The sequence below is a fragment of the Aureimonas jatrophae genome, from assembly GCF_900104035.1.
GTDB classification, from domain to species: Bacteria; Pseudomonadota; Alphaproteobacteria; order Rhizobiales; family Rhizobiaceae; genus Aureimonas; species Aureimonas jatrophae.
On record NZ_FNIT01000001.1, the window covers coordinates 724,958 to 780,312 of the forward strand.

General features: G+C 65.9%; 57 protein-coding genes and 1 pseudogene (1 of these 58 cut by a window edge). 19 read left to right on the forward strand and 39 right to left on the reverse strand.

Annotated features, from left to right (window positions below; translation table 11 throughout):
* Positions 1–76: 76 nt before the first annotated feature.
* The gene (locus BLQ76_RS03545) at positions 77–880 is read left to right on the forward strand and encodes a GGDEF domain-containing protein (RefSeq protein WP_170842450.1); all 804 of its coding nucleotides are present in this window, start codon (positions 77–79) and stop codon (positions 878–880) included.
* 181 nt (positions 881–1,061) lie between these two features.
* The gene (locus BLQ76_RS03550; protein WP_090668859.1) at positions 1,062–1,307 is read left to right on the forward strand and encodes a hypothetical protein; all 246 of its coding nucleotides are present in this window, start codon (positions 1,062–1,064) and stop codon (positions 1,305–1,307) included.
* A gap of 27 nt (positions 1,308–1,334) precedes the next feature.
* Here BLQ76_RS03550 and BLQ76_RS03555 read toward each other — a convergent pair whose 3' ends face one another.
* Together BLQ76_RS03555 and BLQ76_RS03560 are read right to left on the reverse strand one after the other, a co-directional pair.
* The gene (locus BLQ76_RS03555) at positions 1,335–1,628 is read right to left on the reverse strand and encodes a hypothetical protein (protein ID WP_090668862.1); all 294 of its coding nucleotides are present in this window, start codon (positions 1,626–1,628) and stop codon (positions 1,335–1,337) included.
* 105 nt (positions 1,629–1,733) lie between these two features.
* The gene (locus tag BLQ76_RS03560) at positions 1,734–2,054 is read right to left on the reverse strand and encodes a hypothetical protein (protein ID WP_090668865.1); all 321 of its coding nucleotides are present in this window, start codon (positions 2,052–2,054) and stop codon (positions 1,734–1,736) included.
* A 948-nt stretch (positions 2,055–3,002) separates the two neighbouring features.
* Here BLQ76_RS03560 and BLQ76_RS03570 point away from each other — a divergent pair.
* Positions 3,003–3,821 (forward strand): outer membrane protein, encoded by an 819-nt coding sequence (locus BLQ76_RS03570; RefSeq protein WP_062018501.1) that lies wholly within the window; start codon positions 3,003–3,005, stop codon positions 3,819–3,821.
* A 337-nt stretch (positions 3,822–4,158) separates the two neighbouring features.
* Here BLQ76_RS03570 and BLQ76_RS21945 read toward each other — a convergent pair whose 3' ends face one another.
* Both BLQ76_RS21945 and BLQ76_RS03580 read right to left on the reverse strand, forming a co-directional pair.
* Positions 4,159–4,428, reverse strand: coding sequence for a hypothetical protein (locus BLQ76_RS21945; protein ID WP_170842451.1), 270 nt, complete (start codon positions 4,426–4,428; stop codon positions 4,159–4,161).
* Positions 4,429–4,789: 361 nt separating this feature from the next.
* Complete coding sequence (locus tag BLQ76_RS03580; protein WP_170842452.1) at positions 4,790–5,167, reverse strand: helix-turn-helix domain-containing protein; 378 nt, start codon at positions 5,165–5,167, stop codon at positions 4,790–4,792.
* Positions 5,168–5,356: 189 nt separating this feature from the next.
* Here BLQ76_RS03580 and BLQ76_RS03585 point away from each other — a divergent pair, with 189 nt between their 5' ends.
* Positions 5,357–5,722 (forward strand): MarR family winged helix-turn-helix transcriptional regulator, encoded by a 366-nt coding sequence (locus tag BLQ76_RS03585; protein WP_170842453.1) that lies wholly within the window; start codon positions 5,357–5,359, stop codon positions 5,720–5,722.
* A 10-nt stretch (positions 5,723–5,732) separates the two neighbouring features.
* Here BLQ76_RS03585 and BLQ76_RS03590 read toward each other — a convergent pair whose 3' ends face one another.
* The 9 genes from BLQ76_RS03590 to BLQ76_RS03630 form a co-directional block, all read right to left on the reverse strand.
* Entirely contained in the window at positions 5,733–5,963 is a 231-nt protein-coding gene (locus tag BLQ76_RS03590; RefSeq protein ID WP_090668880.1) for a DUF6894 family protein, read from the reverse strand.
* A gap of 450 nt (positions 5,964–6,413) precedes the next feature.
* On the reverse strand, positions 6,414–7,499 hold the full coding sequence (locus BLQ76_RS03600; RefSeq protein ID WP_090668884.1) for a GGDEF domain-containing protein: 1,086 nt from the start codon (positions 7,497–7,499) through the stop codon (positions 6,414–6,416).
* Between the two features lie 59 nt (positions 7,500–7,558).
* The gene (locus tag BLQ76_RS21610; RefSeq protein ID WP_139183911.1) at positions 7,559–7,831 is read right to left on the reverse strand and encodes a hypothetical protein; all 273 of its coding nucleotides are present in this window, start codon (positions 7,829–7,831) and stop codon (positions 7,559–7,561) included.
* 50 nt (positions 7,832–7,881) lie between these two features.
* Positions 7,882–9,660 carry a methyl-accepting chemotaxis protein gene (locus BLQ76_RS03605; protein ID WP_090668887.1) on the reverse strand — a complete coding sequence of 593 codons (1,779 nt, stop codon included), beginning with the start codon at positions 9,658–9,660 and terminating at the stop codon, positions 7,882–7,884.
* Positions 9,661–9,948: 288 nt separating this feature from the next.
* Positions 9,949–11,673, reverse strand: a complete 1,725-nt coding sequence (locus tag BLQ76_RS03610) for a putative bifunctional diguanylate cyclase/phosphodiesterase (protein WP_170842454.1) — start codon at positions 11,671–11,673, stop codon at positions 9,949–9,951.
* 222 nt (positions 11,674–11,895) lie between these two features.
* Positions 11,896–14,037: a histidine kinase dimerization/phosphoacceptor domain -containing protein gene (locus BLQ76_RS03615; protein ID WP_244519455.1), complete on the reverse strand. Its 2,142-nt coding sequence runs from the start codon at positions 14,035–14,037 to the stop codon at positions 11,896–11,898.
* A 169-nt stretch (positions 14,038–14,206) separates the two neighbouring features.
* Positions 14,207–14,512 (reverse strand): hypothetical protein, encoded by a 306-nt coding sequence (locus BLQ76_RS03620; RefSeq protein WP_090668896.1) that lies wholly within the window; start codon positions 14,510–14,512, stop codon positions 14,207–14,209.
* Between the two features lie 44 nt (positions 14,513–14,556).
* On the reverse strand, positions 14,557–17,520 hold the full coding sequence (locus tag BLQ76_RS03625) for a response regulator (RefSeq protein ID WP_090668899.1): 2,964 nt from the start codon (positions 17,518–17,520) through the stop codon (positions 14,557–14,559).
* 155 nt (positions 17,521–17,675) lie between these two features.
* Positions 17,676–19,622, reverse strand: coding sequence for an HWE histidine kinase domain-containing protein (locus BLQ76_RS03630; RefSeq protein ID WP_170842456.1), 1,947 nt, complete (start codon positions 19,620–19,622; stop codon positions 17,676–17,678).
* 208 nt (positions 19,623–19,830) lie between these two features.
* Here BLQ76_RS03630 and BLQ76_RS03635 point away from each other — a divergent pair, with 208 nt between their 5' ends.
* A complete protein-coding gene (locus BLQ76_RS03635) occupies positions 19,831–20,232 on the forward strand; it encodes a response regulator transcription factor (protein WP_090668904.1) in 402 nt (133 codons plus the stop codon).
* Between the two features lie 266 nt (positions 20,233–20,498).
* Positions 20,499–21,635, forward strand: a complete 1,137-nt coding sequence (locus BLQ76_RS03640) for a GGDEF domain-containing protein (protein WP_183193198.1) — start codon at positions 20,499–20,501, stop codon at positions 21,633–21,635.
* Between the two features lie 438 nt (positions 21,636–22,073).
* On the opposite strand, the gene BLQ76_RS03645 is transcribed toward BLQ76_RS03640, so the two are convergent.
* Complete coding sequence (locus BLQ76_RS03645; protein WP_090668910.1) at positions 22,074–22,805, reverse strand: SDR family NAD(P)-dependent oxidoreductase; 732 nt, start codon at positions 22,803–22,805, stop codon at positions 22,074–22,076.
* 82 nt (positions 22,806–22,887) lie between these two features.
* Here BLQ76_RS03645 and BLQ76_RS03650 point away from each other — a divergent pair, with 82 nt between their 5' ends.
* Positions 22,888–23,280, forward strand: coding sequence for a winged helix-turn-helix transcriptional regulator (locus BLQ76_RS03650; RefSeq protein ID WP_090668913.1), 393 nt, complete (start codon positions 22,888–22,890; stop codon positions 23,278–23,280).
* Between the two features lie 198 nt (positions 23,281–23,478).
* Here the strand turns inward: BLQ76_RS03650 and BLQ76_RS03655 are convergent, their stop codons facing one another.
* Positions 23,479–23,844: a cupin domain-containing protein gene (locus BLQ76_RS03655; RefSeq protein WP_090668916.1), complete on the reverse strand. Its 366-nt coding sequence runs from the start codon at positions 23,842–23,844 to the stop codon at positions 23,479–23,481.
* Between the two features lie 17 nt (positions 23,845–23,861).
* The gene (locus BLQ76_RS03660; protein ID WP_090668919.1) at positions 23,862–24,449 is read right to left on the reverse strand and encodes a LysE family translocator; all 588 of its coding nucleotides are present in this window, start codon (positions 24,447–24,449) and stop codon (positions 23,862–23,864) included.
* Between the two features lie 92 nt (positions 24,450–24,541).
* Between BLQ76_RS03660 and BLQ76_RS03665 the strand changes: the two genes are divergently transcribed.
* Positions 24,542–25,420 (forward strand): LysR family transcriptional regulator, encoded by an 879-nt coding sequence (locus BLQ76_RS03665; RefSeq protein ID WP_210184135.1) that lies wholly within the window; start codon positions 24,542–24,544, stop codon positions 25,418–25,420.
* A 182-nt stretch (positions 25,421–25,602) separates the two neighbouring features.
* Here the strand turns inward: BLQ76_RS03665 and BLQ76_RS03670 are convergent, their stop codons facing one another.
* The 10 genes and pseudogenes from BLQ76_RS03670 to BLQ76_RS03715 form a co-directional block, all read right to left on the reverse strand.
* Complete coding sequence (locus tag BLQ76_RS03670) at positions 25,603–26,634, reverse strand: adenylate/guanylate cyclase domain-containing protein (protein ID WP_090668922.1); 1,032 nt, start codon at positions 26,632–26,634, stop codon at positions 25,603–25,605.
* A gap of 147 nt (positions 26,635–26,781) precedes the next feature.
* Complete coding sequence (locus tag BLQ76_RS03675) at positions 26,782–27,447, reverse strand: NrsF family protein (RefSeq protein WP_090668925.1); 666 nt, start codon at positions 27,445–27,447, stop codon at positions 26,782–26,784.
* Positions 27,444–28,001: a sigma-70 family RNA polymerase sigma factor gene (locus tag BLQ76_RS03680; protein ID WP_090668929.1), complete on the reverse strand. Its 558-nt coding sequence runs from the start codon at positions 27,999–28,001 to the stop codon at positions 27,444–27,446. The genes BLQ76_RS03675 and BLQ76_RS03680 overlap by 4 nt, the downstream gene beginning before the upstream one ends.
* A 42-nt stretch (positions 28,002–28,043) precedes the next feature.
* Positions 28,044–28,316: a hypothetical protein gene (locus BLQ76_RS03685; RefSeq protein ID WP_090668931.1), complete on the reverse strand. Its 273-nt coding sequence runs from the start codon at positions 28,314–28,316 to the stop codon at positions 28,044–28,046.
* Between the two features lie 36 nt (positions 28,317–28,352).
* Positions 28,353–28,559: pseudogene (locus BLQ76_RS03690) on the reverse strand (peptide-methionine (R)-S-oxide reductase); the annotation flags it as partial.
* Between the two features lie 124 nt (positions 28,560–28,683).
* A complete protein-coding gene (locus tag BLQ76_RS03695; protein ID WP_090668934.1) occupies positions 28,684–29,451 on the reverse strand; it encodes a molybdopterin-binding protein in 768 nt (255 codons plus the stop codon).
* Positions 29,452–29,455: 4 nt separating this feature from the next.
* Positions 29,456–30,307: a cytochrome b/b6 domain-containing protein gene (locus BLQ76_RS03700; protein ID WP_425285130.1), complete on the reverse strand. Its 852-nt coding sequence runs from the start codon at positions 30,305–30,307 to the stop codon at positions 29,456–29,458.
* Positions 30,308–30,372: 65 nt separating this feature from the next.
* The gene (locus BLQ76_RS03705) at positions 30,373–30,684 is read right to left on the reverse strand and encodes a pentapeptide MXKDX repeat protein (RefSeq protein ID WP_090668937.1); all 312 of its coding nucleotides are present in this window, start codon (positions 30,682–30,684) and stop codon (positions 30,373–30,375) included.
* 146 nt (positions 30,685–30,830) lie between these two features.
* On the reverse strand, positions 30,831–31,472 hold the full coding sequence (locus BLQ76_RS03710; protein ID WP_244519456.1) for a DUF1223 domain-containing protein: 642 nt from the start codon (positions 31,470–31,472) through the stop codon (positions 30,831–30,833).
* 309 nt (positions 31,473–31,781) lie between these two features.
* Entirely contained in the window at positions 31,782–32,708 is a 927-nt protein-coding gene (locus tag BLQ76_RS03715) for a LysR family transcriptional regulator (protein WP_090668943.1), read from the reverse strand.
* Positions 32,709–32,825: 117 nt separating this feature from the next.
* Between BLQ76_RS03715 and BLQ76_RS03720 the strand changes: the two genes are divergently transcribed.
* Together BLQ76_RS03720 and BLQ76_RS03725 are read left to right on the forward strand one after the other, a co-directional pair.
* Positions 32,826–33,470, forward strand: a complete 645-nt coding sequence (locus BLQ76_RS03720) for a pyridoxamine 5'-phosphate oxidase family protein (protein ID WP_090668946.1) — start codon at positions 32,826–32,828, stop codon at positions 33,468–33,470.
* Positions 33,467–34,333, forward strand: a complete 867-nt coding sequence (locus BLQ76_RS03725) for an alpha/beta fold hydrolase (protein WP_090668949.1) — start codon at positions 33,467–33,469, stop codon at positions 34,331–34,333. The genes BLQ76_RS03720 and BLQ76_RS03725 overlap by 4 nt, the downstream gene beginning before the upstream one ends.
* A gap of 66 nt (positions 34,334–34,399) precedes the next feature.
* Here the strand turns inward: BLQ76_RS03725 and BLQ76_RS03730 are convergent, their stop codons facing one another.
* Complete coding sequence (locus tag BLQ76_RS03730; RefSeq protein WP_090668952.1) at positions 34,400–34,957, reverse strand: MarR family winged helix-turn-helix transcriptional regulator; 558 nt, start codon at positions 34,955–34,957, stop codon at positions 34,400–34,402.
* Positions 34,958–34,992: 35 nt separating this feature from the next.
* Here BLQ76_RS03730 and BLQ76_RS03735 point away from each other — a divergent pair, with 35 nt between their 5' ends.
* Positions 34,993–35,517, forward strand: coding sequence for a YkgB family protein (locus BLQ76_RS03735; RefSeq protein ID WP_090668954.1), 525 nt, complete (start codon positions 34,993–34,995; stop codon positions 35,515–35,517).
* 511 nt (positions 35,518–36,028) lie between these two features.
* Here BLQ76_RS03735 and BLQ76_RS03740 read toward each other — a convergent pair.
* Positions 36,029–36,790 carry an ABC transporter substrate-binding protein gene (locus BLQ76_RS03740; RefSeq protein WP_244519474.1) on the reverse strand — a complete coding sequence of 254 codons (762 nt, stop codon included), beginning with the start codon at positions 36,788–36,790 and terminating at the stop codon, positions 36,029–36,031.
* 230 nt (positions 36,791–37,020) lie between these two features.
* On the opposite strand from BLQ76_RS03740, the gene BLQ76_RS03745 reads away from it, so the two are divergent.
* On the forward strand, positions 37,021–39,384 hold the full coding sequence (locus BLQ76_RS03745) for a putative bifunctional diguanylate cyclase/phosphodiesterase (RefSeq protein ID WP_244519457.1): 2,364 nt from the start codon (positions 37,021–37,023) through the stop codon (positions 39,382–39,384).
* Between the two features lie 216 nt (positions 39,385–39,600).
* Here the strand turns inward: BLQ76_RS03745 and BLQ76_RS03750 are convergent, their stop codons facing one another.
* Positions 39,601–39,783, reverse strand: a complete 183-nt coding sequence (locus BLQ76_RS03750; protein WP_139183913.1) for a hypothetical protein — start codon at positions 39,781–39,783, stop codon at positions 39,601–39,603.
* A 230-nt stretch (positions 39,784–40,013) separates the two neighbouring features.
* Positions 40,014–40,901: a LysR substrate-binding domain-containing protein gene (locus tag BLQ76_RS03755; protein ID WP_090668965.1), complete on the reverse strand. Its 888-nt coding sequence runs from the start codon at positions 40,899–40,901 to the stop codon at positions 40,014–40,016.
* A 102-nt stretch (positions 40,902–41,003) separates the two neighbouring features.
* Between BLQ76_RS03755 and BLQ76_RS03760 the strand changes: the two genes are divergently transcribed.
* Complete coding sequence (locus BLQ76_RS03760; protein ID WP_090668968.1) at positions 41,004–41,402, forward strand: tautomerase family protein; 399 nt, start codon at positions 41,004–41,006, stop codon at positions 41,400–41,402.
* A gap of 164 nt (positions 41,403–41,566) precedes the next feature.
* Positions 41,567–42,457, forward strand: coding sequence for an SDR family oxidoreductase (locus tag BLQ76_RS03765; RefSeq protein WP_090668970.1), 891 nt, complete (start codon positions 41,567–41,569; stop codon positions 42,455–42,457).
* A 424-nt stretch (positions 42,458–42,881) separates the two neighbouring features.
* Here the strand turns inward: BLQ76_RS03765 and BLQ76_RS03770 are convergent, their stop codons facing one another.
* The 6 genes from BLQ76_RS03770 to BLQ76_RS03795 all read right to left on the reverse strand — a co-directional run bounded on the left by BLQ76_RS03770 (position 42,882) and on the right by BLQ76_RS03795 (position 48,702).
* On the reverse strand, positions 42,882–43,619 hold the full coding sequence (locus tag BLQ76_RS03770) for a class I SAM-dependent methyltransferase (RefSeq protein ID WP_244519458.1): 738 nt from the start codon (positions 43,617–43,619) through the stop codon (positions 42,882–42,884).
* Positions 43,613–44,242, reverse strand: a complete 630-nt coding sequence (locus tag BLQ76_RS03775) for a DedA family protein (RefSeq protein WP_090668973.1) — start codon at positions 44,240–44,242, stop codon at positions 43,613–43,615. The genes BLQ76_RS03770 and BLQ76_RS03775 overlap by 7 nt, the downstream gene beginning before the upstream one ends.
* 2 nt (positions 44,243–44,244) lie before the next feature.
* Positions 44,245–45,216 (reverse strand): SDR family oxidoreductase, encoded by a 972-nt coding sequence (locus tag BLQ76_RS03780; RefSeq protein WP_090668976.1) that lies wholly within the window; start codon positions 45,214–45,216, stop codon positions 44,245–44,247.
* A 97-nt stretch (positions 45,217–45,313) separates the two neighbouring features.
* Positions 45,314–47,638 carry a xanthine dehydrogenase family protein molybdopterin-binding subunit gene (locus BLQ76_RS03785; protein WP_090669611.1) on the reverse strand — a complete coding sequence of 775 codons (2,325 nt, stop codon included), beginning with the start codon at positions 47,636–47,638 and terminating at the stop codon, positions 45,314–45,316.
* 11 nt (positions 47,639–47,649) lie between these two features.
* Positions 47,650–48,114 (reverse strand): (2Fe-2S)-binding protein, encoded by a 465-nt coding sequence (locus BLQ76_RS03790; RefSeq protein WP_090668980.1) that lies wholly within the window; start codon positions 48,112–48,114, stop codon positions 47,650–47,652.
* Positions 48,115–48,435: 321 nt separating this feature from the next.
* Positions 48,436–48,702 (reverse strand): hypothetical protein, encoded by a 267-nt coding sequence (locus BLQ76_RS03795; protein ID WP_090668983.1) that lies wholly within the window; start codon positions 48,700–48,702, stop codon positions 48,436–48,438.
* Positions 48,703–49,036: 334 nt separating this feature from the next.
* On the opposite strand from BLQ76_RS03795, the gene BLQ76_RS03800 reads away from it, so the two are divergent.
* The 3 genes from BLQ76_RS03800 to comJ all read left to right on the forward strand — a co-directional run bounded on the left by BLQ76_RS03800 (position 49,037) and on the right by comJ (position 52,373).
* Complete coding sequence (locus tag BLQ76_RS03800; protein WP_090668985.1) at positions 49,037–49,768, forward strand: response regulator; 732 nt, start codon at positions 49,037–49,039, stop codon at positions 49,766–49,768.
* Positions 49,765–51,195: an ATP-binding protein gene (locus tag BLQ76_RS03805; protein WP_090668988.1), complete on the forward strand. Its 1,431-nt coding sequence runs from the start codon at positions 49,765–49,767 to the stop codon at positions 51,193–51,195. The genes BLQ76_RS03800 and BLQ76_RS03805 overlap by 4 nt, the downstream gene beginning before the upstream one ends.
* A gap of 698 nt (positions 51,196–51,893) precedes the next feature.
* Entirely contained in the window at positions 51,894–52,373 is a 480-nt protein-coding gene (comJ, locus tag BLQ76_RS03810) for a competence protein ComJ (RefSeq protein WP_090668991.1), read from the forward strand.
* Positions 52,374–52,394: 21 nt separating this feature from the next.
* On the opposite strand, the gene BLQ76_RS22315 is transcribed toward comJ, so the two are convergent.
* Together BLQ76_RS22315 and BLQ76_RS03820 are read right to left on the reverse strand one after the other, a co-directional pair.
* Positions 52,395–52,631, reverse strand: coding sequence for a hypothetical protein (locus BLQ76_RS22315; protein ID WP_139183914.1), 237 nt, complete (start codon positions 52,629–52,631; stop codon positions 52,395–52,397).
* Between the two features lie 279 nt (positions 52,632–52,910).
* Entirely contained in the window at positions 52,911–53,549 is a 639-nt protein-coding gene (locus BLQ76_RS03820; protein WP_090668996.1) for a TetR/AcrR family transcriptional regulator, read from the reverse strand.
* A gap of 46 nt (positions 53,550–53,595) precedes the next feature.
* On the opposite strand from BLQ76_RS03820, the gene BLQ76_RS03825 reads away from it, so the two are divergent.
* Positions 53,596–54,435: an oxidoreductase gene (locus tag BLQ76_RS03825; RefSeq protein WP_090668999.1), complete on the forward strand. Its 840-nt coding sequence runs from the start codon at positions 53,596–53,598 to the stop codon at positions 54,433–54,435.
* Positions 54,436–54,574: 139 nt separating this feature from the next.
* Positions 54,575–55,270, forward strand: coding sequence for an aspartate/glutamate racemase family protein (locus BLQ76_RS03830; protein WP_090669002.1), 696 nt, complete (start codon positions 54,575–54,577; stop codon positions 55,268–55,270).
* A gap of 62 nt (positions 55,271–55,332) precedes the next feature.
* Here the strand turns inward: BLQ76_RS03830 and BLQ76_RS03835 are convergent, their stop codons facing one another.
* Positions 55,333–55,355, reverse strand: partial view of a DUF308 domain-containing protein gene (locus tag BLQ76_RS03835; RefSeq protein ID WP_090669005.1) — the 3' end only. It continues 568 nt past the right edge of the window; only the last 23 of its 591 coding nucleotides appear in the window; its start codon lies off the right edge, out of view; its stop codon occupies positions 55,333–55,335.

Consider the following 55,355-nt stretch of genomic DNA (forward strand, 5'->3'; position numbering starts at 1 on the left):
GCTAACTCGCTGGTCGTGTTCAGCAAGCGGCAACGGCAGGCGCGTAGCATCTGACCCACATCCAGGATCCGCCGCCATGCCTATTAGTGTTGCTTCCATCGCCGCCATTCGCAGCCAACGCGAGATGCGGATCAAGGTCCTGGTCGCCACGCTCGGCATCGTCGCGGTCACCGACGGCGTGGACGCCCTCGTCAACCTCTACACGCAGCCCGACCGCCTCTGGCCGTCCTTTGTCCAAACAACGCTGATTGCTGCCGTCATGGCGCTCCTGTTCCTCGGGCTGCTGGCTCGGGCGAACCTGCGCCTGTACGAGCTGAAAGAGCGGTTCGAGGCTCTGGCCCTCACCGACATCCAGACCGGTCTCCTCAACCGGCGTGGCTTCTTTGCCCAGCTCGATCGCGTTCGGGCGGCGGGCGGCGACATGACGCTTGGCGTCGTCGACATCGACCACTTCAAGCGCATCAACGACACCCATGGCCATCTCGTCGGCGACTACGTGATCGCAGAGGTTGGACGATCCTTGCGCGATGGCCTGTCGCCTCCTCACTTCGTCGGACGGGTCGGCGGTGAGGAGTTCGCGATCGCGCTTGGTGGATTGAACCCCTTCGAGGCCTGGAAGACGGCCGACGGCCTGCGGGCAGGGTTGGCATCGATCGGCGGAGCGCAACTTCCGGCTGGCCTGGCGATCACCGCCAGCATCGGTTTGACGAAGATGGGCGACGGCGACACCATGGCATCCTACGCGCGGGCCGATCAGGCTCTGTATCGCGCCAAACAGGAAGGGCGCGACAGAAGCGTGAGTGCCGATCTGGAGATCGAGGGGAACGTCGTGATGCTTCCCGTCCTGCAAGGTGGAAGATCGGGCGAGATCATCGGCTAGACCGATCTTACGGAGCGCTACGAGCAACGATTAGGGCGGGACGTCGGCGCGCCCTTACCGCATCATTCCCTCAACGCGAGATCCACAGCCAAGACGGACGCCATCCAACAAAGGAACTGACGCCATCGGGAGCCTCCCGTGCTTCAAGCCCGTTGTGCCCGACAGACATGGGAAGCCGACGATGGATCACCACAAACGCACCGACCTGCTGCTGATGGCGCTGGATCTGCGCTTGGCCGCTCGCGCACCCAGCGAACACCTCGGCCAGCGACTGACCCCGCAACGGCTGCAGGACATGGCCGCCGCGCTGGAGGAGGTAGCGCAAACCTGGGCCGTTTGGGGTGAGAGCCCAGCAGGACGCCCAGCCAACGACGCTGCACTCACGGCACGTGCCGGGACCGTTATCAAGCTGCAAGGACGAGGGTAGACGAAGGCGGCCGATCGACCGCTGCGGTCAAGCTGCCGCACGTCTGTGCTCTGGGTTGTCCGCCTCGAACATGACGGTCGCCATCAAGGCGACCGTTGCTGGCGAATACACATGGCCTTGCGGCGTTCGGATCCACGGGTGAAGTCCCATGGCCTCCCGGTCGGGCTGCATGCCGATCGCGTAGTTGATGGCATGGCGGAGCGACGGCCAGACCGCGGCGGTCTGTTCGGCATGCGAGGGACCGATGTTCCAGACCGTGGCGCTGGGCCGCTCGGTGCGGTGCCCCCAGACCAGGATCGTTTGCTCGCTGGGACGGTCCATCGACCTTCTCCTGTTGTCGGTTGACTGGGACAACGCGGGACTGGAGCAGCCTGTTTCGGGATAGGACGTTAGGCGGCTGCGCTTGAAGAACGAGCGGTGAGCTTGTCAGGCAGCGCGGGCAAGCGTGACCGATCGGCGAGCGCCACGCGACTTCACGGGCTCGGCGTGAAGGTGCTCGATCAGCAACTCGCCGATCAGTCCGTCGTGTTGGCGCAACGTCTCAAATCTGCACCGGCGGGCGATCTGGACCGCCAAGTCCCGCATATGGGCACGCCCGAAGCAGAACACCGCCAAGGCGGCTCTCTGGGACGGCTCCTGCGCGCCCACGATCTCGGCGACACGTGCTTCGGGCGAGCGCAGCAACAAGCCGAGAAGCTCTAGATCGACCGGGCAGGTTGCTTCGTTGGGCATATAGCGGTTCGTCATGGGATCAGGCCTCCGGCTGGACGCCTATTCATCATGCTGGCATGTCCCCGGGCTGACGATAGCCACGACCCGGTTTGGGTACGGGCAACGCGTAGATCGTGGCAGACGCCTCGGCCACGAAGGGTGTGCTGGACTGCCTGACGCAAGCGTTCGCCGCAGAGTTCGGGTCCCAAAGAGATCGGTGGTCCATCGATTTGGTAAGAGGCGACGGACATGGCGGTCGCTGCGCTGACGAAGGCGTTCGGGAACTGACCCGCAGCCGGTCCTGATCGAAGAAGCCGTCGATGCCCAAGGGGGCGTCGACGGCCCGCATGCCGTCAGGACACAAGCGGGCAAGGCAAGAGGCCGCCTGCACTCCCCGACCACGATGGTGGTCCATGAAGCCTGAATGATCCGATCGTCGCATTGGCGATTGGATCGGAAGCGACTAGTTTCCCCGCCATGGAACAGGCAACGGCCGACGCACCACTACGGGAGCGACTGATCGTTCGCGAGGTTGCAGCACCCGGCCGATCGATCGTGTGCGATGTGTGCTTGGAGGCTGCGCCGATGACCGTCGATCTTTGCATCGCGGGCGGGTTCACCGCTTCGATCTGCGCGGCGTGCGTGGCGGTTGCGGCGCAGCGGTCGAACCGTCTGGACTGATCATATCGTCGGGGTGCCAGCGTCGTCTGGGAGGAGGCGCCGACCTTTTGGCATCTCCGCACCACGGATAACCTAACCGTGAGAGCGCAGGTCATCGCGAGACCTGCCTCACGCACCACGCAGCGAGGTACGGTTAGGCAACGGCTCGGCATCGGGATTGGCCGTCTGGTGCCGTACCATCTGAGCCACACCTGTGGCGCAAGCGTCAGGCGCTCCCTTGCGGGTAGGGGTCTGGATCCGACTTAGTATCCCGACACAAGCAGTTCGCCCGCTCCGGGTGGACCCATCAGGATCCCGCCCGCCATGAAGCGTCTTCTCCTCGCCCTGACCGCAACGGCTGCCTTCGCGGCACCGGCCCTGGCTGCCGACGTCGTCTATGAAGAGCCCGCTGCTCCGATGGTCATGGCTCCGGTGTCCAACTGGACCGGCCTCTACCTCGGTGTGCAAGGCGGCGGCGCCTTCAACCCGGACAACGGCGACAACCTGTCGATCGTCCCGAACTTCACGGGTGCCGGCGCAACGTTCCTGACCAACGCCTTCGGCAACAGCTTCTCCTCCGAGTTCGACTCGAGTTTCATCGGCGGCGCCCACATCGGCTACGACTACCAGATCAACCGCTTCGTGGTCGGTGCCCTGGTCGACATCAACGCCCTCGACATCGCGCAGCGCTCCAGCGCCTTCTCCAACACCCCGGCCTTCTACACGGCCGAGCGCAGCCTCGATTACCTTGTGACCGGTCGCCTGCGCGCCGGTTACCTCGTGACCGATATGGCCCTGGCCTATGCCACCGGCGGCTTTGCTTACGGCGAAAGCGACTACCGCTTCACGTCCAACAGCCCGGCGATCACGGCGGCCTTCCCGGCTGCCGTGAACTCGGACTCGGACGACTTCGGTTACTCGGTCGGCGGCGGCATGGAGGTGAAGGTCACGCAGAACATCTCGTTCGGCGCCGAGTACCTCTACACCAACCTGGGCGACAGCGACTCGTCCACGCGCCTGAACGGCGGCCCCTTCGATGGTTCGGGCACGGCCGTGGTGCCGGGCCAGTTCACGGACTTCCGCTCGAACGGCGACTTCGACTTCCACACCGTCACGGCGAAGCTGTCCTACCGCTTCAACTGACGAGCGTCGGGCGAGGCCGGTTCGGTCTCCTGTCCGACCCCGATCCTCAACGACTCAGAAGCCCGCCCGGTCATCCGTGGCGGGCTTTTCTATGATGCAAGCAACCCCCGCTACATGACGGACGCGATTACACCCGCCCATTGCCGTGCCGCCCGCGCCCTCCTCGACTGGACGCTGAAGCGTTTGTCCGTCCGATCGGGGATTGCGAACGGCGCACTTCGGGACCTCGAGCGCGACCGCCCCGCCTTGTCAGCAGCCGCGCTAGGCACGCTGCGGACTACGTTCGAAACCGCCGGCGTCCAGTTCCAGCAAGCCAATGCCGACGGCGGGATCGGCGTCAGGCTTCGGGCGGAGCCGATCGAGCCACCAGTCCCCGCATCCAATCACCGGAATGATCGTCGCTGACCCGGTAGGTCAGCAGGCCCTCCGTCTCGCAAAGGCGCGCCGCCCGGCTCTCGGCCTCGGCATAGACTTCGACAGTCGGAACCGAGCCCTTGATCGGCGGTATGTAGACGAGTGCGTGCGGTTCCCCCGCTGGCCGCACGACCAGCACATCGGCGCAGGGCTCCGTCTGCGGATCCACCTCGTACTCCGTCCGTTGCAGCATAGCAGGCTTCCCGTCCCATTCCCGTCTTGGACAGGTTCAACGACGGGTCCGCGATACGAGCAAGACGTCCCACGACAGGGCGCGGTTATGTCCCAGGCTCTGCTGATCGGTGACGGGTGACCGGGATCCGAACGCAGTCCATCCGCTATCGACCCTTCCCAAACGTTTGCGGTTAAAGAACGACCTCCCATAAGCGGGCACCCCGACAGGTGAACGGACACTGCTCTAGCTAGCCTCTCGCGTCGTTTCATTGCATTGAGTGGTCACGACCGGACTGGCATGAGCGCGGTGTCGGTGTCTGACTTTCCGGTACGCCAAAGGCAGGCCCGGCCGGGACTACGGAATTAGCGCTCGGCCGGGCTCAAGGTCGGCTGTTCGGACTCCAACCGTCTCCATCTCCCAAACAAGCCAGAAGCCTTCGCAGCGATAACCGAACGTCCGTGTCCGGTATGCGCTCGATGGCTGACATGAGCCGCATGATCTCGTCGTCGATCAAAGCCTCAGTGGCACGCCCGCTGTCAGCGTCCTGGAAGAAGACGATCAGCGGAACATCCAGGACTCTTGCGAGCCGGTAGAGCGTGGCAGCGCTCATGCGGCTGTCGCCCACCTCGTACTTCTGGATCTGCTGGTAACTCACACCAACCGCATGGCCGAGTTGCGCCATCGACAGGCCGCGCTCGCTTCGCCACTTGCGCAAGGTGCGCCCAAGGCGTTGGTCGATCGAGTCTGGATCGGACAATTCGATGGCGCTCCAGCGGAAACACCTCTACTGTTAGGTGGCCAACCTTTAGTTCGGCCAGCTTACGGCCTCTTCTAAACGCCAGCTCTGTGCCGGATGCCGATAGACCCGATCGTTCCGGACCCTGCAGCGGACGAACTGCTGGCGCCGCTCTTGTCCATCATGCGGAGCTTGCGAGCGTTGCACGGCTTGAAGCTAGCCGAGATCGGGCTTCGGGTCGGGCAGGACGACGTTCTTCTCGCTCTACCGCAAGGCGGGACCATCTCGGTTGGTCAGTTAGCCTTTGTCGTCTCGGTTCGCCCGTCCACCATATCGAAGATGCTGGGGAATCTGGAGCGTGACGGCTTCGTTGGGCGCGAGGCTCATGCGTCTGACGCGCGCAAGTCGACGGTGCGCATTCTGCCGAAGGGGATCGAGATCCGAGCGAAGGCGCAAGACATTCGGAGTGCTTTGAATGCCGAGCTGCTGCTGAAGGTCGAGAACGCTGCCGTCTTGAGCCTATTGCTGAACCTTGACCAGGCGGTGAGCCAGAAGCTGAGCCGTGTTCGGGTCTGACTGCTCGAGGCTACCACACGATCCCGTCGCGGAACGGCAGGCGAAACAGAATGTGTCCGGTTTCGTCCTCGACCAGCATGATGCGTCCGTCGAGTGGCTCCCCCTTCCGCACGGCCTCCGCCAGGAGATCGCGAACGGATTGGATGGCTTCTGTCATGACGGCTTCCAACGAGACGAACTCGGCCCCGGTGGGATCGCGAATGATGTCCCCGCCATCGAGGATATGCAGGTAGCAACGCATCGGCGGACCTTTGTTGTGAGACCAGGTCGACACATGCGAACGCGCTCGACGCTACAAGAGCCCGGGACGCCTGCGGTCTGGTTGACCATTCCGGCGCACCCGAACGGAGTTCGATAGAATTAGTCCCGTAGGGCTAGAGGCTCCACGCTTTTGCGCCCTTCGCTGAAGCCATCCATCCAGGCTCGGTGACGCTGCTCGTCCCGTGGTGTGAACGGACACTGGCCAGCGTGCGAGACGAGATCTGCTCCAAGCTTGGCCCCGGCCTCCCGGACCGCCCGTAGCTCCGCGTCAGTCAGTTCGGCGGTCTGCATGGGTTGTCTCCTCACCACGCAGCCTGCGCGGTCCCGTGTGACTAATCCAGTGCTCGGAGATGCGTTGCCAGCCTTATCATTGGGCGGCTGAGAAATGTCGCATGAGGCTGTGCGCCGGGTCCTTGCCGGACCGGTGCTACTAAGCCGCAAGCTTCGACCGAGCCTTTCGGGCGTACATGCGCTCATCCGCCCGCCTTGCGATCTCGTCGATCGTATCGGTCGCACAGATAGCGGTCGTACCAACGCTTGCCCCGATGCGAGCTATACCCCTCGGAACCGTGATGGGTTCGACTACGGATAGGGCGATCTGTTCAGCGACCCGACGGGCATGCGCGCGATCCCCAATCAGAAGCACCACGAACTCGTCGCCGCCAACACGGGACACAAAAGCGTCCGACCCGGCAACACGTTGGATCCGCTCGGCAACCGTCCGCAGCACCGTGTCGCCCGCTGCGTGGCCGAGCGTATCGTTGACCGTCTTGAACCGATCCAGATCAATTCCCAGCCAGTGTAGATTGGGGAACGCTTCCGCGATGGACTGTCGAACCACGTCCTCAAGGTGTCGTCGGTTCGACAGTCCTGTGAGCACGTCCGTCGATGCGAGAAGATCGACCCGGCGTCGATCCAGGAGAGCTTGAACAGTCGCCGCATACTGCAGTCGCACGTGTTGCACGACGGAGATCAGTGCGATCAGCATCGACAATCCCATCCAGGCATGGATGGCCGTGCCGGATGCGATCAAAGTGCTTGCGGAAACGAGCGCCGGAATAGCGACCTGGACACTGCCAATGCCTGGGCGCAACGCGACGTAGGGGATCGCGCCGTAGGCCAGTGCAATCGATGTCGCAAGCGCCCAGCCGGCGAGCCAGGGATCGCCATCAACGATCGTGTCCGCCGTCAGCGCCGCGAACGCTACGGACAAACTGATGCCACCGGTCGCATAGGCCGCTTGCCAACGCAGCTGCTTCGAGCGCGACTGCGTTAGCGAGCCTCGCCTGACGTAGGCTTCTGCGACGGCCACGCGGATGGCACAGGCGATCCAGACTAGAACCGCAAGCACCGTTGCGTGCAGACCGTGTTCCAGAGATATCGAGTAGAGGGTGATCGGAACGGTCGAGAGTATCAGCCAACGAACGCCGATCCGGGATCGGAACATCCGCTCCGTCAACTCCGCGACGATGTCGTCGGGAAGCTCCCGATATGCCGGAATGCCAATCGCAGCCATGCCGACACAATCTCCCCGCGCCCACGGGGACACTACGTAGACCGCATTAAACGAAGGTTTCAGGCATCAGGACTCTGCGCCGTTTCGTCTCCATTCGAGCGGATCAACGTTGAGCAAAAGACCGCTCCGAACGCGACTTTCTCGAAACAACTCCGGTCAGTTGCTTTCCGGTTCTGAACATCGGCTTGGAAGCGAGCCTTCCAACGGTCAACGACCACATTGATCGTATCGTGCAAGAAAACGTTATGTCGCCAGGTTTTGCGCTGTTTCTGATCGTCCAGCTGCAGCTCCGTCATCGGCTGCCTGAGAGCAGCCGAGACTGAACTGTCCACCTTTGAGCTCCATAGTGATCGCTGGACAGGAACACGACGAGCTCACCGCGTCAGGCGCTCAAGCGCTCAAAACCCTCATTCGCCAAGTGGAGTTCAAGCCCCTGATCGCAGCCTGCAAACGGACGAGGGGCAGCCGAAAGGCTGCGGACGTCACGGCGCGCCAAGGCGAACCGCTCCGCTTGTTGTTGCATGGCGTAAACCGGACGGTCGGGCGTCATTGCACCAGGCATCGCGGCACGGGACTGCGAGGACAAGACGACGGCCGCTCCGGCAGCCTCTTCCAAGGTGAAGAAGCCGGCCCGCTCGTTCAGCCGCGTTGCCTCCTCCGATAGCTGGCCTGATGTCGCCGCCATCTCGTTCGCCGCCCCGGCGTTGGATTGCGTCACCTGATCCAGTTGCTGGATAGCCTGGTTGATCTGCTCTATGCCGACCGACTGCTCGCGGCAGGCCGCGGAAATCTCGGAGACAAGTTCCGCCGTGCGGTTGATGTCGGGAACCAACGCGTCCAGCATTCGGCCTGCCTCCTCCGAGGTCTGGAGCGTCTGGCTCGAAAGCTGGCCAATCTCGCTGGCCGCAGCCTGGCTGCGCTCGGCAAGCTTGCGAACCTCGGACGCGACGACGGCAAATCCCTTCCCGTGGACCCCGGCACGGGCTGCTTCGATCGCTGCATTGAGGGCAAGAAGGTCGGTTTGCCGGGCGATCTCCTGGATCACCTGGATCCGCTCTGCGATCGTACGCATCGCTTCGACGGACGCGGTCACCGCGATGCCCGTCTTCTGGGCGCTCGTTGCGGCCTGCGTTGCGATGGTTTCAGTCTGGCCCGCGTTGTCGGCGTTCTGGCGAACGTTCGCGGTCATCTCTTCGATCGCAGCCGACGCCTCTTCGCTGGCGGCTGCCTGCTCGGTGGAGCCGGATGACAGCTGATCGGCGGTAGCGGCCGACTGCGTTGAGCCCGAGGCGACCTGAGCGGCCGATGCACGGACGTCGCCGACGATTTCGTTCAGGTGCAGGCGCATCTGGCAGAGCTTCGTCAGAAGGTCGCCGATCTCATCGCGGCGTGCGTGAACGATGCGATGCGAGATGTCTCCAGATCCAATACGGGCAACGTTCTCCTCAACCACCGACAAGCCGCGAAGGACTGATCGGGCTAGCAACCACGCGGTTAGCGCGCCAATCAAGAACGCAGCCACCACAAGGGCGATCAGAAGCGTACGGGTCCAACTGTAGGTCGCAGCAGCCTCGGCAAGAAAGTCGGCGGCACGACCCTGCGCCCGGTCATGAAGCTGCGCCAACCGATCCGTGGCTTTGGTCGCTGCCGGGATCTGCTGATCGTTGATAAAGGCCAGCGCCTGCGCGCCCCAGTTGGCGGCACCCTCGTCAACTTGCGTTTGGTCCGGGACATCACGTCCCATCACGACCTTGGCCTTGCCGGCCAACTCGAAGGCTTGGTCGGTGATGACCTTTGTCGTCTGCAGCAAAGGCGTAAGGTCCGCCACCTCCGCCTTGCCGCTCGCGCTTTGCACCGCCGCTAAGTAGCGCTGCACCTGACGGTCGATATCGCTCCAGGCCTCATCGTAGCCTTGGCGGATAGGCGCCAGTTCGGCGGGGGAGGTCGCAAACATCGCCCGCAGGATGGAGCGCCGTGCGACCTGCAGTTCGGCCTGCATGATCTCGACCGACTGCACCTGTTGGAATGGCCGCGCGGCGAAGTCACTCAAGACGTCGTTGGTGGACTGAAGGCTGCGAATGCCGAACCCGCCCGCAGCGGCTGACAAAAGGAGGACGGCACCGAAGCTGAGGGCCAGCTTCGCCTTGATGGTGAAACGCATGGGAGGAGATCCAGAACGCGATGAGTTGGACGCGTTATGGCGTAGCTGAGGACACTGTGACCGCCTTCGCTACGTACTCCCCCTTAGACTTCTCAACCATCCATAACAGATCGTATCCGATTAGTTCGCCCGATAATAATTACCGGTTGTAAGAACTACGCGTCGCGATAGCGCCGGACGTTTCCACCCTCTCAGCGAAGCGGGTTTCAGTTGGCGAACATACGGCTGATATGTAGGCGGGCTTCTCTACGTCCTAACATCGCGACGTAGGGCAGACCTTTCCAAAGATCAGGCAGCCTGAGTGCCTGTTGCGCTTCTTGAGACAGGGGCAATACCAACTGTGCCTCGTTCTGTTCTGGCGGCTCGCCAGTGCGCGTCCGGCTGCGGTCGCCCGAGCAGGAAGCCCTGCAGATGGTCGCAGTTCTGCCGTTGCAGTTCCATCAGCTGCTCCGCGGTCTCGACCCCTTCCGCCGTGGTCGAAAGTCCATACGCCTCGCATAACGTGATGACCGAGCGAATGACGCTGGTGGATCGCTTCGTGTCGTTGATGCCGGAGACGAAGCTGCGATCGATCTTGATGCGGGTGAGGGGCAGCTCCTTCACCATGCGCAACGACGAGAAGCCTGTCCCGAAGTCATCGAGCGCAATGCCCACGCCAAGAGCGCGCAGTTCGGACAAGATCTCGTTGGCGAGGCTGGGATCTGACAGGACCGCGGTCTCGGTGACTTCCAGTTCCAACCGATGCGCGGGCAATCGCGTCGCCACCAATGTCGCTTTGACGACTTCGATAAAGCTGCGATCGCGCAGCTGCATAGCCGACACGTTGACGGCGACAACGAGATCGTTGGGCCATGCGCACGCATCGCGGCAGGCTGTCCGCAGGACCCAGGCGCCTAGCTCCGGCATGAGACCGAGTTCTTCGGCCAGCGGAATGAAGTGAGCCGGTGATATCGGCTTGCCGGTCTGGTCCTGCCAGCGCAGCAAAGCCTCGTATCCGACGACGTCCAAAGTGCGAGCGTCGACCACCGGCTGGTAGTGGACCTCGAAGTCATGCAGCTTCAGCGCTTGCCGCAGCTTCAGCTCCATCACCCCGCGCGAGAGCGCTTGAGCGTTCATGCTGTCGTCGAAGATCTCGTGGCGCCCGCGTCCGTTCTGTTTGGCGGCATAGAGAGCAAGATCGGCGTTCCGTAGGAGTTCCGCGGCCTCGCAGCCGTGCGTCGGTGCATGCGCCACGCCAACGCTCGCCCCAACCACGACGATGGCGTTGCGAACGGAGATGGGTTCGCGCAACGTCTCGGTGATGCGGTTGCTGAGTTCTGTCGCTTCATCGACACTCGGCGATCCGAACTGAAGAACGGCGAACTCGTCTCCGCCCAGGCGAGCGACGATGCTTCGGGGCGGCACAACGGCTTTCAAGCGCTGGCCGATCGTTCGTAGAACCTGATCGCCGACGGCATGGCCGAACGAGTCGTTGACGGGTTTGAAGCGGTCGAGATCGATGTAGTGGACCGCGAGCTGTGCGCCGTAGAAGAGTTGAGGTGCTTCCTCTTCGAGGTGCTCTAGGAACTTTGAGCGGTTGAAGAGACCTGTCAGGGCATCGTGCCCCGCCTGATGGGCAAGCTGAAGCTCCGTCTCGCGCTGAGCGGTCATGTCGCGCGTAATCTTCGTAAAGCCGAGAAGGCTACCACACTCGTCGTAGATCGCGTCGATCACGACATGTGCCCAGAACTGGGTTCCATCCTTGCGCAGTCGCCAACCCTCGTCGGCGAACCGACCATGGTCTCGAGCGTACTGCAGGTTGAGTTCAGGGATGGAACGAGCCCGCTCTTTATCCGAGTAGAACTCAGCAAAGCTGCGGCCAACGATCTCGTGAGCTTCGTAACCCTTGGCGAGGCGAGCGCCGGCGTTCCAGCTTCGAACGATGCCGTCAGGATCCAGCATGTAGATCGCATAGTCGGTCACGGCTTCGACCATGAGGCGATACATGTAATCGCTGATGGCTGGGTTCGTCACGGTCTGCCTCCGGTTCGATACCATGGCTAGCACGCGTTCGTGACCGGTCGGTTTATATGGCTTGTCTCATACTCTCCCGAGCTGGGAGCTATTTGTCCGGGCTGGGAGCTATTTGTCGCTGACGACATAGCGCGGTTGACGGCAACGCGACACGTCTTCGAAGGCCTTTGGTCCTGTCTGGGTGACCAGCTTTTTATTGCGGTCCACGCCCACTGTCGCTGGCTACGACCAAACCATCTTAACGGGCGCGGAGACCACGGTGCGCAGACCAGGCCGGTTGTCGTGGGTCTCCAACGTTCCACCGATCTGGGACACCACCGCCTGCAGCATGCGCGAGCCAAACCCCGTCCCCTTCACGGTCGATCCCTTGCCCGCTCCCCGATCGGCAACGATGAGCCGGAAGCGGTCGTGGTGCTGCTCGAGCGCGATAGCGAGCGGCCCGGGTTGCCCCTCGTAGGCATACTTGCTCGCGTTGATCACCAGTTCGGTCACGATCAAACCAACGGGGACGGCCCGGTCGGCCGAGATCAGGACAGGTACGAGATCGAAGTGGATACGCTCACGCCATCCCTCTTCCATCGACGACACGAGGTCCTCGACCAGTTCCTCCAGATAACGCCCGAGATCCACGACCTCGACGCTCGCACCGGTGTAGAGTCGGCGATGCACGAGTGAGACCGCACCGATCCGTCGTTGAGCTTCCGCCAGATGCGTCACCGCCTCGCTGCCGGACGCCTCCAGCGCCTGCATGCGCAGGAAGGTCATGACGAGCTGGAGGCTGTTCTGGACGCGATGGTTGACCTCCTTCAGAAGGAAGTCCTTCTGCCCGATCAGCGCCTCATTCTCGCGGATCGTGAGCGCCAGTTCCTCGTTCAGCACCCGAAGGCGTTGCGTGGCACGCTCTTCGCGCAGGCGCCGCACCAAGCGATCGGCGGACTCGATCTCGGCCAGCGACCACGGCTTCGATCGACCTCGGACGGTCTCGGTCCAGTCCTCGAAGGACGAGCGTGGCGTCAGAACGGCCGTTGGATCGGCGGCCACATTCTTGTGCGGGTTGCCGGCCCAGTTGACCACCTCCAGCTTCTCGGCCCGGAACCAGAGAAGAAGGGTCGGGACTTCCGTCGACATCACGACACTGAGGAGACCGCTGGCCAGGGACCGGTATCGTCCCGCTTCCGCCAACTCTTCAGACAGGCGGTCGGTCGCAACTGGCGTGTGGGGAACGGAGCGGCGCGCAAACGAACCCAGCTCAAGGATCGCATCATCGTCCGGGCAGCGCCCGTTCGTGAAGAGGTCGCCGCCCTGGATCGCGGCAAACCCGTCCGCACCGAGCATCTTGCGCAGGTCTGCACCCGCATCGCGAAAGAACTCGGCCAGCGTCGTATCACGCCCGAGCCGAGCGCAGGCTGCATCCTCGCTTGCCCGCAAGCGGATGCGTTCACGGTACAGGACGGCTTCGTCCTTGGCGCGGATCTGGCGCGACAGGCCGCTGGCCAGCGTGCGCGCTGCGACGCGGGTGCCGAGCGTCAGATGACGCGGCGTGCGGTTGTGGCAGGCGATCAGCCCCCACAGCACCCCGTCCTGAACGATCGAGACCGAGGCGGAGGCTGCGACCTCCATGTTGCGCAGGTACTGGATGTGGATCGGGGAGACGCTGCGAAGCGACGCGTCGCTGAGGTCGAGGGGAGGAAGCGATGCATCCCCGGCGCGAAGCGGGGCCGGTTCGTAACCGACGTCCGGTATGACCCTGATACGGTTGCGCACGTAGAGGTCGCGCGCCTGCCGCGGGATGTCGCCGGCCGGGAAGTGGTGGTTCATGAAGGAGCCGACGCCGTCCGCATCGGACTCGCCCACCACAACGCCTGCCTCGTCCTCCAGAAAGCGGTAGACCATCACGCGGTCGTAGCCGGTGAGTTCGCGGAACACCTCGGCGGCCTCGCGGTACAGATCGCTCAAGCCGATCGTGCGCTCGAAGCGATGGCTGGCTGCTTCCAGCATAGCCAGCATGGCAAGCGGACGCTCCCCTGCCGCCTCGGCCGGTTCGAGTTCCACGAGAACATGCTCGCCCGACAGGTGGGCCGAGACGTCGAACGTCTCCTTTTGACCGATCAACGGCTCCAGGACCGCGACGTCGCCTGCCGATAGAGCCGACGTGTCGAGCGACTGGCCAATCAGGTCCGTCAGCGGAACGCCGCGCCATTCCGGGGTGAGCCGCCCCTCGACGTCGCCTGCAACGGCCTGCACCAGTCCGGTCCGCGGATCGGCGACGAGAAGCAGGCCGTGCGGCTGGATGGAACCGGGAATATGGATCGGCTCTCGGTCGCACAGCGTCAGGTCGAGGGCGGCGGGGGCTTGGAGAAGCACGAGGCCTCCGGGCATGAGAAGTCGAAGCGATCTGTGGGTCCGTATACGGGACCCGGAGATCGTCGGGCAACGAAGCGTTCGGTAGGAAGCACTCGGTTGCGCGTGGCCTTTTGCCGTAGCCTAAGCAGCGACTAGGCATCGCGTACTGTGTCATCCATCGGCTGCGCAGTTATCCACCCGAACGATGCTTCGTCACGGCCTCGGTGGCCCGCTCGCGCTCCGGCGCCATCACCAGACTGCGCGGCTTGTAGGGTGAACGACTGGCTTGCACCCCCGGGGCGCTGTAGTGGATCCGGTAGGCGAGATCGTCGAGATAAGCGGTCCCGCGATCACGCCACAGCGCGACTTCCTCGTCGGTCAACCGAAGCAGGAACAGGTAGTCCACCGCACTATGGCTGCACAGCACGTCGAGATAAAAGCCTCCGTCCTCTTCGAGGAGGACCCAGCCGTAGTGCTCGTCGTCCAAAACGATCATGCCACTTCCCGCTTCCGCCGAACGCGATACGCCAAGCAGCCACGTCACTCAGTAGGCGGGGTCGGCCGATGGATGAGAGATGCTCCGGTATCCAACGGCGGCGCATCCTGTGATGGTACAGAACCAACCGGCAAAACCTCTCGAATGCGTTCGGCTAGTTGGCGCAGCGAGACGTCGGTCTTGGACAGGACTTGGTCGGCCGCAGCGTTCAAGGTCTGCCGCTCGCCGGCGCTCAGGTCCTTGGACGACAGCACAACGACCGGAATGTCGGTACGGGACGGGTCGGCGCGTAGCTCGGCCAGGAAGTCGAACCCATCCATCACCGGCATGTTGAGGTCGAGCAGGATGAGATCGGGACGCCGTTCTTCGACCCGCTGAAGGCCGAGGCGACCGTTTGTTGCCGAAGCGAACTCGAAGCCCTGCCGTTGCAGCATCATAGCGTAGCGCGAGAGTGTATCCTCATCGTCATCAATGGCGAGAACCAAGCCGCCCGGCGCATCGCGGTAACGATCCATGATCTCCTTCAAGCGATCCCACTCGACCGGCTTCACGAGGTAATCCGAGGCGCCCAGCGCGTAGCCGATGCGCTTCTCGTCGAGGCTCGACACCATGACGACGGGCACCGCCGAGAGCCGCGGATCCTCCTTCAACTCGGCCAGCACCGACCATCCGTCCTTCTTGGGCATGGTGACATCGAGAAGAATGACGTCCGGTACGAGCGCACGTGCCATCTCGAGCCCAGCAACACCGTCGGATGCCGTGCGCACCGTGAACCCCTCCTTGGTAAGGAACCGGCTAATAAGGTCGCGAGCGTGCGGGTCGTCATCGATCGCAAGCACGGTACCCGCCGTACCGGTACCACTCGCATCACCGCCGGTCGGGATATCAGCTGCCTCGATCGTGTCTTCCACGATGGCAGGAATGCGGATCGTGAAGGTCGTGCCGACCCCTTCCTCACTGGTTACGCCGATGTCACCACCCAGCAACCGGCAGAAGGCGCGGGTGATAGCGAGCCCAAGGCCGGTGCCGCCGAACTTGCGCGTCGTGCTCTCGTCGGCCTGCGCGAAGCGCTCAAACAAACGCTCGACCTGTTCGGGCGTCATCCCAATACCGCTGTCGGTCACCGACAGGGTGACCCAATCGCGCGACGCCACGCTCGTACGCTCGGCAGCCAGCGTGATGGTCCCGTCTTGCGTGAACTTCGAGGCGTTCGACAGGAGATTCAGGAGGCACTGGCGGATCTTGACCTGATCGCTATGCATCTCGCCCAGAGCACCGTCGTGCTGGATCACCAGACGGTTGTTCTTCTTGCCGATGAGCGACCCGACCGTGGACCCGACCTCGTCCAGCACCGTCGCCAACTCGAAAGTCTCGGCGAACACGTCCATGCGTTCGGCCTCGATCTTAGAGAGGTCCAGCACGTCGTTGATGAGGCTGAGGAGATGGCGTGCATTACCCTCGATCTTCTTGAGGTCGGGCAGAAGATGGGTCTGGCCTAGGTCCTCGACCTCCTCTTCCAGCATCTCGGCGTAACCAATGACGGCGGAAAGCGGCGTGCGCAGCTCGTGGCTCATGTTGGCGATGAACTGCGACTTGGCTCGGTTGGCGTTCTCGGCGACCTCCTTGGCTGCCAGAAACTCCTCCTCGAGTGCCCGCTGCTTGGTGACGTCGGTGTTGGTGCCGAACCAACGGACGACCCGCCCATCCCCGTCTCGGATCGGCACGGCTTGGGTCAGGAACCAACGGAACGTGCCGTCGGCAGCGCGCAGCGGGAATGTGTCCTCCCAAGGCTCACCGGTTGCGATGGCAGACCGATAACCCTCATCGACACGCTCCGCATGCTCGGGCTCGATGACGTTGGACCAGCCTGCGAGGGCCATGCTGGCGGCATCGGTTCCTGTGTAGTCGAACCAACGACGGTTGTGCCAGACGATGCGACCGGTTGGCTCGGCCATCCAGGCGAGTTGGGGAATGTTGTCGCCGATCGCGGCCAACTGTGCGCTGGCTTCACCGAGCGCTGCCTTCGTGCGTTGCTGCTCGGTGGTTTCGAGAACGAAGACGCCAACCCCGCCCTGCGACTTGGCGGCTCCCTTGGTCGGGAATGCGGACAGGATCGCCCGACGCTCGCCCGCTTCGCCGAAGGTGAACCCCGTTTCATTGAGGCTGGTTCTGGTTGCGAGCACGCGGTCGAGAACCGGGAGAAGCCATTCCTTCGCGGTTTTCGTGCCGGTCGCCGAGACGATGCCAGAGAACTCGCCGTTGGCGCGGCGAAGGTGACGCTCGGCATCGAAGAAGGCGACCCCAACGGGAGCTGCCTCCATCACGTCGCTGAGGAGATCGGCTCCGGCCCGGGCTTCCTCCTGCCGGCGCCATGCCAACTGCGCGAGATAACCAGCCGCTCCCAAGGCCGGCAGGAGAAGTGCCAGCTGGCCCCAACCCAGCAATCGGCCGATCCGCATGTTGTTCTCGATCACCGCGTTGGACGCAGCGGTCAGCTCACGCGTCGCGGACCGCAGCTCCGCCATGATCTCTCGCCCAACCCCGCTCGCCACCAGGGTGGACGCGGCTTCGAACCCCGACTGCGCGCGCGTGTCGACAACGGACTGAATGAACGTCATCTGCTGTTGGGCGAGATCGGAGACGACCTCGACCTCTTCACCGTCGACCCGTGCGGCGGCGAGAGTCTGCGTTACAGCGTCCAAGGCGGACGGAAAGGCCTCAGAAGCTTGACGATAAGGGTCGAGAAACACGTCCGTGCCGGTGAGGACGAAGCCTCGTGTGCTGCTTTGGGCGGTTGTGACAGTATAAAGGAGTTCGGCTAGCGCGCCGTTCAATCGCCCTTGTGCCTGACTGGACAGCGTACGCGTTTGGCTGGCCCACACCGTCCACGCCAGGATGACGGCCGTCAGGCCCAGCACAATAGCAGAGACCACAAACCCGAGCGGACGCTCTCGGCGACGAGCTCCTGTGCCAGAAGCCACAGAGGGCCCGATGGTCGCGGTCGTCATGCATGTTCCTTGCGCGGGCTTTGATGGTTGGAAGAGGTGCCCGGCCGAGGCAATCTAGTCTCTTGAAGGCACGGTCATAGGCGCTTTGAGCGATGAGGATGCAACCTCGTCATCCTCCGTTGCTCTTGCAGAGCAGTCGGTTGAAAAACGAAGCGCTACAAGGACCCGGTCAACTCGAACCGGATGCCTCCGGGCTTGAAGTCGATGCGCCCCTCACCGTTAAAGTAGGCAGCCACGATCTGCTCTATCAGTTTAGACCCAAAACCACGCCGCTCTGGCACAGCCACATTAGGGCCGTCATTTTCAACCCAGCTAAACTCGAACCTCCCGTCCGTCACGGCCCAATTCATGGTGACGCGACCGGTCTCGTTGGAGAGCGCGCCGTATTTGGCTGCGTTCGTCGCCAGTTCGTGGATCGCGAGCGAGAGGCCGAGAGCCTGCTGCGCCGAGAGGCGAAGACTAGGGCCGCTGCTCGAAATGCGCCCTTCACCGGTTCTATGCGGACGGATAGCCGCTTCGACGACACTGCGCACGTCAGCTTCGTCCGACAATGCACCTGTCAGAATGTCCTGAGCTCGGGCCAATGCCGATAGACGGTTGCCGATAGCTTTGCGTCCTTCCTCCATCGAAGTTGTCTGACGCAACGTTTGCGTGGCGATGGCTTGAACCATGGCCAGCGTGTTCTTCATGCGGTGCGCCAGCTCGCGATTGAGAACGCGTTGGCTTTCCTCCGCCTCGACACGCGACACGGCGACCTGCACGCGGTCGCTGATCTGGCTCATGAACTGCTTCTCGCCGTCCGTCCAAGACCGAAGGGATCGGGAATGGGCAAAGACCAGCGCGAAGGGGTGACCGGTGCGATTGATGGTCAGACCCATGAATGACTTCGCATCGATCTCAGCCAGCGTCGTGCGCTGAGCGCTGTAGTCTACGGCCAAAGTGATGTCGTCGACCGCGACGATCCCAGTATGTCCAGCACCATCGGTTCGAAAGGGCAGGGCGCCTCCGGCAAGGCTGCTCATTCCCGGCTCGCACCAGTCGGTCTGTACATCGACGCTGTCGCCAGCGGCGCTCACGGTGCCAAACCCAACCCGATCGGCTTCCAACCCGTCAGCCACGCAGCGCGCAGCCGCGAGCACGATCTCGTCTAGGCTAGGCCGATCACGAAGCTCATCGCCCAATGTCAGGAGCGCGGCTTGGCGGTGATCGCGTTTGATGCGGTCGGTGACCTCCTGGAACAGGACCGTGAAGCGGTCGCCTCCGACGGCCTGGGCGACCCCCTCGTACCATCGACCAATCGAGCCGACCTGCCGTGTGAAGCGTGCCGGCTCCCCGGTTTCGACGACACCTGCGATTTCCTGCACCCAAGCCTCTTCGACATGCGAGAGGATCTCGCGAACCGTTCGGCCGGTCGCCGTTCGAGGATCGAGGCTCATGAGCTCGCCCCAGGATCGGTTCATCTCTTCGTAGCGCCAATCGACGACGCGTCCTGCCTCGTCTCGAATGACGCTGCCAAGAATGAACCCTTCGCTCAGGCTTTCAAACAGGCCACGCCATTTGGCTTCGCTGTCTCGTAGGGCTCGCTCCGCTTGGGCCAGATCGCCGATCACGTCGACGCTGCGAGCGGCCGCGCGGCGCGACACGAGAAGCTGCATGACCTGCCGTGCCAACGCAGACAGCCCCTCTGCTTGGACGGAGGTCAGACCGTCGGAGCGTGCTACGTGATCGAGCACGCAAAGCGTGCCGAGTGTGTGTCCGTCGGGTGTGACGAGCGGTGCGCCTGCGTAGAAGCGCAGATGCGGCTTCCCGGTTACAAGCGTATTGGCCGCCGTACGCTCATCCCGCGCCAAGTCCGGGATGACCAGAAGCTCCGGTTGCCGGAGAGCGTATTGGCAGACGGACTGAGAGATCGGCGTCTCAGCTAGCGCGAAGCCTCGGCGGGCTTTGAACCATTGCCGATCCCGGTCCACTAGGCTCACCAAGGCGACCGGGGCGTCACAGATCTGCGTGGCAAGTGTCACGACATCGTCGAAACCGGTCTCCGGCGATGTGTCGAGGATCTCGAAGCTACGCAGTGCGGCAAGCCGTGCTTCATCCTCCACCGGTGTCGGCTCCGGTTCACCCCTATGCATGCCCGCGTCCGATCCTTCGGCTCTGGCGCACTTTGTCCCGAAAGTCCGCGCAGGCGTTCTATGTTCGTTTCCCGTTTGACGAAAGCCACATTCGCCTCGACGCAGCACGCAATCGTCGTTACCGGGATCGAAACCTGCCGCGGGGCATTCTCCGCAACACAGCGAAGCAAGGTACGCTATGGCGCAGTCGTTCTCACCCGACAGTTATGCTGTCCTGATTGTCGAGGATGACCCGTTCATCATGGCTGAGGCCGTCGATTTGGTAGAAGAGGCGGGCTTTCGCGCCTACACCGCGCGTAACGCCGACCAAGCCATTCGACATTTGGAGCGTCACTCCGACATCCGAGTCCTGTTCACGGACATAGATATGCCTGGGACGATGGACGGTCTAAAGCTTGCTCATGCGGTTCGGGACCGCTGGCCTCCTGTCACCATCATGGTTGTTTCGGGCAATGTGAAGGTGCAGCAGTCGGATCTGCCGACTGACGGCGTGTTCTTCGCTAAGCCTTATCCTCCTGAAGACGTTCTTCGTAGCTTGGCCGGCGTCGCCAAAGAACTGGAAAGCCTAGCATCGAACTGATTGCAGAGCGGGCTGGCTTACTTGTCGTTTGATTGTGCCAAACGGCGAATGGCTGTTGTTTACTGCCGTGAGGATGGGGCGTCCAGCTTCTGCCGGACCATGCCAGCTTCTTCCGATCCGATCCGATCCGATCCGATCCGATCCGATCCGATCCGATCCGATCCGACGCGACGTCGCCCGCACGCCGGTCCGTGTGCAACATGCGGCAACGCTTCCGAAATTGTGACTGGCTAAGGTTCCAGCCGATCGCAGCAAGGACGGCAACGATGGGCGACGGCTTCGCCTGGACCATTCCCCTTATCCAGTCGGGCTTCGGTGTCCTGTTCCTCTTGGCACGGCGGGCGGGTGCGGCTCCGGAGGCTCGATGCTGGGGTGTTGCCTATCTTCTAACGGCTGCGGCCTTCGCTGTGCCTGCACTGGAGCCGGTGCTGCCGATCGAGATCGTTGCCGTTTCGGCCGACACGCTCTTCGCGCTCGCCTTTTACCACTACGCCAGCGCCTTGCTTGTGCGCTTCGGTGGGCCCGTGGTTTCGTGGCTGCGCTTGGTTCTTCTGGTGATCTCGATCGCTGCGCCCGCCATCGGCGTCCTGTGGATCGGGACGCTCCAGGCCGAGCTTATTGCCTCCGACGTGACGTGCTCGCTGCAACTGGCCCTGGCGCTCGTTCTCATCCCGCTTTGGCCAAAGAGCGGTATCAACCGGGCGATCGTCGCACTGTCCTGGTTCAACATCGTCGACAACCTGATCCGCACAGCTAGCATACCCTTCACGACCGGCGGCACGTCGTTCGATACGTTCCTTGGCAGCGAGTACGGCTACCTGATGCAGGCGACCGCCATGGTCACGGGCTTCGCGTTCGCGATCCTGGCGCTGGCAAGCATCATGTCCGATGTCGTCGCAGCGCATCGGCGGGATGCTCTCATCGATCCGCTGACCGGTCTGCTGAATAGACGAGGCTTGGAGGTCACAGCCGGTCCAGGGCAAGCCGGCCGGCCCGATAGCGTGATCAGTGTCGATCTCGATCACTTCAAGCGCGTCAACGACACGTACGGCCACGAAGTTGGAGATCGCGTTCTCGTCGCGTTCGCGGATCTGATCCATCGCACTTTGCCGAGAGGTTGCGCTGGGGCACGTGTCGGCGGCGAGGAGTTCGTCGTCTGGTTGCCGGGGCGCACGATGAGCCAAGCCGAAATGATCGCGGTCCGCTTGCGGGCTTCCATGGCGGCGCATGACTGGACGGAGGAGGGCATCGACGAGCGGCAGACCGCCAGTTTCGGCCTTGGGCTTCGGCTGGGGGAAGGGGCAGATGAAACGCTCGCGGCAGCGATCCGACGAGCCGATATTCGCCTTTATGAAGCCAAGCGCACAGGGCGCGACAGGATACGAGGACAGGTCGCAGCCTAGCCGCAGTCATGGAAAGGGCCGCTCGCGGCAGCCCTCGTCGTCTCGCCGATGATGCCCGGACCCGTCAGGCGTCGAGCTGGCGTCGGTGCGCATAATCCAGCACGGCCGCGACGAGCGCGTCGTGCACATCGCTCGACTTGTTCCCTTCCAGCTCACGCGCGGCTATCGTCCGTCCGTGCCGGCGGCGATCTCGTTCGGGTGGTCGGGAGGACGGTGAGGTGCGCAGCGTCGAGCTGTCGTCGCTCGTGTTGACGTCGCCCGAAACGTCGTCGGGATCGTTGCGGGCGAGCCTCGGCTACGAGACGGCGGACGGTCGTAGAAGGAGACGTGGAGGCGAGCCGCCGCGCCGGTGTCGCCGCACGACGTCCGATAGGGGTATCCGGACTGTCCGCTTCCAGGTTCCCGGAAGCGGACACGACTCGCTGGAGGCGGTCGGCGCTAGACCTGTCCCATTCCCCCGTCGACGCAGAGTTCCGAGCCGGTGATGAAGCTGGCCTCGTCGCTGAGCAGGAACAGTGTGGCGGAAGCCACCTCGTCGGGGCGCGCCATGCGGCCCAAGGGGATCGGCGCGATCAGCGCCGCGCGTCCATCTTCCGGAACGGCTGCCATCATGTCGGTGTCGGTCGGGCCGGGTGCCACGACGTTGACGCGAATGCCGCGCGGCGCGAGTTCGGCGGCCCAGGTGCGGGCATAGGATCGCACGGCCGCCTTTGTGGCCGCATAGGTCCCGTAAGGCGGGATGCCCATGGCATCCGCGACCGATCCCATCAGGACCACCGAAGCGCCGTCGCCCATCGCAGGCAGCGCCGCCTTCAGGCCGAGCACCATGCCGCGCACGTTCACCGCGAAGTGGCGGTCGAAGTGCTCCACGCTTTGATCCGCAATCGCGGCGGGTTCGGACAGGCCGGCGTTCAGGACCAGCAGATCCAGCCGTCCGTGCGCGTCCGTCACTGCTGTGACGACACGCGCCAGATCGTCCGGCGCACTGGCATCAGCCACCAAGCCGCGAGCCCTTCCACCCAGTTTGCGAGCGGCGGCCTCGACCTCGTCGGCCCGTCGCCCGGTGAGGAAGACGGTTGCTCCCTCGCTCGACAGGCGTTCGGCAACCGCCAGCCCAATGCCCCTGGCACCTCCGACCACGAGGGCGATCTTGTTCTCAACTCTGGCCATCGCACAGGCTCCTTGTTCAGCGACGGCATCCAGATATACGAAGGGTATCTGATCACAAGAACGCACTTAGATGAGCGTAGATATGCTGGACGATACCGAGCTTGCGCGTTTGTCGGAGCAGGCCTGCACAGATATGGCCGCCATCCGGCCGATCCTGGATCGGATCGCCGACAAGTGGACGATCCTGATCCTGACCGTACTCTGCCCCCAGCCGGCACGGTTCAACGAGATCAAGCGAAGGCTGAACGGCATCACGCACAAGGCTTTGGCGGACGCCCTGAAGCGGCTGGAGCGCAACGGCCTCGTGACGCGGACCGTCCTGCCGACCGCGCCGATCGGCGTGGTGTACACGATCACACCGCTCGGCCATTCGCTGCGCGCGCCGTTCGAGGCGCTTTGCGCATGGGCGTTGGCTTACGGACCCGACATCGAGCAAGCGGGATCGCGCTACGATCAGGCAAAGGCCGGCCGATAGCGGCACCGTGCGGAAGCGGATGGCGAACTCGCCCCTGCCTCCAAAACCGGGACCCGCGGGCTACGGACCGCCGCCCGGGTGCTGGTGACGTCGGCATCCCGCACGTCGATCGATCGGGTCGGACGAGAAGGCGACCGTCGGCTTCCCGGAGCCTCAGCATGGTTCGAAGGGCGGGCCATCCGGCGCGTTCGGTCGCGATCACGTCAGCTGCTGTTCGATCGACTTGCTGCGCGGCGTTGCGACGTCGCCCGTGTGCTTCGTCGTGACCGTCTCGATCAGGACGATCCAGCATTCCTCCTCGGCGACGGGGTTGTGCAGGACGCCCCTCGGCACGACGCAAAACTCGCCAGCCTCCAGAACGGTCTCGCGTCCGCCCTCAAACTGAATGCGCAGACGCCCGCGCAACACCTGGAAGAGCTCGTCTTCGTCCTCGTGCCGATGCCAGACCAGCTCACCCAAGAGTTTGGCCACCTTGACGTATTGGTCGTTCACGCGACCGACCACCTTGGGCGACCAGTACTCGGTGACGGCGTGGACGGCGGACATGAGATGGACGGGATCCATGCGTGCTTCCTCGATCTTCACAGCCAGACGGGGACGACGGAGAGGGCCAGAAGCAGACCGAGCGACGTATTGAGACGGCGCCACTGGTGGTCGCTGCGGATGATGCGCGTGAGAACCAGCCCCGCCACGCACCAGAGCGAAAGGGACAGGAGCGACAGGACGCCGAACACCGCACCCAGAAGCACACCGAGGTGGGTCGGGCTGGATGCCAGGGCGACAAAGGTGGCGGCTGCTCCCGTCGTCATCGCCCATCCCTTGGGGTTGTGCCAAAGCATCCAGATTCCCGCCAGAAAGCCATTCGGTCTGGCCGAGGCGCTCAGGTGCGGCGCTCCCCGATGGGCCGTCTGCCACGCGAGCCACAGGAGGTAGGCCGAACCCAGGACCTTCATGCCGAGGGCCAGCGAGGGGTGCGCCGACAGGAGGCCACCCAAACCCAGACCCGCGAGGGCGGCCATGGAGGCCAGGCCCGCCGCGATGCCGGACATCAGGGGAAGCGACCGGCGGAAGCCGAAGTTGACGCCGGATATCGTCGCCATCGCTGTGGCGCCGCCGGGACTGCCGGTTGCGACGAGGGCGAACACAAGCAGGGAAAGAAAGGCGTCCATCACGATCGATCCAGCGGGAAGCACCCGATTTCTACCGATCGGAGGCGGTTCAGCGAAGCTAATCTTGCTCATGGCGAGAATTAGCTGCACTAATGCCCGTCATGGTCCGCAATCTCGACATCGCCCTTCTGCGCACCTTCGCCACCGTCGCGGATCAAGGCAGCATGACACGGGCGGCCGACCTCCTGCATGTGACGCAGGGCGCGATCAGTCAGCAGGTCGCACGGCTCGAAGCCCTGGTCGGCGCGGCTCTTCTCACGCGCGACCCACGAGGCCTGCGGCTGACCCCATCCGGCGAGCGGTTCCTCGAGCGAGCCCGTCCCCTGATCGCCGCCAACGACGAGATCTGGTCCGAGATCGAAGGCGGCGCTGTCTCCGGTCCCGTGCGGCTCGGCCTCCCGTTCGACCTCCTGGCGCCATGCTTCGCGGCAAGCCTGAAGACCTACTGCGAGGCCTTCCCGAAGGTCGAGCTCTCGCTCGTCTGCGCCCCGTCGCCCGATCTTCTCGATCTGGTTCGACGAGGCCACCTCGACCTTGCGGTGGTGGAGGCGGCGGTCGGTACGGAAGGCGGCGAAGTTCTGGCCATCGACCGTCTCGTCTGGGTCGGCGCCCGCTTCGGGCAAGCCCACAAGCGAACGCCGCTGCCGATCTCGCTGGTCGCCGAAACCTGCGTGTTCCGGCCCGCCGTGACGGCAGCCCTCGCGCGGACTGGGCGTGACAGCCGCATGGTGTTCGAGAATGGCGGCCTCGACGCGACGCGAACCATCGTGCGAATGGATCTGGCCGTCTCGGCCTGGCTCGCCTCCACCGTTCCCGCCGATCTCGACATCCTAGCGTCGGAGGCGGACCTCCCTCCGCTTCCCTCGTTCGCCGTCACGTTGCATCGAACCGACGGTGCCCGGGGCGCGGTGTTCGACGAGTTGGCCCGCCAACTTCGCGACGCGATGGCGCGTCCTCGGCTGGTGGCCTGACGACACCGGACGGACCGACACAGACAAGCCCCTGATTGCTTCGCGCGACATCGGTGGGTCGCACGCGAAGCGTCCGCTCCCGGCGTGGCGCCCTCGAGCCTGCCGCTCCGCGACTGGTCCTGAACGGGAAAGCGCCGGAAGCGTCGGCGATCCTGTCCCGGAACCGTATCGTGGTCAGTTCCTCAAGGCTCCCGGCTCGATGAAACGGCCACCACCGAAAGGGCGCCATCGCGCCCGCGAACGGTATGGGTGCCGAGATCGCGGATGCGCAGGGAGGCGGGCAGTCGATCGATCCGCCGGATCAGGTCCGCGGACGCGACAACCGGCACGTCGAGCGTCTTGGACAGGGCTTCGAGCCGGGCTGTGGTGTTCACCACGTCACCGAAATAGGTGATCTTGTGCCGCTCCAGACCGATCTCGGCTGTTACCACCGGTCCGCAGTGCAGGGCCGCGCGGAAGCGCGGTACGCCCCCGTGATCCGCTTCCCAGGACGCGGCGTCGGCCTCCAGCACGGATGCGAAGTCGAAGACGCAGCGAAGGCAGGCGGCATCGCGCGTGCCGCTCCGGATCGTCCAGGTGATCAAGGCCATGTCGCCGACGTAGTCGTCGATCGAGCCGCCGGATCGGCGAACCGGTGCGGCGAGGGCGTTGAAGATGCGGCCGAGCCAGATCTGGGTCGCCAGATCGCCGTTCCTTTCCGCAAAGCTCGTGGACCCGACGATATCGAGAAACAGGAAGACCCGTTCCTCCTGGATCGGGCGATGATAGAGGCCGAGCAGAAGATGGCCGAACACCTTGGGTCCCACCAGATCCCGGATCCGGAAGACGAGAATGACGACCAAGGACGCTGCGATCGAGTAGGCGAACCCGGACTGCGACATCACCATCGCCGCCCGGGCGCTCTCCGTGACGTCCAATCCGAGCTGCAGAACCGTTCCGGCGATGATGTTGGCGACGACGATCATCGAGGCGTAGGTGACGAGCGTGGCCAGCGCGAAAAGCGGCGTGGCCCAGCGCCGGATGCGGTTTCGCCACGCCGGAAGCAGGAGTTCGCGCTCGTAGAAGAGGATCAGAGTTCCGATGCAGACCCCGCGCACGACGGATCCGATGAGCGTTCCGTCCTGATCGAGGGTGAACCAGTAGAAGAGCCCGGCCAGCGCTCCGATCAGGGGTGCGACCGGGAGGAGCCATAGGTGATGCCGTTGCGCTGACATGTCCCGAACTGTTCGAACGGTTGGCTTCTGACCCGGCCCAGCCTTTGCCATGGCGTCGCTGCGGACGGGCACGCGGACAATGCCGGATCGGCCACGGCTCTCAAAGCGCGAAAGCCGGTCGCCCGACTTTCGACCCATCGTCCAACGTCACAGGAACCGCCGTCCCGCGACATAGCCGAAGACGGCCGTGATCCCCACGGCGAGCGTGTACCACGTCGCCACGAACAGCGGACTGTCGTCGGGACAGTGGGTGGCATAGAAGGCGGCCGCCATGGCTCCGGAGGCGACGCCCGCCGCCGCCCCCGCCAGTCCCGGACACGAGGGCATTCCCTGGCGAAGCGCCGCGATGAAGCAGACGAGGGGACCGATCGCGATCGCGGGGATGAAGAACAGGCAGTAACCCGCATTCGTCCCGACGAGGCGGGTCGCCCATTCCGCCGGAGGCGACATCGCCAGCTCCACGCCGACGCCCGTCGTCAGCACCGCGGCGATGCCACCCAAAAGCCATGGCCAGGCCCCGAGCGGTGCCGCCGGGCGACCGATGCGATCGAGAAGTCCGATCATGGCTCCGGCCAACGGAACCGTGACGAGGAACTTGAAGAGGACGCGGGCTGTGCGCAGCAGGGCCTCGAGGTCGGGCCGCGGATGCAGCATGGCGAGGTAGGAGATCGCAGCCGCGACAAGGCCCGCGATGGCGGCCAGAACGATGACCCGGCCGAAGCGGACCCGAACCTTCGCGTCCTTCGACAGGACCCGGATGAGACGGTCCGTCCCGATGGTGGTCCCGGGAACGCGATCGTTGTCGGGGCTCATGTGGTTCCTCCGCGATAAAGCACCGCGAGACTCTTTAGCGCCCGGTGTAGCGCGACGCGCACCGCGCCTTCCGTCATCGAAAGGCGGGCGGCCGTCTCGCGAACGCTGGACCCGTCGAGCGACACGGACTGGACGATGTCGCGTTGGACGGGTTTCAGGCTGCCCAGCATCCGGCCGACGTCATGCTGGTCATCCGTTGCCGGCTGCCGCTCGTCCGGGACGAGGTCGACCACGTCGTCGATCGGAACGTGCACGCGATGTCCCCGCCGCCGCAGGGCGTCGATGAGCTTGTTGCGGGCGATCGTGGAGATCCAGGGGCCGATCGGACGCTGGGGATCCCATGTGCCGCGCTTGAGATGGATCGCGAGAAGCGCTTCCTGGACGACATCCTCGAGATCTTGGTTATCGGCGCCGAACGCGGACAGGCGGCGCGCGGCAAGCATCCTGAGATGCGGGGTCACAGCTTCGAGGAAGCGGTGGTAGGAGGACTCGTCGCCCTCCAGTGCCGCCGCCATCCAAGCCGACCAATCCTCCTCGCGCGAGCGCGGGGTCAAGGGGTGACGTCCCGTTCGTCCGATCGGCCCCGCTCCGCGCTCTCAGTTCGTTGCCGCTCGGGACGTCGGCACGGGCTGGCCATGAGAACGCTCCGAGAAGAGACGGTCGAGATCGCCGATCTTCGGAAGGTCGTAGGCGACGATGGAGGGGGCGTCCGGATTTTGCGCGAGGTCGGCCTGGCGGTAAGCCTTGGCAACATCGACGAGCTGGCCCGTCTCGATCGTCGTGACGACCGCATGCGACGGCATGGCGGCGACGAAGGTGGCTGCGGCAAGGCCACCCGAGAGGGACGCGGGGATACGAAGGGGAGTCATGGCGACGGCTCCATCTGGGAAAGGCGGGATCGACGCTCAGCCGGTGGCCGGGCGGAAGGGCGGGGCGATGCCGTTCAGGCCGTAGCGAAGGCCCGTCGGCTTCGGGCCGCCGTCGAAGACGTGACCGGGATGGTCCCCGCAGCGGCTGCACGCGACGCCATCGCGCACCATGCCGACGCTGGTATCGCGCGTCGTGACGACGGCGCCTGGCCTGGACCGCCAGACGCTCGGCCTCCCATGCCGTTCGAAGAACCGATCGCCGCGTCGTCATGGGTGGTTCCGCTTCATGTCCATCATGCAAGGTACGGACCGGGCCGGCGCATCGTTACAGGCGGCTGCGACTTATTTTTTAAGCACCCGCCGAGGATCAGATCCCGGCATACCAGTCGTAGCCGATCGCGTCCTCCCAGTAGCCGCCCTTGCCTGCGCCGATGCCGGCAAGACTGGCGACGACCTCGACCCGCATCACGTACTTGGCCTGCTTGTATCCGAGCTGCCGCTCGACGCGCAGGCGAAGCGGCGCTCCATGGCCGATGGCGAGCGGGGCACCGTTCATCGCGTAGGCGAGGATCGTCTGCGGATGGCGTGCCTCGGGAAGGTCGATGCTCTCGTAGTAGGGGGAACCGTCGAAATCGTCCGCGCAATGGAACACGACGTAGCGCGCGGCCGGCCGCGGCCCGGCCTCGTCGAGCAGGCGCCCGAGCGGCACGCCCGTCCACTGGCCGATCGCGCTCCAGCCCTCGACGCAGTCGTGCCGGGTGATCTGGGTGCGCGAGGGCATCGCCATGATCTCGGTGAGGCTGAAGCGCGCGGGCCGCTCGACGAGCCCGTCGATGACGAGCGACCAGCCGGCGAACCCGCCTCCCGCCAGCGCCTGGTAGGCCGCGCTCGACGGCATGGTGTTGCCGTTGGTGCGAAACACGGGGGACATCTCCGCCGCCTCGAACTCCGGGGCGAGGGCGTCTGCGCCGAGCAGCCGCTGGGCGCGCCGGGCCAGACCGCCGGCGGAGCCGAGCGCATCGGACACGCCTTGCGACTGCGCGAGTCCGAAGACGTCGCAGCCGGTGAGCGCAAGCGGCGCGCCGCCGACAAGGGCGCCCGTCAGGAAACCGCGGCGCGTGGGACGGAAAACCATCGGGCTATTCCTTCGGCAGACGATAGCGGCCGGTGATCATCGAGCGCACCTCGTTGATCGGGCCGGCCAGGACGACCATCGCGATGTGCACGAGGATGAAGAGCACGAGGAGCGTCGCCGCGATGAAGTGGATCGAGCGCGCGGACTGCCGCCCGCCGAAGAGGTCGAGGAGCCAGGGCCAGGCGGCGTTCATCGCCGGGGACATGGTGAGGCCCGTCAGGACGATCGCCGGCAGGAGAACCAGAAGGACGCCGCAGTAGGCGAGCTTCTGGAGGACGTTGTAGCGCCGGGCGGCATCGCCCTTGGGAAAGCGCAGGCGTGCATGCTGGCCGATGTCGTGGAGGATGCGCGCGGGGGCGAGTTCCGCGCGCGTCGGCAGGAGGTCGCGCGTCAGGTGGCGGCTTGCAGCGCTCCAGAGCGCATAGAGAGCGAGGCCGCCCGCGAAGATCCAGGCGAAGAAGAGGTGCCAATGCCGCGCGACCGCGAGGTTGTAGCCGGACGGGATCGTCGCCCAGGAGGGAAAGGCCCGGTTCACCTCGGCGCCCGCGGCGTTCGTCCAGCGTCCGAGGAGTCCCGTGGTCTCGACCGAGAGGCTGCCGACGCGAAGGAAGCCGCCCGCCTCCGTTGCCCCGATCTGGAGCCAGGCGTGATCCTGGTTCGCGCCATAGGCGCCCCAGTAGAGGCGGGGGTGGGCGTTGAAGATGGTGAGCCCGCTCATCAGCATGACGAGAAGCGTCGCGACATTGATCCAATGCCAGACGCGGGTCGGCCAGCCGTGCCGATAGACGATGGTCGGCGGCTCTCGTCCCATAGTTGCGGCTGCTGCACGCTCGGTGCGCGATCCGGCCTCGATCATGGCCTCTCTCCTGTTTGGATGCGAGGCGCCCAGGCGGAACCGCCCGGGCGCTCCGGACGTGGCCGCTACTTCGTCTTCGGCTTGGCGGGGGCCGGCACCATGGCATCCGGTGCCATGGTGCCGGCCTTCATGGCGTCCGGCTTCATGGCATCCGGCGTCATCGCGTCGGCCTTCATGGCACCGTCGGGTGCCATGGCATCGGCGGGCTTCATGGCATCCGGTGCCATCGCATCCGGCGCCATGGCATCGGGCTTCATCGTGTCTTCGGCGTGCGGCTTCACGGCGTCCTGGGCGGAAGCTGCCGGCGCAAGACCGCTGGTCAGCGCGAACACAACGGCAGCGAGCGGCAGGGCGCGGCGAGCGAGGAGGTCGATCATGCGTTTCTCCGGGAATGGGGAAGCGGGCCGAGGGGGCGCTTCCGGTTGAGCCGGCCGTTCGGCGCGGCATGGAATGGGCGCACCTCGGCGAGGCCGCGCGGATGGTGCCGCGCCGCTCGAAGGTTCCGATGCGCCGTTGGAAGGATTCAGTCCGTCACGGCCGACAGGATCGGCCCGCCGGGCTTCTGGATCAGCACGGCCGTCCGCAATCCGTCCTCGACGGGCGGCGCCGCGAACGACATCTCGACGCCGAGCCAGCGGCCCGCATTCCGGATGTCGGTCACGACGTTCGGGACCGGCAGGGTCGTGCCGGCGTTCTCGCCCCGCTCGATCGCGACGTTCTGCACGCCGGGCTTGTGGCGGACGAGCCAGACGTCCGCGCCGGACGCCGGCGCCATGCCGCGGCCGATCCTGACGACGTTCGCCTGGATGTCGATCGGCACCACTGCGGGCGGTTTGGCGCGGTCGATCATCGCCCGCAGCGGATCCAGCCTGTTGCCCACGGTGTCGCCGGCGCCGTTGACGACGATCTGCGGGGTGAAGGGGCCGTCCCGGCCAAGGCTCGGCTCGTAGTCGCGCTGGCGCAGGGTGAAGGCCTCGGAGCCGAAGGTGTCCTTCCAGCCGAGGTGATCCCAGTAGGTGACGCTGAAGCTCAAGGGCAGGACGTCGGGCGCCTTCATCACCGCCATGACGTTGCGGTTCGCGGGCGGCACGGAACTGCATCCCTGGCTGGTGAACAGTTCCACCACGGTGACGGGACGACTGGCCGCCGTTGCGGGAAGGGCCATGAGACCCGCGCCCAGAAGCATCGCCAGCGCGGCGACCGTTCGCCCTCCCGGCCGAAGCCGAGTTTCGTGTGTTCGTGGAGTCATCCGACCTCTCCCGACGATCGCCTCGTCACCGGCTGTGGTGGCGGCGTCTGGAGTGTCTACGGAGCGGCGCCCCGCGATATTACAGCGATCCGGAAAAATCCGATCGCATGGCTCGGCAACCGTCCCCGTTCGGTGCGTCGGCAGGGCCGCATGCCCTAGGCGCCCCATGGGGCCGTCGGATCCGAACGGGCGGAACGGGTCGTCCTGGTCATTGGCAAAGAGCGGTCAGGGTCGATGCCCGTTGCGCGGTAGGCGGCTCAGCCGCTCGCGAAGGCGCCGGACAGCGAAGTCGATGAAGCGACGAAGCTTCAGCGGCATCTGTCCGTGGGTCGCGTGGACGAGATGAACGGGCACCGGCACCGGCTCGGCATCCTCGAGAACGAGCCGGAGCCGTCCCGCCTCGACGGCCTCGCTCACCTGGTAGTGCAACAATCGCACGAACCCGACGCCGAGGATCGCCGCGTCCGCCGCCGCCTCGGTGGTCGTCACCGCAAGGCGCGGCGACAGCGCGACGTCGACGGAACCTCCCCGCGCCCTGGACGTGAGGGGCCAGCTCGTCTGCGCCATCGGACCGTCCACGGCAACCACGGGGCGATCCCTCAGGTCGTCCGGCGTCTTCGGGGTTCCGTGCCTGTCGAGGAAGGCCGGGCTCGCCGCCGTCACGATGCGCAACGCGCCGACCTTGGTCGCCACCATCGCGCTATCCGCCAGGGGACCGATCCGCACCGCCATATCGATCTCGTCGTCGACGAGGTGGACGTTGCGATCGTTCAGCACGAGCCGGACGCCGATGGCGGGGAACCGTTCGAGGAAGTCGGCGACCGTCGGCAGGACGTGAAGCCGACCGAACTGGATCGGGGCGGTCAGGACGAGTTCGCCCTTGGGCTCGGCGAGTTCGCCGGCCGCCTCGCGTTCCGCCGCCTCGACGTCGTGGAGGATGCGCCGGGCCGCCGTCAGATAGGTCGCGCCCGCGTCGGTCAGCGTCAGGCTGCGGGTGGTTCGCACGAGAAGCCTCGTTCCGATCCGCGCCTCGAGATCCGAGATCTTGCGGCTGAGCGTCGGCACCGGGATGCGCAGGGCGCGTCCGGCCGCGGACAGGCTGCCGTGATCCACCGCTTCCCGCAACAGGGTCATCGCTTCCAGACGGTCCATTCGTCTTTCCGGATCTTGGAGAAGTGCTTTGCCGATATGTCGTATTCAGCCAGCCGATGGAAAGGATCATCTGTTGCGTCGGCGAGCCGACCGGCTCGCGCAGCAAGGACGATCATCGTGCCCTACGGCTTCCTGGACATCGCCGCGACGCCGAGCGTTCGAGCCGCTCAAGCCTCGATGGGGGCGGATCACCTCTGGCGGGACTTCAAAGGCGACCGCGCCTTCGACCGCTTCGGCGAGAACGAGGCCGCCTTCATCGGTGCACGCGACAGCTTCTATCTCGCCACCACCTCGGAGACGGGATGGCCCTACGTGCAGCACCGCGGCGGTCCGCCGGGGTTCCTGAAACTCGTCGACGATCGGTCGCTCGCCTTCGCCGACTATCGCGGCAACCGGCAATACATCAGTCTGGGCAACATCGGGGCCGACGAACGCGCCTGCCTGTTCCTGATGGACTATCCCCGCCGGGCCCGGCTGAAGATCTACGGGCATGTCGAGATCCTTGCGCCGGATGCCGAGCCCGACCTCGCGCGACGGGTCGCGGATGCGTCCTACCACGCCCGGATCGAGCGGATCTTCCGGCTGCGGCTCGCGGCCTTCGACTGGAACTGTCCGCAGCACATCACTCCCCGCTTCACGCAAGCCGAGATCGCCGAGGCGGTCCGGCCCCTGCACGAGCGCATTGCGACGCTCGAGACGGAGAACGCCGCACTGCGGTCCGAGGCCGCTGCGGCAACCAGCCTTCAAGGAGAACTACGATGACCCATGTGAGCTACCGAACCGTCGAGGTCGACGGCGTGAGCGTCTTCTATCGCGAAGCGGGCAGCCGCTCGAACCCGACGCTGCTTCTCCTGCACGGCTTCCCGAGCGCGAGCCATATGTTCCGGGACCTGATCCCGCTTCTGGCCGACCGCTTCCATCTCGTTGCGCCCGACCTTCCGGGTTTCGGCCAGACGAAGGCGCCGCCGCGCGGCGCGTTCGACTACACGTTCGATCGCCTCGCCGAGGTGATCGAGGGGTTCACGCAGAACATCGGGCTCGATCGCTACGCGCTCTACATCTTCGACTACGGCGCGCCGGTCGGGCTTCGCCTGGCGATGCGCCAGCCCGAGCGCGTGACGGCGATCGTCTCGCAGAACGGCAATGCCTATCTCGAAGGCTTCAGCAACCAGTGGAGCGCATGGCAGGCCTACTGGCGCGAGCCGAGCGAGGCCAACCGGGAGGCCTGCCGGGCCTCGCTGCAGCCGGACACGATCCGCGACTGGCAGTACGGTACAGGGACCGATCCGAGCCGCCTGTCGCCGGACGGATACGAGCTCGACATCGCCTACATGTCGCGACCGGAAGCGGAGGAGATCCAGCTCGACCTGATCGGCGACTACAAGAGCAACGTCGCGCTCTATCCCGCCTTCCAGGCCTATTTTCGCGAGCACCGGCCGCCGCTTCTGGCTGTCTGGGGCCGGCACGATCTGGCCTTCCTGCCGGCGGGCGCCGAGGCCTACCGCCGGGACGTCCCCGATGCCGACATCCATCTCCTCGACACCGGACACTTCGCCCTGGAAACGCATGCCGACGAGATCGCCGGCCTGATCGCAAGGTTTCTGGAGCGCGTTGCGATCGGCTGATCCAGCAGACATCGACACCGGCGCAGACGCTGGGGGAGGGGTGGGCCGACCGACCTCGAAGTCCGGTCAGGTCGCGCCGTCAAGCGCCGTCTCGACAGGGCAATCGGCGCAGGCTGCCGTATCGCAAAGGCGGCAGACCGCGTCGGCCTGCCGCTCGGTCTCCACGAAACCCGCGAGCAGCTTCGCAGCGAGGTGGACGAAGGTCGCCCGCTCGTCCGGGGACAAAGGCGCAAGCGCCCCCGCGAGGCGGTCGTGGCGTGCCGCGAGGATACGCGTGCAACTGCGCTCCCCCTCGCGTGTCAGGTGCAAGGCGACGGCGCGACGATCCTGGATCCCCGGCCGGCGCTCGATCAGGCCCGCCGCCGCGAGCCGGTCCACGAGGCGAACGGTGCCGGGATGCGAGAGCGAAAGGGCATGGCGCAGGCGTTCGATGGGCAGGCCGGGTTCGTGGCGCAGAAGCGCGATCGCCGCCGCCGCCTGTCCGGGTTCCGGGGCCTCGCCCGCCGTGCCGGCGAGGAGAGTGTCGGCCAGCGCGAGCGCCAGTGCGCCGACGATGTTTTCGGTCCGTCCGTTGCTCATGGCGAAATAATAGATGCGCGGAGCATGGAAATCCACGTCGACCATATGTATGCTTGAAGCATATAAATTGGAGGTCTCCCATGCGCAGCCGTCTTCCAGCCCTCGCCGACCGGGCGCTTCTCATGCTCACGCGGCGCATTCCCGCGCCCCGCATCGTCGCGCTCGGTCGCGGCATCGCAGGGGCCGGCGTCGTCCTGCCGCTGGGGCTGATCGGTCTCGTCAAGTTCACCCAGTTCGAGGTGGACGCGCTGCGCCCGCTCATCACCGCCACCCCTTGGCTCGCGTGGCTTTATCCCGCCCTTGGCGAGAGAGGGGCTGCGGCGCTGCTCGGCATCGTCGAGATCGCCACGGCGGCCCTTTTGACCCTCTCGATCTGGTCGCCGCGGGCCGGCCTCATCGGCGGCTCGCTCGCGGTGCTGACGTTTGCCACGACCGTTTCCATCATGCTCGCCATCCCGATCTGGGAGGAGGCGGCCGGCGGATTTCCCTGGATCAACGCGACTGGCCAGTTCCTGCTGAAGGACGTCGCGCTTCTCGGGATCAGCCTTGTCGTCGTCGGCAATAGCCTGGCACGACTGACGACCGACCGTCGTCCCCGTTCGTAAGGCCGATAGCGACGCGGCCCCGCTCCCCACGCGTCCGTTCGCACCGGCCAGCGCGTCAAACGGGGTGTCCATACGGCTTCGGGCTGCGGCCGATCCGGCACCTAGGATCCCTTGCAACCACCCGGGTCGCTGCCGTGCCATGGGTCGTCAGCGGATCGCATCGATCCTGGGGCCCTGAAGCTGGCACCGGTTGCAACCGGACCCGCCATCGCTGGGACGAAGACGCCCGTCCCATCCAAAGGCCATAGAGCGTCTTCGCGGGACCATCCGCCTGATGCCCGTTCCGGCAACCGAGGCCATGGCAGCTGAGGAGAATGCTGTTGTCGAGTCCGCGACGGTCGTCGCCCCGTCCGTTGGTTCAATCGCCGCGAGCGATCGTTCATGTCCGGCCATCGGCGAAGCCGGCGGCCCTATGGTCCACGTGACGGGGTGACCGGATCACCGCCTTGCAGGCCATAACGCCGGTCCGCCTCGCGCGGGGGCAGCTCGGATGCCGGACTGCGGTGAGCGACTACTGTATGCTGAAGGGGAAGTACTGGGCATTGATCATGTCATAGGTGCCGTCGGACTTGATGGCCGCCAGCGCCTTGTTCAGCCGCAGCCTCAGATCGTCGTCTTCCCGGCGCATCGCGATTCCCGCTCCCTCGCCGAAGAAGGTCGGGTCCAGGATGTCGTCCCCCCTGACCTCGCAGCATTGGCCCGCCTTGGTGTTGGTCAGCCAATCGTAGATGGCGAGCTTGTCTTCCATGATGACGTCGACGCTGCCGTCCGCCAATCCCTTGTAGAGGTCGGGAGAGGCCGGAAACACGGTGACCGGGGTCGCGGGGCGGTAATGCTGATCGACAAAGGCCGCCTGCGCCGTCGTGCTGGTGACACCCAGACTGACGCCTTGGAGCGTTTCGGCGTCGATCCGCGTGAGTGTCGAGTCCTTCCGGACCACGAAGACGGACGGGCTGTTGTAGTACGTGTCGGTGAAAGCCACCTTCTGGCGGCGTTCCGCACTCATCGACATGGATGAGATGATCAGGTCGTATCGCTTTGCCAGAAGGTCGGGGATCATGGCCTCCCACTTCTGAACCACGAACTCGCACGACAGTTTCGCGGCGTCGCACAAGGCGCGTGCGATATCGACGTCGAACCCCTGCAGCTTCTCCTGCGCGTCGAGATAGTTGAAGGGCGGGAAACCTCCTTCCACCGCGACCTTCACCGGCCTGACGTCGTCCGCCGCCAGGGCGGACTGCTGCGTCAGGACGGGCATGGCCACGCAGGACATAACAAGCGCCAACGCGACGTGCGACAGCATCTTGCCAGGAAGCATCGTGATCATTCCTCGTCGTTGAGCTTCGCCTGTCGAGCTCTGCATGGCGATGGGTGACCCGACGCTATGTTTCGCCGTCTTAATTCGACGTTGACGGCGGCGTCCCGTGCAAGAGTGGGTTGTGGACGACAACACTTCCGCAATCGTTTCGAGGGATGGTTCGGACATCCCTGCGGAGCGAGCCGTTGCGCCTGATCCCGATCATCCACCTCCTGACGCGCAAGCGGGAACAAGCGTCCTCCGGCTGGCTGCTGTTCCTGATTGCCGCCAGCGGCTTGGGGACCCTGGGTCTGGTCGTCCTAGCAGGCTTGTGGGCGGGCACGGAAAGCGATGCTGCAGCGCTCGAGCGCCAGCGGCAGCTGATGACCGCCCGCCTGCACGACCAGGTCGAACAAGCCGCTCAGATCGTCGGTCAGATCGCCGCCGGCTATGTCGCGCTGTCGCAGCCCGCCCAAGGGATCGGGGACGCTTCAACCGCAGATGGTGACGGTCCGATCGGTGCCGACGCGACGCCCACTATCGCCACAGCCACCATGGCGCGCGTCGCCACGACCTTCTTCAGATACGACCAGGCCTTCATCGTCGATGGCGCAGGCCAGCTCGCCATGGATGCCGATGCCGGGACGCGGAAGCGGTTCAATTGGATGCGGTCGCTCCTGCGGCCCTTTCTGGACGACCCGCGCCTGCGGCCCGCACACCCGTCGCAGGCGGATGCGGACCCGGCTCCCCGAGCGATCGCCGAGCTCATGCGTCTGGAAGGGCGAGCAACGATCGTCGGCACGGCGGCGGTCGGAGCGACGGACCGGGCGATCGCAGCCTCTCGCGAGCCCGGAATGCCGCCGGAGCCGCGATATCTGATCGCCATCCGCTTTCTCGACGGAACCGCGTTGGATGCGTTGAGCCGCGAGCAGGGCCTGAACGGGGCTCGCTACGCGCGTGCGGCCGATCCGGAGAAGAGCGAGGTCGCCTTTCAGATCGACAGCACGATCACGAACGAGCCGATCGGCTTCATCGTCTGGACGCCGGATCTTCCCGGTTCCCGCGTTATCGGACGGCTTGCGCCGGCTTTGTCGCTGGCCGCCGTCGTGATCGCCGTTTTGTTCAGCGCGCTTTTGATGCGCCTGCGCCGAAGCCTGATCGAGCTGCGGGCGAGCGAGCATCAGGCCCGGCATCTGTCGCTCCACGATGTTCTGACCACGCTTCCCAACCGTGCCCTCTTCGCCGAACGCCTCGAAGCCTGCCTTTCACGGGGAGCCAGGGACGGACGTCGACATGCGGTCGCACTGATCGATCTGGATCGGTTCAAGGCGGTCAACGACACGTTCGGCCACGCCGCCGGGGACGAACTGATCCGGTTGGCCGCGAGCCGGATGGCCGCCCTTCTGCGCCCGCAAGACACGTTGGCTCGCCTCGGGGGTGACGAGTTCGCCCTTCTTCTTCCCAACATCGGCGATGGCGACGAGGTGGTGGGCGCTGTCTGTCGTGGTCTGGTGGATGTGCTGGCGCGGCCCTTCGAGCTGATGTCGGCAACCGCCGTCGCGCACGTCGGCGGGTCCATCGGCGTGGTCGTTCCCGAGGCCGGCCAAAGCGTCGATGACGCCATGCGTCATGCCGATACCGCTCTCTACGAGGCAAAGGCACAGGGGCGCGGACGATGGGTCGCCTTCGTCCGGTCGATGGACGGCGGACGTCACGACCGGGACACGGTGCGGAACGAGCTCCGCACCCTTCTGGCCAGCCTCACCGATTCTGCCGGACACCAGCCATCGGCCGCCTGTCCCGCGCGTCTCGGCAAGCTGGAGCTCCACTTCCAGACGATCCATCGCGCCAAGGACGGGTGCAGGGTCTCCGGTGCCGAGGCCTTGGTGCGCTGGCGCCACGGCGAGCGTGGCCTTCTGTTTCCGGACAGCTTCATATCGGTTGCCGAGGAGGGGGGGCTCATCGACGACCTGGGCCTCTGGGTCCTGCGCGAGGCTTGCCGGGAGGCCAGCGCCTGGGATCCTGCCACGTTCGTTGCCGTGAACGTGTCGCCCCACCAGCTGCGTCGGTCGAGCTTTTCGGACGACGTTCTCGCGGTTCTCGCTGCGACGGGTCTTTCGCCCTCGCGTCTCGAACTGGAGTTGACGGAGTCGGCCTTCATCGACGTCGAGCAGGCGACGGAAGCCGGCTTGGCGCGCCTGCGTGCGGAAGGCGTCCAGATCGCGCTGGACGACTTCGGCACGGGATTCTCCTCGTTGAGCGACGTCGTCCATCTCGGCGTCGATCGCATCAAGATCGACCGCTCATTCGTGGCCCTTCTCGGCACCAAAGCTCATGGAGCGGCCATCGTGGCAGCCCTGGTCGGTCTTGGCCGCAACCTGGGCATCGCAACCACCGCCGAAGGCGTCGAGACGCAGGCTCAACGCGACTTTCTCGTGGCGCTGGGATGCACGGATCTTCAGGGCTACCTGTTTTCGAGACCCGAGCCGATCGAGACGCTCGGCCGGTCGCAGCCGCTGCTGCGTTCCAACGCGTTCGTCACGCCGCAGGTCCGCGTTCCGGCCGCATGACACCGTCTGCGTGACAGCCGGTCGCTGGCGGTTCATCCGCCGTCGCGAACGGAATTGGCGAGTTGTTCTAGCGGACTTACTCGACGACCGGATGGCCGGGATGAACCTCACCGCCCGCCGCTTCCACGGGTGCGGATCGCGCAAACCCTCGCGATAGCCCGGATTTGTCTGCGTCCCGGTCCACGGCGCGGACGGAACGCTGGATCGCTGCGCTGTTCAGGCCGGATCTGCGACGGTCGAGAGCCCGGGATCCGTTTCGATCCCGTCCCCCTGCTTCAGGATCGCGAAGCTCGGCGTCGACGTTTCCGGAAACTGCAGATGCAGATCATAGGCGACGTCGGCATCGCTCGAAGACCGCGCCTCGAATATGAGGTTGTATCGTCCAGCGGGAACCGCCACCAGGCGCTCGTCGCCGATCGTTTCCTTCTCGGACCGTCCGCCTCCCAACGTCGACGGGTCGGCGCCGGTGCGTCCGATACCATCCAGCCGACGCGATCGGCACCCGAAAAGCCGAGGCCTCGATACGCGGGAGCGAAAGAGCATCGGATCTGGGAGGGCTCAAGACGGCACGACCGCATGGAAGCCGGCGCCCGGACGCGGTCGAGCGTATGTCGATCCCGTGGGCGCGATCAGAGTGCGTCGAGTCGTTCCCCGATCACGCTGAGGACGATGTCGGCGAGCACGCCGACGGTCGGGTCCTGTTCGCTCTCCGCGCGCACCAGCGTCAGGGAAACCGCGGGAAGCGCGGGAAGGCCCGTGGCGGCCGGATCGAGCGCAACGAGGCCGGCCGGCAAGCCGATGCGGGTGCGCATGGTGATGCCGAGGCCTGCGGACGCTGCGGCCCAAAGACCGGACAGACTGGGGCTGGAAACGGCGATCCGCCAGGGCAGGCCGGCCTGGTCCAGGGCCCCGATGGCGGGGTCGCGGAACGAGCAAGGGGATTCGAACGCCACCAGCGGGACGGGTTCGCGGCGACCGGTCCGGTCGAGCCGCCAGTCCTTTCGCCCGATCCAGACCGTGGGGATGTGCGCGATCGGCGTGAGGTGCGGTGCGTCGATCGACGGTCCCCAAGCCAGCGACAGGTCCAGGTCCCCCTGCCGCGTCTTGCCCACCAGGGCGTGGACCTTCTCGACCACGATCTCCACCATGACGTTCGGATTCACGCGGGCGAACCGGCCGAGGACCTCGGGCAGCCACGCCTCGGCAAAGTCCTGCGGCAGCCCCAGGCGAACGCGTCCGGCCAGTTCCGAGCGACGCAGGCTGTCCACCGCCTCGTCGTTCAGATCGAGGATGCGGCGCGCATAGCTCAGAAGCCGCTCCCCGGCATCGGTCAGCGCCAGACCCCTGCCGGCTCTCGTCACCAGCGGCTGCCCCACCTGTTCCTCGAGCTTTCGAAGCTGGGCGCTGACGGCCGATTGCGACCGACCCACGCGATCGGCCGCGCGCGCGAAGCTGCCGAGTTCGAAGCCGAGGACGAAGGTGCGAAGCGCATCGATATCGAGGTTGGGCCGGATCATGTCTCTTCGCTCATTCCGAACGGTTCGTATGAAACTTCCAAATAGTTGATCGATCATGGGCGGCATAGACATGCGGTCGACAAATTGTCCTTGGAGCCTGCCATGCCTCTCGTTCGCATCACCCTTTTCCGGGGCCGCTCCCCCGAGAACGTCCGCAGCATGGCCGACGGCGTCCACGCGGCCCTGGTCGAGACCTACGGCGTACCCGAAGACGACCGCTTCCAGATCATCGAGCAGCGCGCGCCCGATGAGATCATCTACAATCCCGGCTATCTCGGCATCCGGCGCACGGACGGGATCGTCATCGTCCATGTGGTCGCCAGCAACTGGCGCAATACCGCGCAGAAGCAGACCTTCTACCAAGCGGTCGTCGACAGGCTCGCCGCCGATCCCGGCGTCCGCCGCGAGGACGTACAGATCATCATCAGCCCCAACGACAAGCCCGACTGGTCCTTCGGCAACGGCATCGCGCCTTATGTCTCCGTGTCGGCGGACCGCTGACCACTACCGGACCGGCCCGCCGCGCTCGTTCTTGCGACGACGGGCGCTCACGAGCGCCAGTTGGACGCTCGCCTGTGAAAGCGATCGAACGTCATGCGGCATCGCGGCACCGCGATCACCCATTTCCGCCGCCGTTTGTCGGCGACCCGCCCCAAGGAGACCCCATGCATGTATTCCTCACCGGAGCGAACGGCTGGCTGGGCACGGCGATTGCCGCCGATCTGATCGAAGCCGGGCACTCCGTCACGGGACTGGTTCGCTCGCGCGAGAAGGCGGATGCGCTGGCACGAAGCGGCATCGCGCCCCTCATCGGCGGACTGGCCGACCGTGACGTATTGCGGGCCGGAGCATCCAAGAGCGACGGCATCATCCATACGGCCTTCGGTCTCGACCTGTCGAAGATCGCGGAACTGGCCGAGGAGGAGCGCCGCGCGATCGAGACCTTCGGCGATGTCTTCCAGGGCTCCGGCCGTCCCGTCATCGTCACCGGCGGCGTTCTTCTGATGCCGAAGGGCGACGTCTTCGACGAGAGCGCCCGGCCACCGGTCGATCCCGCCTTTCCGCGTGCATCCGAGCAGACGGCCTTCGCCCTGGCCGAGCGCGGCATCCATGCCTCTGTCGTCCGCAACCCACGCTCCGTGCACGGCCAGGGCGAGCGCCATGGCTTCGCGCCCAAGCTCGCGGCCGTGGCGCGGCAGACCGGCGTCTCCGCCTATGTCGAGGACGGAAGCAACCTGTGGCCCGCGGTTCATCGGCTGGACGCGGCGCGCGTCTATGGGCTCGCGCTGGAGCGCGGCGCTCGCGGCGAAGCCTTCCATGCGATCGCCGAGGAGGGCGTCCCGTTCCAGCGGATCGCCGAGGCGATCGGTCGGCAGGTCGGCGTCCCCGCGCGGTCGATGTCGCGCGAGGACGCCGAGAGCCACTTCGGCGGCCTGGCGGTCTGGGTCGCCGGAAACGGGCCGGCCTCGTCGCGATGGACAAAGGAGACGCTCGGCTGGGAACCAAGGGAGATCGGCTTCGTCGCCGATATCGAGCGCCGGACCTACTCGGAATGAAGGGGCCGGCGTCGCCGGAGAATCGCCGCTCGACAACGACCCCCGATGGCGGACGACCGGCTTCAGCTCCGAGCCGAGACCAACCGGACCCAGCCTTCGCCCAACCGAGGAAGTTGTTGTGCGGAGAAGCAAGGTCTGTTTCCGGCGCCAAGATCGATCGGAAATCTTGGAGCGGCACGATGGTCGGCGTTTGCGGACGGTTCCCATCCAAAGCCGCTTTCGCTGTCCGATCCCGCTGCGTGGATGACGAAGGGCCACCCTGGCCGCAGCCCGATTCCAGCTCGGCCGGCACCGACCGGCAGCATGGTTTGATGCCGCAGCAGAGGCCGGCGAGACGCAGGGGCGAGGCCGAGTTCAAGATCGGGTCCGCACGCGTCGTTCCGGTCGGCGACGTAGCCCTGCGGCTCCGGCATCAGAGATGTCCTCAAGGAGCCGGCCCCTGCCCGAGCAAAGCACCGTGTCCGGCCGCTTCGCCCTGGCTTGCGCTCGCGACGGGCAGCACCGGGTCGCTCCTGCGACGGATGTGGTAGACCGCGGCGGGCGGGACGTTGGCCAGCGTCCGGCCTATACGGGTCGCCTCGAGGCCGAGACGCTCGAGGATCTCGGGGCGAACCGGGCAGCGCGGACCGTAGGTGAACTGGTGGAACGCCCCGCCCGGTGTCATGCGACCGAAGGATCCCTTCAGGATCGCCAGCACCTGACCAGGCGACATGGAGAGAACCGGTAGCCCGCTCACGACAGCGCCGACGGTTCGCTCGCCGAACGGCGCCTGCGTTCGAAGCCGCGCCGCGTCCATCTGCAACGTCCGGACGGCGGGAAAACGCAGTCGCAGCGCTTCGGCAAAGCCGGGTTCGGCCTCCACCAGAACGAGATCCTCCGGTTTGACGCCGCGTTTCAGCAAAGCGCGTGTGAATGCGCCGGTACCGGGGCCGAGCTCGATCACGGGGCCGGTGCGCTCCGACAGGCCGGACGTGATCAGCTCGGCCAGAGCCCGGCCCGACGGCGTGATGGCGGCCACGCGCCACGGGTCGCGAAGCCAGGCCCGAAAGAAGCCGAGCGCCTCCGCGAGCGACCGGGACGGCGTCGCAGACGGGAGCGGCGCGACCGGGTTCCGAGAAGCGGTCGGCTCCGTGGTCGACGTGCCTGCGACCGGGATCACCATGACGGGCTGCTCGGCTTGCGCCGTCCGAACGTCCGTCGCGCGTTCAGGAACATCGTGGCCTGCGCCGCAAGAAGGCATCCGAGCGCCGACAACGCCAGAAGCGTTGTGTTGGCGTCCCTGACCGAATGGAAGGCCAGGTATCCGGCGCCGAGGAACAGCCCGTTCCAGACCGCGATCCCCGCACTCGACGCGGCCAGGAAGCGCAGCGACTGCCCGGGCAACAGGCCCGCCAGCGTCGGAGCGAAGAGCCGCACGGTCGGAAGGAGCTGGAACGAGAAGGCCAAGGCCGTTCTGTTGCGCACGTAGGCCGCGATGCGGCGCTCGACGCGCTCGCCCGGCATTCCGACGAAGCGTCCGGCATGCTCGAGGAAGCGCCGGGACCGCGCCTCGCCCAGGCTTCTCACGGCATAGAAGCATGCCGCGCAACCGAGGACGCTGCCCAGCGTCGTCGCGGCGAAGGCGACGGGCAGCCCCCAGGCGCCTTCCGCCGACGAGACGCCGATGGCGAGCAGCATGCCATAGGACGGCATGACCGGCACGAAGCGCTCCGCCAAGCCGACGGCGAACAGGCCGACCGTCCCATAAAGCGCCAAGCAGGCCATGAGGTTCGCGAGCGGATCCATGCTCAGGCGCCCCGCGACGAGGGGGAACGAGAACCGATCACGGCCAGGATGTCCGGTCCGCCGAAGCGCAGGCCGACGAGATCTTCGGAGATGTCCCAAAGACGCCTGGCGACGTGGGGGGCGAGCGCCGCCTCCGGCGACTTCGCTTCGGCCGGATACCCGCGCGTCTCGGCGAGCCTATGCGGACCATAGTAGCCGCCGCGTTCGGCTTCCGCGGCCGTTGCCGCAAACAGGATCGGCAGGGCCCCCTGCTCGGCCGGCTGGAACAGGAAGGGCAGCAGCGAGCGTACGATCCCCTGCGGGCTGAGGCGACCCGGCGCGTTGTGCAGGAGGTCGGTGCGCGACACGCCGGGATGGGCGGCGATGCTCGCGATGCTCCAACCCGCCTCGGCGCTGCGGCGCTGGAGTTCGAAGCTGAACATCAGGCAGGCGAGCTTGGACTGCGCGTAGGCCTCCATCGGCTTGTAGCGGCGCTCGGCCTGAAGGTCGGCGAAGTCGATACGGCCGCTGCGGGCCGCGACGCTCGACACGGATACGACGCGGGCATCGTTGCCCCTTCGCAGCAGCGGCAGCAGGTGGGCCGTCAGGGCGAAATGCCCGAGGTAGTTGGTTCCGAACTGAAGCTCGAAGCCGTCGCTCGTGGTCTGCCGGTGCGGCGGCGTCATGACGCCGGCGTTGTTGATCAGGATGTCGAGGCCGTCGCGACTGTCGGAGAGGCGGCGGCCGAACCGCGTGACGGAGGCGAGGTCGCCGAGATCGACAGGCTCGAAGCTCACGCGCGCGTCGGGTGCGATCCGCAGGATGCGCGCGACAGCGTCCGATCCCTTCTTGGGATTGCGCCCCGCGACGATCACGTCCGCGCCGGCCCGCGCGAGCGCCAGTGCCGTTTCGAAGCCGAGCCCGCCGGTGCCGGTTACGACGGCGGTGGCGCCGCGCTGAGAGGGCATGTTTCGGGCGGTCCAATGTTCGGTCATCGGGTTTTTCCTTGAGTTGAGACTGTTCGAAGAGGCGCAAGGGGTCGACGGCCGACCGCGGCGGACCGCTTCCGGTGGACGAGGACGCATCGGGCGGTCAGGTCGCCGGGGCGGTGCCGGACAGGACGGAGCGGGTTCGCCGCACGCCGATCGTGTCGGTTCGGGCAAACGGCAGCGTGCGCAGGCGGCGGCCCGTCGCCGCGAAGATGGCGTTTCCGATCGCCGCGGCGACGGGAACCACGCCGGGTTCGCCCGCCCCGCCGGGCGCAAGCGGGCTGTCGATGATCGCGACCGTCACCCGGGGCGCGTTCGCGATACGCTGGACCGGAAAGTCGTGGAAGTTCGATTCCACCACCGCCCCATCCTCGACGGTGATCGCGCTCATCAGGGCGGTGGTGGCGCCGAACACGATGCCGCCCTCCATCTGCGCGACCACGGCGTCGGGGTTGATCACCGTTCCGACGTCGACCGCGCAGTAGACATGGTCGACCCGCACCTCGCCGTCCGGCGCCACCGTGACCTCGGCGACCTGCGCCACGACGCTTTGGTAGCAGTCCTCGATCGCGATGCCCCGACCGCGCCCGGGAGCCATCGGGGTGCCCCAGCCCGCGAGCGTCGCGGCCCGCTCGAGAACGGCGAGGTGCCGGGGCCGGTCGCGCAGGAGCATGCGGCGGTAGCCGAGCGGATCAGCGCCGGCCGCTGCGGCGCATTCGTCGACGAAGCTTTCGCTGAAGAAGGTGTTGAAGGCGTAGCCGTTCGAGCGCCAAAGCCCGATCGGCATGTGGCTCGCGACGTTTCGGCTGCGCACCCGGCGCGCGGGGATAGCGTAGTGAGCCTTCTCCAACCCTTCGGTCGTCAGGCGGTCGCCGTCGGCACCGGGGTTCAGGGGCAGGTTCCGAGCGGCGACCGACTGGATCACCGATTGGGCGGCGACGCGCGCGTCGTAGGCAACCGGCAACCCGTCGGCATCGAGCGCCGCGCGCAGCCTGGCCGCCGCGTGGCTGCGGAAAAGGCCCCTCGCGACGTCCTCCTCGCGAGACCAGATCAGCTTCACGGGCCGCCCGGGATGGCGAGCCGCAAGGTACGCGGCTTCGGTCACGACGTCCTGATCGCTGCGGCGTCCGAACGCCCCGCCGTTCATGGTGACGTTGCAGGTGATGGCGCTCGGTTCGACACCGGCCCAGCCCATGCCCGTCCCGACGCCGACGCGGATATTGATCGATCCCTGGGACGGGACCCAAGCCTCCGCCGTTCCGTCGTCGCGAAGGAGAACCGTGGCGTTGAGCGGCTCCATGCAGGCATGCGCCACGAACGGGACCTGGTATGCCGCCTCGACGATGGAGGCGGCGGGGTCGTCGAGGGCGGCATCCACGTCGCCTTCAACGAGGTGCTCGTAGGGATCGTCCGCCACCAGCGCGTCGAGAAGGCGCGTCGACAGCGCGGCGCTTGACGCCGTGTCGGCCTCGGTTCGCATCCATTCGACATTGAGTTGCCAGGCGACTTGTTCTGCGCGCCACCAGGAGTCGGCGACGATGGCGACGTGTCGGCCGTTCAGGATCGCCAAGTCGATCACGCCGGCTTGGTCCCGAACGGCCGCCTCGTTACGGATGCGCTCGACCTTGGCACCGAAGACCGGCGCGTGCCGGATCGCGGCGAAGAGCATCCCGGGCAGCCTCACGTCCATCCCGAAGACGGGCTCGCCGCGAACCTTGGCCGGCAGGTCGACGCGGGGCTGCGAGCGACCGATCAGCCGCCACTGGTCGGCAGGCTTGAGCATGATGTCGTCGGGCGGAGTCAGCACGGCGGCGTCACGTGCGAGCTCGCCATAGGACAGGCTGCGACCGGAAGAGGTGTGGCGCACGAAGCCGTCGCCGGTCGTCAGTTCGTCGATCGGAACCGCCAGACGGGTCGCGCCCGCCTGCATCAGCATGTGCCGCGCCGAGGCTCCGGCGACGCGCATCGGGTGCCACATCGCCATGGTCGAGCCCGAGGCGCCGGTGTTGATGAAGCCGAGCTGCCCGAGCACGCGTCGCGCCATCCAGACCACCGGGCCGCTCGCCTCCTCGGGCCGCACCTGCAGGACGTTCGTCCAGGTCGAGTAGGCCGGGTGCGGTTCGGCGGGGAAGACCACGCTCACCCTGTTGTCCAGCGGAACGTCGAGTTCCTCCGCCACCAGCATGGCCAGTCCCGTGTGGATGCCCTGGCCCATCTCGGCGCGCGGCACCTGCACCACGATCCGGCCGTCGTCGTGGATCGTCAGGAAGGCGTTGAGGACGGCATGCTCACCATCCGCCCATCCCGTCAGCCCGTCGACATCGACGGTGGAAAGGTAGCCGATGCCGCCGACCGCGGCGACGAGGGCGGTGCCTCCAAGGGCTGCGCCGGTCAGAAGAAAGCTGCGGCGGGACAGTCGGTTCGCCATCTGGGTGATCCTCACGCCTGCGCCCGCGCCGCGGCGGCGCGATGGATGGCGCGCCGGATGCGCGGGTAGGTTCCGCATCGGCAGATGTTGGTGATGGCCTCGTCGATCTCGGCGTCGGTCGGGTTCGGCACGCGGTCCAGAAGCGCGGTGACGGCGATCAGGAATCCGGGCTGGCAGAAGCCGCACTGCGGTACCTGCTCGTCGATCCAAGCCTGTTGCACGGGCGAAAGGGGGCCATCGGGGCGGGACAGCCCCTCGACCGTGACCACGGACGCTGCTTCGACCTCGCCCAGCGTGATCGCGCAGGAGGGCGTCGACGCGCCATCGATCAGGACGCGGCAGGCTCCGCATTGCGATGCTCCGCAACCGTATTTGGTGCCGGGCAGGTCGAGATCCTCGCGCAGAACCCATAGAAGGGGCTTCCCGGCCGGGGCGGTGATGGTCCGGAGCGTGCCGTTGACGGTGATCGAGGGCATGGGCTCTCCTGTGTGCATGAACATCGCCTCCGCGTGCCGGCTGCACGGCCGGCGTCGCTCGAAGCATGAGGATCGTCGAATGCAGACCCGTCCGGCGGTCGCCTGCGGCGGACCGGCATGCATGGACGCGCTGACGGGTTCGGAATCGGGGTGCGAAAGGGCGGGGTGCCGCGGCTTGGCCCAATGCGGCCGGGATCCGGGCTCCGGTGGTGGCAAGAGATCCCGGCCCCCCATCGGTGGGGGGCCGGGCCGCCGAACCCGAGTCAGGGCCGGGGGGGACCCGTCGCGGGGTTCGGGGCTACCGACGCGAAGATTTGAAGGTTATCCGCGGAGTTGGTCGGGCATGCGGAGCGGTTGCCTGCGGGGGACGGACCGGTACGGGATGGTTTCGGCCGACAACGCACGCTTTGGCAGCGCGACAGACGGCGTTCGGCGACTTCCGGCCTTGCCGGGAGCCGGCGCCGCGTCGTCGTCTTCGCCGGCGAAGCGTCCGGTTCGAACAAGCGGGAACAGCAGCAGGAGCACCGAGCTGATCGGCAGGTCCTCGATCGCGAAGGGGGCATTCCGTGGTGTCGTCGAGCGGGCCATGGCGCGTTCGTCTCCGTGTCGGTCTGGGGATGAGAGGCTCGAAGCGTCTTGGGCTGCGGCCTCGGGTTGCCTTGCGTGGCCTGCGGCAGGCGCCAAGGGATCGGCGATCCTGCGAAGGTGGCGGCGAGTGGCCTCGTCGCTTCGAGAGGCAAGTTAACCAGCGCGTGTCGCCGGGCTGTGTCGGTAGCGTCCGCGTTTGTCGCGAATTGTATCGTCGATGGGCCGCAAAACCCGTCACGCCGGATTGCCTGACACACAACGCGACAGTTTTCTTCGGGCGTTCGGCAAGAACGTCCAGTATGCATCGCTGCGGAACTAGAAGTCGGAGCCGTCCATGGAGTCCGTTCCACATATAGCGGTCGTCGACGACCACCGGGACATTCGCGATCTCGTCGGCAAGTACCTCCAGCAGCAGGGCTACCGGGTGAGTCTTGCGGAAAGCGGCACAGCTCTGCGTCGTCTCCTTGACCGCGGGGCGATCGATCTCATCGTGCTCGACATCATGATGCCCGGCGAGGATGGCCTGTCCGTCTGCCGCGAGCTGAGGGGCGGCTCGCGCGCCGGGGTCGGCATTCCCATCATCTTCCTGACCGCCCGCAACGACGAGACGGACCGCATCGTCGGCCTGGAGCTCGGGGCCGACGACTACCTCGTCAAGCCGTTCTCGCCGCGCGAGCTCCTGGCGCGCATCAAGGCCGTTCTGCGCCGGGTCAACAGTCTCCCGCCGCAGCCGGCCGCGCGCAGCGCCGGTCTGATGCGGTTCGATCGCTGGATCCTCAACCTGGCCCGCCGCGAGCTGCAGGGCGACGACGGGGTCGGGGTTCCGCTCTCCACCGCCGAGTTCCGCCTGCTGAAGGTTCTGATCGAGCGGCCGGGTGTGGTTCTCAGTCGCGACCAGCTCCTGGATCTCACCGTTGGCCGCGAGGCTGACCCGTTCGATCGCTCGATCGACAACCAGATCAGCCGCCTGCGCCGCAAGGTCGAAGCCGACCCGAAGAACCCGATGATCATCCAGACCCATCGGGGTGGCGGCTACAGCTTCATGCCGGAGGTCACCGCGCCATGAGCCGCGTTCTGCATTGGTGGCATAGAAGCCTGACGGTCCAGCTCCTCGGCTCGATGCTGATCGCCCTGTTCGCATCGCAGTCGATCGGGATCTGGATCTCCTGGGGCAAGTTCCAGTCCGACATGCAGACCGCCGCACGGACGGAGCTGGCCAGCCGGGCCGCCGCGGTCGCCCGGCTGATCGAAACCGCGCCCGACGACGTCCGGTCGGGTGTCGCCCGCGTCAACAGCACGGAATACACCCGCTTCTGGATCTCACGCGACGCCACCCCCGATCTCCGGGAGTGGGTGGAGGCAGCGTCCGAACGGTTCGAGACTCCATTGCGCGTTCTTCTGAACGGAGCGCAGGACGGCACGCCGCCGATGGCCGCCGGGATCGCGGGCTCGCCGTTCGAGCGTCCTGCCGCCGGGTCCTGGCAGACCGGCGCGCTCTGGACCACGCCAGTCGCAGGGCAGGCGGATCTCCCGCCCGGGGCCGCCTATCTCGACTACGACGACCGGAATGGCGCCGGCGTCATCGTTCCGCTCGACAACGGCCTGGTTCTCAATGTCGCCTTCCACAAGGAGTTTCTGCCCTCCATCTGGAAGACCCACCTGCCGCTCGCCCTGGCGCTCACGGCGATCCTCGTCTCGATAGTCGCCATGGTGATCCTGCACGGAGTCTCCGGACCGTTGCGCCAGCTCACCCAGGCTGCCGATACGCTCGGGCGAGGCGAACCGGTGCCGCCTTTGAAGGCTTGCGGAACCGACGACGTGCGGCGCACGGCCGAAGCCTTCAACCGCATGCAGGAGCGCTTGCATCGGTTCGTCGAGGACAGGACCCGCATGCTGGCGGCGATCGGCCACGACTTGCGGACGCCGATCACGACGCTGCGCCTTCGCACCGAGTTCATCGAGGACGCCGAACTCAAGGACCGGATGCTGTCGAGCATCGGTGAACTCGAGGAGATGACGGAGGCCACCCTGTCGCTCGCGCGGCAGGACACGACCAACGAGGCGACCCGCACGATCGACCTGTCGGCGCTGGTCGAGAGCGTCTGCGAGGATCTCGCCGAGCTCGGTCAGTCCGTCAACTTCTCGCACGACGGGCGCGTGGCCTATCGCTGCCGTCCGGAAAACCTCAAGCGGATGGTCCGCAACATCGTCGAGAACGCGGTGCGCTACGCGGGACACGCCGAGGTGCGTCTCGTCTCGACCTCGTCCGGCGTCGAGATTCTCGTCGAGGACGACGGACCCGGCATTCCGGTGGATCGCATGGAGGACGTCTTCACGCCCTTCGTGCGGCTGGAGGATTCGCGCTCGCGCGATACGGGTGGCGCGGGCCTCGGGCTTTCGATCGCGCGCGCCATTGCGCGTCAGCACGGGGGCGACATCTTGCTGACCCTGCGAAGCCCCGGCCTGCGGGCGACCGCGACGCTGCCGGCTTGATGGTTTGCACCGACGGGTCAGCGCCGCTCGATCGTCCGCGAACCCGCCGCGCTGGCCAAGGTCCCGGGCCATCGGACTGCTGGAACCCTGCGGTCCACGAGCATCAGGCATGACGGCTTCCGAATCAGACCTACCCTGCGATCGGCTCGCCGCTGATGACCACACCGCGATACGCTGCCCTGTCTGGGAAACCTTCGCCCTCAATGGTCTGCCCACCGTCGAACCGGAGGATCGAGACAGACTGGTCGGTGTAAAGCCCCACCGACATCGTCGCGAAGGATGCAGCGAAGCGCGCGACAACCTGACTTCCGGACCTACGGGACCCGTGCACCTGATTGGGCGCCCTTCACGCTCCGCTCGAAGTCGCGGCTCGTCAGCAGACGCCTCGTCTTATGCGGTACGGCAACCTCGATCCCGATCTTTCGCTGAGCATCTCCTGCCCTGCCGCAAGAAGGCGACAATCACCACCACCCAGCCTCCATGTCCCGCAGTGGCCGCTTTCGGGAGTCGACGTCTTGGCGCTAAAGGTCGCGTTCGGGCCACTGGCAGAATGGCCGCTGCTGCGCTCCCCTCATGCCCAGCGGACCTTCCACTCCCGGCCCGAGGTCAACGACTGATCCTCGACTTGGTTGGGTGGTTTGCGGACCGTCCGCTGTTGGTTAGGATCGAACGCAAGCGGACGACCCGAAAGGCGGACGATGCTGGCTCAGTTTCTTCTGACGGTTCTCTACACGCAGATCACGGTCGCCGTCCCGGAAACACCCGCGGGTGGGCTTCTCTGGACCGACGATCACGTGGCCCAGGGGTTCGCCTGGTCGCCGGGGATCGCCAGCTTCGGCGTTCCCGATCACGACGGTCAGGTGAGGATCACGGTGGAGCGCTCGGAGAGCTTCCGTCTGGACGCAGGCACGTTATGGGCCGTGCAGACGCCGTTCGATGTCGGCGCAGCGCCGGTCGGGATCGGAACGGTCGGCGACGAGCGCGCGGTGGCGGTTCCCGCCGGTCGCTACAACCTCGTATTCGAGGCGCGGACTCCGAGATCCGCGAGCGATACCGACATCGCGTACGATCTGCACCTGCATTTTCTGGAGACGCCGACGCCAAGCTTCGCGATCCTGAAACAAGGGGACCAGATCGAGACGGATCACGTTCTCTCGACGCTCGCCGATCCCGCCTGAACGGTACCGCGATCCGGCGTTCTACCCCCGCTTCGGATCGGGAGGCAGACGGATCCTGGCGATCAAGATGGCTTGCTCGATCAGCGCCAGCGAGAGCGCCGGGCGGTAGGTAGTCACGCTCATCTCGGCCGTTCGGTCGTCGTAGAAGATCAGCAGGAGCAAGGCGCCCGCCTCGTTGGCGACCTCAAGATACATGCCATCGTCCTCGATGTCGCTGCCGATGTTGACGGGAAAGCGCGTGCCGTCGATCTCGATCACCCAATCCTCGCCTGGTCTGATATCCCGGTAGGGGCGTATCTGCGCTGCGCCCGAGGCGGAAGCCATGTCCGCTTCCAAATGCGTCAGCGGAGGTGCGCAAAGACCGCAACGGGTCGAAACCCGTCCGGCTGCTTTCCGGATGGCGATCAGATAAGGCGGCCGCTGCTGTCGTGGCGTTCCGAGGTCCGTCATGGCTCGGCTTGCACCGGGATACGCTCTTGCCTGGAAGGCGGAACGAGGATGGTGAGATAAACCGATCGTCCTGTCCGCGTGCTTCCTCTACGGACGGTGGCCATCGGCCATGGTTGCGAGCAGCGTTCTGCGCTCGTCAGCACGGACGAACCCGAAAAGGCAGGCTGCGGCCGCCGAACGCGCCGAGCGTCGAAGCGCCCGGTCGTCGTATTCCCCGGCGGTCCAGAACGAGAGCGCGCCTCGAAAGGCGAGGGCGAGAGGGTCGGGAAGCGTTGCGAGGGCAAGATCGCGCGTCGCGTCCGCCAACCCGGCACCCTCGCCAAGCGCCAGCGACCAGAGGTCCCTCGACCGGGACGACACGGCGCCGGGGGTATCGCTCGGTGAGCCGATCGACCCCATCACGACGCGGTTCACCGATGGGGCTTCCAGCATCACCGACGCGGCGATGTCGACCGCGGCCAGGACGCTGGCTGCCGCGGTGCCGGCGGACGGGGCATGGTTCAGGCGCTCCCTCATGGCGTCGATCCGGCGTGCCGACAGCGCCAGCATGATCGCGCCCTTGCTGCCGAACTGGTTGAACGGCGTCGCGAAGCTGAGCGACGCCTCGCTGGCCAGGTCGCGCATCGAGAAGCCGGCGTGGCCGGAGGCGAGCAGTCGCTCGGCCGCATCGAGGACGCGCTCGCGGGTGGATGGTCTCGGCGACGGAGAGGTCTTGTCAGAGGTCATGCTGGTTTATATCATGATATAAACGTGAGTTCCAAAGGTCCAAGCCATGTCTCCTTCCCGAACGTTCCTCATCACCAGCGTCAGCTCCGGCCTCGGTCGCGCCTTCGCTCAAGGCGCACTGGACGCGGGCCATCGCGTGATCGGTACGGTACGACGCACCGACGATGCCACAACCTTCGCCGCACTGGCGCCGGGACGCGCGCAGCCGCTGGTTCTCGACGTCACGGACTACGATGCGATCCCGAACGCCGTTGCGGAAGCCGAACACCAGGCGGGGCCGGTCGACGTCCTCGTGAACAACGCCGGCTATGGTCACGAGGGCGCCCTTGAGGAGTCCACGATCGACGATCTGCAGCGCCAGTTCGCCGCCAACGTGTTCGGTCCGGTGGCGATGATCAAGGCGGTGCTGCCAGGCATGCGCGAGCGGCGCCGTGGCCATATCGTCAACGTCACCTCGATGGCCGGCTTCATTACCATGCCTGGAGTCGGCTTCTATTGCGGCTCGAAGTTCGCGCTCGAGGGCATCTCGGAGGCGCTCGGCAAGGAGGTGGCCGGCTTCGGCATCCACGTCACGGCGCTCGCGCCGGGACAGTTCCGCACCGACTGGGCTGGCCGGTCCATGGACCGCACGCCTCGCTCGGTTCCCGACTACGACGCGGTGATGGATCCGATCCGTGCAGCTCGCCAGGCCAAGAGCGGCAACCAGCCAGGCGACCCGGCGAAGGCCGCAGAGGCCCTTCTGGCGCTGGTCGAGGCGGACAACCCTCCGGTGCGGCTGTTCCTTGGCGAGGACGCGCTGGAACTGGTGAACGCCAAGCTCGACGCCATGCGTACCGAGATGGGCGCCTGGCACGCGCTCTCGCGATCCACGAGCTTTTCCGGATGAATCATAACGACACCGTTGCTGTGCAGACGACCCGGTCGATCCGGCGTCGTCATGTCGGGTCGCCGGGCGAGGAGGGCCATTCCCTTCGGGCCGGTTGAGCGGTAGCTCCGTGTCGGAGCGGCATCGACCGGAGACACGCATGCGCACGATCGGCCTGATCGGCGGGATGAGCTGGGAAAGCTCGGCCGAGTACTATCGCATCCTCAACCAGGGCGTCCGCGATCGGTTGGGACCCACGGCCTCCGCCCGCTGCCTTTTGTGGTCCTTCGACTTCTCCGAGATCGAAGCCCTTCAGCACCGGGGAGAGTGGGAGGAACTGACGGCCCGCCTGGTGGACGCGGCACGCAAGCTCGAGACCGCCGGCGCCGACATCCTCGTGATCTGCACCAACACGATGCATCGCATGGCACCGGCGATCGAAGCGGCGGTACAGGTGCCGCTTCTGCACATCGCCGATCCGACGGCCGAGCGCATCAAAGCGGCGGGCTTGCGGAGGGTCGGACTCCTCGGCACCGCATTCACGATGGAGCAGGACTTCCTCAAGGGACGCCTGGCCGAGCGGCATGGGCTGGAGGTGATCGTGCCGAACGCGCAGGACCGCGCCACGGTCCACCGCGTGATCTACGAGGAACTCGTGGCTGGGCAGATCGTCCCGGCCTCGCGCAACGCTTACCGGGCTGTCATCGCGCATCTGGCGGAAGCCGGCGCGCAGGCCGTGATCCTCGGCTGCACCGAGATCATGCTGCTGGTTCGACCCGAAGACAGCGCGGTGCCCCTGTTCGATACAACCGCTCTTCATGCGCAGGCGGCGGTCCGGCAAGCGCTCGCGGACTGAACGGCAGCCTCGGGGCTGCCGCGTGCGGCCTCGATCGGACAGGACGGGTCGACAGCGAAGCCTCACCCCGCAGCGCGGGGCGAGC

Bases quoted from the DNA above. Each gene is read 5' to 3' on its own strand.
- BLQ76_RS03605 (WP_090668887.1), bottom strand. From the start codon at position 9,660: ATGCGTTTCACCATCAAGGCGAAGCTGGCCCTCAGCTTCGGTGCCGTC.
- BLQ76_RS03760 (WP_090668968.1), top strand. From the start codon at position 41,004: ATGCCTCTCGTTCGCATCACCCTTTTCCGGGGCCGCTCCCCCGAGAAC.
- BLQ76_RS03570 (WP_062018501.1), top strand. From the start codon at position 3,003: ATGAAGCGTCTTCTCCTCGCCCTGACCGCAACGGCTGCCTTCGCGGCA.
- BLQ76_RS03545 (WP_170842450.1), top strand. From the start codon at position 77: ATGCCTATTAGTGTTGCTTCCATCGCCGCCATTCGCAGCCAACGCGAG.
- BLQ76_RS03555 (WP_090668862.1), bottom strand. From the start codon at position 1,628: ATGGACCGTCCCAGCGAGCAAACGATCCTGGTCTGGGGGCACCGCACC.
- BLQ76_RS03700 (WP_425285130.1), bottom strand. From the start codon at position 30,307: ATGATCGAGGCCGGATCGCGCACCGAGCGTGCAGCAGCCGCAACTATG.
- BLQ76_RS03635 (WP_090668904.1), top strand. From the start codon at position 19,831: ATGGCGCAGTCGTTCTCACCCGACAGTTATGCTGTCCTGATTGTCGAG.
- BLQ76_RS03770 (WP_244519458.1), bottom strand. From the start codon at position 43,619: ATGGTGATCCCGGTCGCAGGCACGTCGACCACGGAGCCGACCGCTTCT.
- BLQ76_RS03695 (WP_090668934.1), bottom strand. From the start codon at position 29,451: ATGGTTTTCCGTCCCACGCGCCGCGGTTTCCTGACGGGCGCCCTTGTC.
- BLQ76_RS03705 (WP_090668937.1), bottom strand. From the start codon at position 30,684: ATGATCGACCTCCTCGCTCGCCGCGCCCTGCCGCTCGCTGCCGTTGTG.
- BLQ76_RS03655 (WP_090668916.1), bottom strand. From the start codon at position 23,844: ATGGATCCCGTCCATCTCATGTCCGCCGTCCACGCCGTCACCGAGTAC.
- BLQ76_RS03800 (WP_090668985.1), top strand. From the start codon at position 49,037: ATGGAGTCCGTTCCACATATAGCGGTCGTCGACGACCACCGGGACATT.
- BLQ76_RS03755 (WP_090668965.1), bottom strand. From the start codon at position 40,901: ATGATCCGGCCCAACCTCGATATCGATGCGCTTCGCACCTTCGTCCTC.
- BLQ76_RS03620 (WP_090668896.1), bottom strand. From the start codon at position 14,512: ATGATCGTTTTGGACGACGAGCACTACGGCTGGGTCCTCCTCGAAGAG.
- BLQ76_RS03600 (WP_090668884.1), bottom strand. From the start codon at position 7,499: ATGGCTGCGATTGGCATTCCGGCATATCGGGAGCTTCCCGACGACATC.
- BLQ76_RS03715 (WP_090668943.1), bottom strand. From the start codon at position 32,708: ATGGACCGTCTGGAAGCGATGACCCTGTTGCGGGAAGCGGTGGATCAC.
- BLQ76_RS03775 (WP_090668973.1), bottom strand. From the start codon at position 44,242: ATGGATCCGCTCGCGAACCTCATGGCCTGCTTGGCGCTTTATGGGACG.
- BLQ76_RS03590 (WP_090668880.1), bottom strand. From the start codon at position 5,963: ATGCGTTGCTACCTGCATATCCTCGATGGCGGGGACATCATTCGCGAT.
- BLQ76_RS03685 (WP_090668931.1), bottom strand. From the start codon at position 28,316: ATGACTCCCCTTCGTATCCCCGCGTCCCTCTCGGGTGGCCTTGCCGCA.
- BLQ76_RS03665 (WP_210184135.1), top strand. From the start codon at position 24,542: ATGCCCGTCATGGTCCGCAATCTCGACATCGCCCTTCTGCGCACCTTC.
- BLQ76_RS03735 (WP_090668954.1), top strand. From the start codon at position 34,993: ATGCGCAGCCGTCTTCCAGCCCTCGCCGACCGGGCGCTTCTCATGCTC.
- BLQ76_RS03820 (WP_090668996.1), bottom strand. From the start codon at position 53,549: ATGACCTCTGACAAGACCTCTCCGTCGCCGAGACCATCCACCCGCGAG.
- BLQ76_RS03725 (WP_090668949.1), top strand. From the start codon at position 33,467: ATGACCCATGTGAGCTACCGAACCGTCGAGGTCGACGGCGTGAGCGTC.
- BLQ76_RS03765 (WP_090668970.1), top strand. From the start codon at position 41,567: ATGCATGTATTCCTCACCGGAGCGAACGGCTGGCTGGGCACGGCGATT.
- BLQ76_RS03740 (WP_244519474.1), bottom strand. From the start codon at position 36,790: ATGTCCTGCGTGGCCATGCCCGTCCTGACGCAGCAGTCCGCCCTGGCG.
- BLQ76_RS03830 (WP_090669002.1), top strand. From the start codon at position 54,575: ATGCGCACGATCGGCCTGATCGGCGGGATGAGCTGGGAAAGCTCGGCC.
- BLQ76_RS03805 (WP_090668988.1), top strand. From the start codon at position 49,765: ATGAGCCGCGTTCTGCATTGGTGGCATAGAAGCCTGACGGTCCAGCTC.
- BLQ76_RS03785 (WP_090669611.1), bottom strand. From the start codon at position 47,638: ATGGCGAACCGACTGTCCCGCCGCAGCTTTCTTCTGACCGGCGCAGCC.
- BLQ76_RS03645 (WP_090668910.1), bottom strand. From the start codon at position 22,805: ATGGCCAGAGTTGAGAACAAGATCGCCCTCGTGGTCGGAGGTGCCAGG.
- comJ (WP_090668991.1), top strand. From the start codon at position 51,894: ATGCTGGCTCAGTTTCTTCTGACGGTTCTCTACACGCAGATCACGGTC.
- BLQ76_RS03790 (WP_090668980.1), bottom strand. From the start codon at position 48,114: ATGCCCTCGATCACCGTCAACGGCACGCTCCGGACCATCACCGCCCCG.
- BLQ76_RS03550 (WP_090668859.1), top strand. From the start codon at position 1,062: ATGGATCACCACAAACGCACCGACCTGCTGCTGATGGCGCTGGATCTG.
- BLQ76_RS21945 (WP_170842451.1), bottom strand. From the start codon at position 4,428: ATGCTGCAACGGACGGAGTACGAGGTGGATCCGCAGACGGAGCCCTGC.
- BLQ76_RS03675 (WP_090668925.1), bottom strand. From the start codon at position 27,447: ATGAGCCCCGACAACGATCGCGTTCCCGGGACCACCATCGGGACGGAC.
- BLQ76_RS03730 (WP_090668952.1), bottom strand. From the start codon at position 34,957: ATGGTCGACGTGGATTTCCATGCTCCGCGCATCTATTATTTCGCCATG.
- BLQ76_RS03795 (WP_090668983.1), bottom strand. From the start codon at position 48,702: ATGGCCCGCTCGACGACACCACGGAATGCCCCCTTCGCGATCGAGGAC.
- BLQ76_RS03710 (WP_244519456.1), bottom strand. From the start codon at position 31,472: ATGGCCCTTCCCGCAACGGCGGCCAGTCGTCCCGTCACCGTGGTGGAA.
- BLQ76_RS03560 (WP_090668865.1), bottom strand. From the start codon at position 2,054: ATGACGAACCGCTATATGCCCAACGAAGCAACCTGCCCGGTCGATCTA.
- BLQ76_RS03660 (WP_090668919.1), bottom strand. From the start codon at position 24,449: ATGGACGCCTTTCTTTCCCTGCTTGTGTTCGCCCTCGTCGCAACCGGC.
- BLQ76_RS03625 (WP_090668899.1), bottom strand. From the start codon at position 17,520: ATGACGACCGCGACCATCGGGCCCTCTGTGGCTTCTGGCACAGGAGCT.
- BLQ76_RS03825 (WP_090668999.1), top strand. From the start codon at position 53,596: ATGTCTCCTTCCCGAACGTTCCTCATCACCAGCGTCAGCTCCGGCCTC.
- BLQ76_RS03780 (WP_090668976.1), bottom strand. From the start codon at position 45,216: ATGACCGAACATTGGACCGCCCGAAACATGCCCTCTCAGCGCGGCGCC.
- BLQ76_RS03640 (WP_183193198.1), top strand. From the start codon at position 20,499: ATGGGCGACGGCTTCGCCTGGACCATTCCCCTTATCCAGTCGGGCTTC.
- BLQ76_RS03650 (WP_090668913.1), top strand. From the start codon at position 22,888: ATGCTGGACGATACCGAGCTTGCGCGTTTGTCGGAGCAGGCCTGCACA.
- BLQ76_RS03670 (WP_090668922.1), bottom strand. From the start codon at position 26,634: ATGTCAGCGCAACGGCATCACCTATGGCTCCTCCCGGTCGCACCCCTG.